This is a genomic window from Pseudomonas sp. 37 R 15, assembly GCF_900004865.1.
Lineage (GTDB): Bacteria > Pseudomonadota > Gammaproteobacteria > Pseudomonadales > Pseudomonadaceae > Aquipseudomonas > Aquipseudomonas fluorescens_AM.
The window spans coordinates 1-57671 of the sequence record NZ_CVTV01000009.1; the positions used below are offsets into that span (position 1 = coordinate 1).

Here is a 57671-nt window from a genome sequence, read left to right on the forward strand (position 1 = left end):
GGTATGACTCACCCACATGGGTTACAAATCAGTTCACGCACATAGGTAACAGTTTTTAACTGGCAGGGTCGATTTCGCGAGGATCTGACCATGCCCTGGAAAGAGCTGAAACCTATGGACCTTAAAGTAATGTTCATTGCCGATTACCTGTCCCAGAAGCACAGCCTTAGCCAGCTGTGCCGGGACTATGAGGTCAGCCGCAAGACTGGGTATAAGTGGATCAGGCGTTACGAGGCAGAGGGCCCGAGTGGGCTTGATGAACGTAGCCGCTGCCGCCACAACCAAACCTACGTGGTGCCCTTGGCTGTGAAACAGGCAATCGTTGAATTTCGCTTAAGTGGCGAGACGATCCCCGGCCCGAAAAAGATTCAGAATAGCCTCATGCAGCGTTTCCCAGATCAGGATCCGCCCTCGAAGACGACCATTTACAACATTCTCAAGGCAGCTGATTTGATTACCCCCAAGCCATTGCGCCGACGGGTGGCTGTGTATCCCAAGCCTTTACGCAAGGCAGAAAATCCCAACCAGTTGTTCAGCGCTGATTACAAGGGCCAATACCTGACCGGAGCAGGGATTTGGTGTTATCCGCTGACGATCATGGATCATGCCAGCCGGTTTTTGCTGGCGTGCCAGAGCATGAGCAGCACCAATCTGAAGGAAACCCAGCAAACCTTCGAAAGGGTTTTTCGCGAATACGGCCTGCCAGAGCGTATTCGTACTGACAATGGGATACCGTTTGCCAGCACCAGTCGTGCAGGGCTGTCACAGCTGTCGATTTGGTGGATGAGACTTGGGATCATTCCTGAGAGGATCGAGCCAGGTCGCCCAGATCAGAATGGGCGGCATGAGCGCATGCACCGGACGCTGAAAAGTACATTACCTCACCCGTCGGCAATTGCGTGGGAAGCCCAGCAGCGACACTTTGATCGCTTCCTGCAGCACTACAATTACGAGCGTGGACATGAGGCGCTTGGCCAGAAAACGCCTGCTGCTTGCTATACGCCTTCAACTCGAATGTACCCAGAGACGCTACCGGAAATGATCTATGCGAGTCATATTGAGAGTTACCTGGCCGACAGTAGCGGAATCATCAATCGAGGAGGCATGCGGGTTTATGTTGGCAATCTACTTTGTCACCAGACCATCGGAATGGAGATGATCGGTGATGGGGTATGGAATGTAATCTTCGGTCCTGTGATCTTGGGCCATGTGAATGCGAGAGATGCAAAGAACGGTTATGTCTCAATCAAAGTGTCACCTATGTGAGTGCACTTTTTTGTAACCCATGTGGTTGACCCGTACATGCCCCACCACTCGGCACCTCGCTTAGGCTCGGTGTGCCCGAACGAAGGCTTGAATCCGTGGTTTAACGGGGCGCCTGAGATCAAGATCAAAAGCAGATCAAGATCAAGAGCGACTCGCTTCGCATCGTGGTTACGGTTGAGCGCTACAGAGTTGTGTAGATACCTATGCCCCGATGAGGGAGGGTCAGTGAGTGCATCCGTAACTGACACACCGCCATCGGGGGCAAGCCCCCTCCCACATTTGGACCAGGATCGGCAAAAGATACCGATCGACTCTAAGGCCGGCGTGCTAACGCCCCCGCAACACCCGATCAGGCATCGCAATAGCCGCCGCCAACCCCAACACCGACACCCCCGCACTCACCATCAGCAAATGCCGAAACGTCATCGCCAACTCCCCCCGCAACGCATCCCGCGCCGCCCCCGGCGCAGCGTTGAGCCCATCGAGCAGCACATTACCGGTGCTACCCTCGGTCAGCAGCGCACCACTGGCCAAGTGGGCAAAACTGGCATCGCGCAACAACGCCAACAGCAAGGCCGACATGCAGGCCACCCCCACCGCCCCGCCCAGGGAACGGAACAGGTTGGTGGTGCTGGTCGCCACACCAATGTCCCGCTGCTCCACCGAGTTCTGCGTACCCACCAACGAGGTCGGGAACTGCATGCCCGCAGCGATGCCGCACAACAGCATGAACAGCGAGGTGAGCCCGACGGCCTGGGGCGCGCTGAAGGCCATGCCGAGAATCGCCAGGGGACTCAACACGGCGCCACTGAGGATCATCGGTTTATATCGGCCGGTCACTAAGGTCATGCGCCCGGCGAAATACGCGCCCATCGGCAAGCCCATCGCCAGGGGCAGCAGGTGCAGGGCCGCGCTGTCGGCACCGGCACCGGTCACGGTCTGGTAACGCAGGGGCATGAGCACGGTCAGGGAAATCGCCTGGAAGCTGGTAATGAATATCGTGCACCAGCACAACACCGCGCTGCGGTTGACGAACAAGTGCATGGGCAGCAACGGCTCGCGCGCACGGCGCTCATGCCAGACGAACACGCTCAACGCCAACAGCGCACAGAGCAGCAGCCCGAGCACTTGATCGTCACGCCACGCACGGCCCTGGCCGATTTGTGTGATGCCGAGCAACAAGGCGGTCAGGCCGATGATCATCAGCACGGTGCCCAGGTAATCGATGATCGGCTTGCGCTGCGGCACCGGCAACCCCACCAGGGTGCGATGGGCCACATACCAGGCGACAGCGCCCAACGGCAGGTTGATCAAAAATACCCAGCGCCAGGACAGGTACTCGGTCATGTAGCCGCCCAACACCGGCCCGGCGACACTGGCCACCGCGTACATGCTGCTGAAGTAGCCCTGGTAACGCCCACGCTCACGGGGCGCGATGATGTCGCCGATGATCGCCTGGCTCACCGAAATCATGCCGCCAGCACCGATGCCCTGGATAATCCGCGCCAGCACCAGTTGCTCCATGCTGTGCGCCATGCCGCAGAACAGCGAGGCGACGGTGAACACGCCCATACCGATCAGCATCATCGGCCGCCGCCCATACAGGTCACCGAGCTTGCCGTAGATCGGCACCGCCACTGTCATCGCCACCATGTAGCCGGAGATCACCCAGGCCAGCAGGTTGACGTCATGGAACTGCGCGGAAATGGCCGGCATCGACACGGCGACAATGGTCTGGTCCAGGGCGCCAAGAAAGATCGCCAGCATCAGCGCGGCAAGAATGCTGCGCACGGCGGGAACAGTGGGAGCGGACTGATTGAGAGGGGTCACGGCACAACCTTCGAGCAAGGCCCGCAGGCAACGGCAGCCTGCGGAAATGCTGAATACGATAGCAGGCTATTCAATAGCCTCATAAGGAAGCCCGACGTAATTTTCCGCAATGGTTGTGCGCCCGGCCTCGGAACCCATGAAGTAGTCCAGTTCGCTCTCGGCAATGCGCTGGGTGAAGCCATCCGCCTGGGGAAACTGATGCAGCATCGACGTCATCCACCAGGAAAACCGTTCGGCCTTCCACACCCGCCGCAGGCAGATGGCAGAGTAGCGCTCGAGCAATTCCACGCGCCCCTCGCCATACACCTTGAGCAGGATCCGAAACAACGTACTCACATCACTGGCCGCCAGGTTCAAGCCCTTGGCCCCGGTAGGCGGCACGATATGCGCGGCATCGCCGAGCAGGAACAGGCGCCCGTACTGCATAGGCTCCACCACGAAACTGCGCAGCGGTGCGATGCTTTTTTCAATCGACGGGCCGGTGACCAGGTGTTCAGCCAGGTCGACCGGCAGACGGGTTTTGAGCTCTGCCCAGAAGCGCTCGTCCGACCAGTCGGCCAATGGCTCCTGTGCCGGAACCTGCAAGTAGTAACGGCTGCGGGTCAGCGAACGCATGCTGCACAGCGCAAAGCCACGCGGGTGCGTGGCGTACACCAGCTCCGGGTGCACCGGCGGCGTATCGGCAAGCATGCCCAGCCAACCGAAGGGGTAGACCCGCTCGAACACCTGCAGCGCCTCGGACGGAATCGATTGACGGGCCACCCCGTGAAAGCCGTCACAGCCCGCGACGTAATCGCACTCCAGGCGAAAGGCCTGGCCCTGATGCTCGAAGGTCAGCCAGGGCTGATCACTTTTGAGGTCATGGGGCTGTACGTTTGAGGCTTCGTAGAACGTCGTGGCGCCGACAGCCGCACGGGCCGCCATCAGGTCGCGGGTGACTTCGGTCTGGCCGTAGATCATCACTGACTGGCCACCGGTCAGAGTCTTGAGGTCGATGTGGGTGAGTCGGCCATCGCGCGCCAGGGCGAAACCGTCATGCACCAGGCCCTCGGTGTCCATGCGTCGGCTGACGCCGGCCTCGCGCAGCAGGTCGACCATGCCTGGCTCCAGCACCCCGGCGCGGATGCGGCCCTGCACGTGGTCGGCGGTCTGGCGCTCCAGGACGAGGGTCTGAATGCCAGCGTTGTGCAGCAGTTGGCCGAGCAGCAATCCGGAGGGACCGGCGCCAATAATGGCGACTTGGGTTTTCAGCGTTTTCATTATTTTTATGGCCTGCTGGCTTCACCCGAACCGAACGAGTGAAAGAGTTGTCATTGGACGTGTGGCTGACATTTTTCACCTGAGCGAGCAGCATAAGAAGGTGAAAACTGCTTTAAAGCCTGCGCTTTTTGCCAATCGGGGCGATTACCGCACCACTATCCTGAGTATCGGATTGAAAACATGACCAACACCGCGATTCCGGTCTTCAAGCTTTACGGGGAAAGCCAACAGTGGCCGACTCCCGATTTGTTGCACTGCGAAACCATTTCCCGGCGCAGTCGGGAATACCAGTGGGAAATCCAGCCCCACCGGCACGCGGACTTGTGCCAGTTGCTTTACGTGCATAAAGGCCAGGCACACCTGGAAATCGAAGGCCAGCGCACCACGCTCAACGAGGCGAGCCTGCAAGTACTGCCGCCGCTGTGTGTGCACGGATTTCGTTTTTCCGAAGAGGTCGAAGGGTACGTGGTGACCCTGTCGGCGCCCCTGGTCAGCCATTTACAAGCGCAACTGGGCAGCACAATCGATGGCCTGCACACCCTCGGCAACTATCCCGCAGGCAAGGACAGCGACTACCTCAATAACCTGTTCGTGCGTTTGCAGGACGAATACGCCGACGAACAACCGGCACGGGACATGATGATGCACGCCCTGGTCAGCGTGCTGCTGGTGTGGGTCAGCCGCCAGGCGATCCAGCGCCGCCACCCCAGGACGCCACGCAACCGTGAGTATTTCCGACGTTTTACCCAACTGGTCGAACAGCATTACCGCGAGCACCCAAAGATTGAAGACCTGGCCCACAAACTGGGCATCTCGGTCTCCCATCTCAATGGCACATGTCGGGAGTTGGGCGGGCAGCCGGCGTTGCAGATCATGCATGACCGCCAGTTGCTGGAAGCCAAGCGTTTGTTGACCTACACCAGCATGACGATCAATGAAATGTCCGAGGTGCTGGGGTTTTCCGACCCCACCAACTTCTCACGGCTGTTTCGCCGCCGGGTGGGATTTTCGCCCAAGGCTTTTCGCGAGCAGTTGAAGCAGAGCTGAATGTGCGAGGGGGCAAGCCCTAATACTGTAGGAGCGAGCTTGCTCGCGAAAAACTCACAGGCACCGCGTTCATTCAGGAAGCGCGCGTTATCGTTGACGTTTTTCGCGAGCAAGCTCGCTCCTACAGACTGACGTCAGGGCTTGCCCCCTCCCACATTGGATCTGCAGTGCTTTGAGAATCAACGCAGGGCGCTGAAACTGCCAGTGTGCGGGACGCATTGATTTTGATGGCAACTGATGGCGAACGCCGCCGGCTGCATACGCGTCTGCTCAACGCGATAAGCGGCTGTACCGTACAGCGCGGTGGCCAAGGCGCACAGGCTGAAAATCGTCAGGTATTTTCTGGTTTTGATACTCATGGCACGGACCTCTGAACGGATCTACCGGCTCCTGTTTCAAGCATAGGTCAGATAGGGCAAGTTGCCATGATTGCAGGCCATTCAGCGCGCTTATATCGCCTCAGAGCCCGATGTCCCAGTCAGGCTCCTCGGGGAACCGCTGCACCAGGAAATCCAACAGGCTGCGCAACGCCGAGGGCATGTGTTTGCGTGAGGCGTATACCGCGTAGATATTCATCTGCCGCGGCTGCGCATCCGGCAGCAAGCGCACCAGTGTGCCGCTGCGAATCAGCTCACCGGCTTCATAGCTGGGCAACATAGCGACTCCTGCGTCGGCCAGGGTTATGCGCAATAAAGTACCGGCCTCATTGGCGGTGATATTGCCGTGCACCGCCACTGACACATGTTCACCCCTCTCTTCGAAATGCCACAGGCTCTTGCCAAAATAGGAATGGGTCAGGCAGTTGTGCCGGGCCAGGTCTTCGACTTTCTGCGGTGCCGGATGCTCGCGCAAATAGGCAGGCGTGGCGCACACCACCGAGCGGCACACCGTCAGGCGTCGGGCGATCAGGTTCGGGTCCAGGTCATTGCTGGTGCGGATCGCCAGGTCGATACGCTCGTCCACCAAATTCACGGTGCGGTCGAGCATTTGCAGGTCGACTGTCACCAACGGATGGCGTTTGACGTACTCGGCAATGGCGGCGCCTAACTGCGCCTGGCCGAACGAGGTGCTGACACTCAGGCGCAGCAGGCCACGGGGGGTCTCATCGGGCTCGCTGACGGCGGCCTGCATATCGCCGCAAAGCTCCAGCAATTGCCGGCAACGTGGCAGGGTTTCGCTGCCGGCGGCGGTGAGGCTGAGCTTGCGCGTGGTGCGGTGCAGCAGGCGTGCACCGACCCAATCCTCCAGCTCGGCCAGGTAACGCGAGACCACTGGGCGCGACAGGTCCAGATGATCGGCGGCGGCGGATTGGCTGCCCAGATCCACCACGGTGACAAACACGCGCATTGCTTGGAGACGATCCATGATTTGCCCGATTTCAGAAACAAACTATGTCCCAGCATCGCATTTTTTGTGGTGTTTTATGCAACTAAGCTCTGTACACCCCTTACCGATGGCAGGAGCTGCCCCGATGTTCTCGACGTTCAAACGCTTGACCCTGGCGACTGCCGCCCTGGCCTTTACTGCTCATGCGGTGGCGGCAGACTTGAAACTTGACGTGTACAACCCGGGCGAAGCCGCGATCTTCCCGGTCAGCTCGGTGCTGGTCAGCGGCGCCAAGGACGCGATCCTGGTGGACGCGCAATTCGGCAAGGGCCAGGCCGAGCAACTGGTGCAGAAAATCCGTGCCAGCGGCAAGCACCTGACCACCATCTATATCAGCCACGGCGACCCGGACTACTACTTCGGCCTCGACACCCTGGCCGCCGCCTTTCCTGACGCGAACGTGCTGGCGCCACAAGCGGTGGTCGACCATATCAACGCCACCGTCGCCGGCAAGCTGGCGTTCTGGGGCCCGAAAATGGGTGCCGACAAACCGGCCAGGACCCTCGTGCCGCAAGTGCTCAAGGGCCACAGCCTGACGCTGGAAGGGCAGCAGCTGGAAGTCATCGGCCTGGACGGCCCGCAGCCGGATCGCAGCTTTGTGTGGATTCCGTCGATCAAGGCGGTGGTCGGTGGTGTGGTGGTCGCGCAAAACATCCACGTATGGATGGCCGATACCCAGACGGCACAGTCCCACAAGGATTGGCTGGCCACCCTGCAACGTATTGAAGACTTGAAGCCGACCACCGTGATCCCGGGCCACTACCTGGGCACCCCATCACCCGCTTCGGTCACGTTCACCGCCGACTACATCAAGGCCTTCGACATCGAGACCGCCCGGGCCAAGGATTCCGCCGCCCTGATTGCGGCCATGAAAAAGCGTTACCCGAGCCTCGCCGAGGAAAGCTCGCTGGAACTGAGCGCCAAAGTCGCCAAGGGCGAAATGAAGTGGTGACTGGTTTTAAACCCTGACCTTTACTGGAGAACGTCATGAGCAAAATCGCAATCATTGGTGCCACCGGCCGTGCCGGTAGCCAACTGCTGGAAGAAGCACTGCGCCGTGGGCATACCGTCACCGCCATCGCGCGCAATACCGACAAACTGGCCGCACGCCCAGGCGTCACGGTCAAACAAGTGGATGCGCTGGAGGCCGATGCCCTGCAACAGGCCGTGAGCGGCAGCGACGTGGTGATCAGTGCCGCACACTTTGCCACCTTGCCCGCCAGCGCCGTGCTCGGCCCGGTGAAAAAAGCCGGAGTGAAACGCCTGCTGGTGGTGGGTGGCGCCGGTTCGTTGCTGTTGCCGGACGGCAGCCGGGTGATCGACAGCCCGGGCTTCCCGGCAGAATACAAAGCTGAAGCCAGCGCAGGGGCAGCGTTTCTCGACGCGCTGCGTCAAGAGCAGGCACTGGATTGGACCTTCCTGTCGCCGTCGGCCCTGTTCGATGGCACCGAGCGCACCGGTCAATTCCGCCTGGGCCAGGATGATCTGCTGGTCGGCAGTGATGGTAAAAGCTCGATCAGTTTTGCCGACTTCGCCATTGCCATGATCGATGAAGTGGAAACGCCGAAGCACTCGCGTCAGCGTTTCACCGTGGGCTACTGATACACCGGATCTGTACTGTGGGAGCGTACACCGCCGTCTGTAGGAGCGAGCTTGCTCGCGAAAAACTCACAGGCACCGCGTTCATTCAGAAAGTACGCGTTATCGTTGACGTTTTTCGCGAGCAAGCTCGCTCCTACAGACTGGCATCAGGGCCTGCCCCCTCCCACATTTGAACGGTGGCGTATCCGGCGCCTGCAATTTTTCAATAGGGCCAATGACTTTCTCATTTGCCCAGCCTCCCCCTCCCATGGCCTGATTCGCCCTTGTTCACCCAAGGCAGGCCCATGCAAAACATTCAGGCAAAACCCACCACCGCCGTGTGGCTGATGATCAGTGTAGTGCTGGTCGCCCTTAACCTGCGCCCGTCGATGGCGGCCGTAGGCCCCTTGTTGTCGTCGATCCGCGCTGATGTGCCGCTCAATTTCAGCAGCGCGGCGTTGCTGACCATGTTGCCCGTCATGAGCATGGGCCTGGCGATGTTCTTCGGCATGGGCCTGGCCCAGCGCTTTGGCGAATACCGCAGTGTCGTGGTGTCGCTGCTGGTGATTGGCGCGGCGACACTGTCGCGGTTGTGGCTGGATTCGGCGTTCGAGCTGATTGTCAGCGCCATGGCGGCAGGCGTCGGGATTGCGCTGATCCAGGCGCTGATGCCGGCGCTGATCAAGTCGCGCCCGGGCGATAACGTTTCATTGTTCATGGGCCTGTATGTCACCGCGATCATGGGCGGCGCCGCACTGGCCGCGTCGTTTGCACCGTTTGTGCAAGTGCACACCGGCAGTTGGCGCATCGGCCTGGCGATGTGGGCGGGGCTGGCGCTGCCGGCGCTGGTGTTCGGGTACGCCCAGCGCTCGACGTTACCCGCTTTGCCTCGGGTCGACAGCGGCCCGCAGGCATCCTTTTTCGGCAATCGCCGGGCCTGGTTGCTCGCCCTGTTTTTCGGCTTCGGCACGGCGTGCTACACCTGCGTGCTGGCGTGGCTGGCGCCGTATTATGTCGAGCAGGGCTGGACTGAACAGCATGCCGGCTTGCTGTTGGGTTTGCTCACCGCCATGGAAGTAGTCTCCGGCCTGGTAACGCCCGCCATCGCCAATCGCCGCCGGGACAAGCGCGGCGTGGTTGCGGTATTGCTGGTGCTGATCATGGTCGGCTTCGCCGGCCTGATCCTCAGCCCCCGGCACCTGAGCCTGCTGTGGCCGTGCCTGCTCGGCCTGGGTATTGGCGGCCTGTTTCCAATGAGCCTGATCCTGTCCCTCGACCACCTCGATAACCCGCGCCGTGCCGGTGGCCTGACCGCATTCGTGCAGGGTATCGGCTACCTGATCGCGGGCCTGTCGCCGCTGATCGCCGGAATGATCCGCGACCAGTTGGGCAGCTTCGAAGGGGCGTGGTGGTCATTGGCGGCGGTAGTGGCGGTAATGCTGGTGATGGTTACGCGCTTCAATCCGGTGCATTACGCAGGACATATCCGCTGAGGTCGTGTTGTAAACACTATTTGTCTCACCCAAAACATAGAAGAGTCCTACAGAGCTTTCTATTGGTACGAGCGTTCCGTTAACATTTTGCTCAGTCTTGTACTGAGTTCGGTACAAAGGGTTTACGGACGAAACCGATGCTAAACAGTAACTTGCTCAGAAAGCTCGATATGCAGGACTTGATGGTGTTTATCGCTGTCTACGACCAGAGCAGCGTTACCGATGTGTCCGAAACGCTGTTCGTCAGTCAGTCCACCGTCAGCTACAGCCTGAAGAAACTGCGCACCAGTTTCGAAGACGAGTTGTTTATCAACACGCGAGCGGGCATGCGTCCGACGTACAAGGCCACCACGATGTACGGCCACGTACAGAAAATCCTCGAAAGCATCAACCTGTGCCACGCCGGTGGCCAGGCCTTCGACCCGACCCGCGAGGCCGTGACGTTCAATGTGTGCGCCCCGGAATACTTCGAACACCTGATCCTGCCGCGTCTGCTGAAAACCTTCGACCGCGCCGACCTGCCGGTGATCGTCAATGTGCAAAAGCTGGAAGCCGACATTCCCGCCGATGACTTGCGCGAAGGCCGCCTGGACCTGGTGATCTGCTTCGGCCCGAACTTTCACCGCGCCCATAAAGACTTCAAGAGCCAGATGCTGCTCGAAGACGACCTGGTGTGCGTCTTCGACAAACGCTCGGCGCCGCGGGAAACGGCACTCAGCCTGCAAGCCTTCGTCGAGCGGCGCCACGTGTTTCCCACGCCGTGGACCTCCGCCACCAACATGATCGACGGCTGGCTGGCGCGCCAGGTGCAAAAACGCCAGGTGATCGCGCGGGCCAACAGCTACAGCGCGGCGTTGAAGATGATCAGCGGCACAGATTTCATCGTAACGTTGCCCCGCCGCGTGCAGAAGCTGCTGGCGTCGACCTCGGCGTACGGGTGTTGCGAAGCCCCGCAGGGTTTACCGGGCTTCACCCTGGACATGCAATGGAACCAGACCAGCGAACAGGACAGCGCCAATACCTGGCTTCGCGAGCAGGTCGTCAAGGTGTGTGAGGATGAAGCGGCAAGCGGCAAGTTAAAAGCGGCAAGTTAAAAAACGGCAAGAGGCGCCACGGTCGCTTTTAACTTGGCGCTTGCAGCGTGTCACTCCCCACTGCTTGTTTGCTATACGCATCGCGGTCCATATCACGCAATTCAACGCTCAGTTGCACCTGCACGCCCTCAGGCCACGGGCCCAGATCCTGCAGCACCGCCAGCAGGCTTTGCGACAGTTGCTGCTTGACCTGCGGCGAGCGCCCGCTGAGCAATGCCAGACGTACCGCGACAAACCCCCGCTCATTCAAGCCGGTGCCTACGCGAAAACTCTCGATTTTCACCGCCCGGCTCTTGATGTCGAACTCGGCGCCAAACTGACCGGAAGCCACCAGCGCATGGTTGAGGCGCAACAGAGCCTTGTCGGTGTCCAGTTGCGCCAGGTTGGCGGTGTATTCAAGGTGCAGATGCGGCATGGGTTTCTCCGAGCTTTTTTATAGGAAGACGGCTGAATATACACCACGCGCTTTACCCCGGGAGCGCAAGCGCTCGATCACTCATGAACGCCTCCAACCGTGAGCGCATCCAGCGTTCCGCCGGGTCGGTGTCGACGTGGCTGAGCCAGACCATCGACAAGTCCAGGGTCGGCGTTTCAAACGGAAACGCCTCGCAAAACAGGTTCCCGCCGGCAGCCATGGCCTGGGCCGTGTAGTCCGGCAGGCTGGCGATCATGTCAGTGCCGGCGAGCAATGCCGGCAGCGAGCTGTATTGCGGCACCGACAGCACCACGTGCCGCTTGCGCCCCATTTCGGCCAGCCACTCATCGGCAAACCCGGCCACGTTGGCGGTGTGGGACACCAGCACATGGGGCCGTGCGCAATATTCGTCGAGGGTCAGCGGTGTGTCGGACGCATCAGCGCGCAACAGGCAAGGCCGGATATGCCGCAGCAGCTTGCGCTTGGCATTCGCCGGCAGGCCGCGGGTCTGGGTGATGCCGACGGTGATATCTCCAGAGGCGAGCAGGTCGGGAATGCGCCAGTAATCCACATGCTGCACCACGAACACCACCTGCGGCGCTTCCTGGCGCAGCGCCCGCAGCAATGGCGGCAGCAGGCCGAACTCAACGTCATCGGACAGGCCGATACGAAAGGTCATGGTGCTGATGGAGGGGTCGAAATCATGGGTCAGGCTCAAGGCCGACGACAGTGAATCCAGGGCCGGCGACAAGTGCCGGATAATTTCCTCCGCGCGTGCGGTGGGCTCCATGCGGTGGCCGACGCGAATGAACAACGGGTCATTGAACAAGGTGCGCAAACGATTGAGGGCCGAACTGATGGTCGGCTGGCCGAGAAACAGCTTCTCCGCCACCCGCGTCACGTTGCGCTCGAGCATCAGCGCTTCGAAGACCACCATCAGGTTGATATCGGCCTTGCGTAATTCATTGCGATTCATCGGCGCCTGCCCCTCCCCCAAGACAAGCCGCAGTTTAGAAAGGCAACGGGGGCGGCGTCTATGTCGGTCGACGCATCGGCTTTTATGCGGGAATGGGCTCGCCCGCGATTGCGGTATGCCAGTCAACCCATGCGTCGACTGATTGACCGTAATCGCCGGCAACCCCACTCCCACGTTTGAATCGTGTTCACCCTTGAAATCAGGGCTTGAGCGGGCGCTCCTGATCCTGCTCGGAAAGCTCGGTACCGTCGTCGGGGTGCTTCCAGGTCTGCGGTTTTTCTTCCTCGGGCCACTGCCGAGATTGTTCACGCTCTGACTCATTGTGCTGTTTGTGTTCGTTACCCATAGCCACCTCCCATTCGTAAGCATTGGACACAGCTTCAAGCGTAGAACAGGGCGGGCAATGCGGGCAGCCTTTTGAATTGATAGCCAACACACATCAATCCATCCAAATTTGTCACTTATCATTTCTAAATGTGTCAGCCACTATCCCAAGTCTTAAGCGAAACAAGCACTTTAAAAAGAACGCTGGAGACACAAAACCATGACTAGCCCTTCCCGGCCTGCGGCTACTCCTTCGAAAGTAGGCGCCGTACTGCGCGTTACTTCGGGCAACTTCCTCGAACAGTTCGACTTTTTCCTGTTCGGGTTCTATGCCACTTACATCGCCGCCGCCTTCTTCCCCGCCGCCAATGAATTCGCATCATTAATGATGACCTTTGCCGTGTTCGGCGCAGGTTTCCTGATGCGGCCCTTGGGCGCGATCATTCTGGGTGCCTATATCGATGACGTGGGCCGTCGCAAAGGCCTGATCATGACGCTGTCGATCATGGCCAGCGGCACGTTGTTGATCGTGCTGGTGCCCGGTTATCACACCATTGGCCTGTGGGCACCGTTGCTGGTGCTGCTGGGCCGCTTGTTGCAAGGCTTCTCGGCCGGTGCGGAACTGGGTGGTGTGTCGGTGTACCTGTCCGAGATGGCCACCCCGGGCCGCAAGGGCTTCTACACTAGCTGGCAGTCGGGCAGCCAGCAGATTTCCATCGTGGTTGCCGCCGCACTGGGCTATGGCTTGAACGTATGGATGGAGCCGGCTGTCGTTGCAGACTGGGGCTGGCGCATTCCCTTCGCCGTGGGTTGCGTGATCATTCCGTTTATCTTCGTGCTGCGGCGTAACCTGCAGGAAACCGAGGAGTTCGCCAAGCGCAAGCACCGCCCGACCATGCGTGAAGTGATGGCCACCCTGGTGAAAAACTGGACCGTGGTCATTGGCGGCATGCTGATGGTGGCAATGACCACCACCGCGTTCTACCTGATTACCGTGTACGCACCGACCTTCGGCAAGACCGTGCTGCAACTGAGCACTTCCGACGCGCTGCTGGTGACGTTGCTGGTGGCGGTGTCGAACTTTGTCTGGCTACCGATCGGCGGCATCCTGAGCGACCGCTTTGGCCGCAAGCCGGTGCTGATCGCCATGACAGTGCTGACCGTTCTCACGGCTTATCCAGCGCTGTCCTACGTGGTCAACGCGCCAAGCTTTGCACACATGCTGGAAACCCTGCTGTGGTTCTCCTTCCTCTACGGTATGTACAACGGCGCAATGATCCCGGCGCTGACTGAGATCATGCCGGTGGAAGTGCGCGTGGCGGGTTTCTCCCTGGCCTATAGCCTGGCAACCGCTGTCTTCGGCGGCTTCACTCCCGCGATCTCGACCTGGTTCATTCACATCACCGAGGACAAGGCTTCGCCCGCCTACTGGATGATGTTCGCTGCGCTGTGTGCCCTGTGTTCCACCCTGGCGCTGTATCGCCGCGCCAACACCCGTGGCCAGGTCATGCAGGGGGCCGCGCAATGAAGCCGTTGTTCAAAACCCTCACCGCCGTGGTCCTTGGCGCCTTGGCGCTGTCAGCCCAGGCTGAAGAGCTCAAAGTGATGACCTCCGGCGGCTTCACCGCTGCCTATAAACTGCTCGGCCCGCAATACGCCAAGCACAGCGGTGACACCCTGGACACTGTCCTCGGCCCGTCCATGGGCAAGGCGCCGGAAGCGATTCCCAACCGCCTGGCCCGTGGCGAACATGCCGATGTAGTGATCATGGTCGGCTACGCCCTGGATGAGCTGATCAAACAAGGCAAGGTCGACCCCGCTTCCCGTGTGGAGTTGGCGGATTCGCGGATTGGGTTGGTAGTGAAGGAAGGCGCGACTAAACCTGCGATCAATACTGACGCCGAGCTCAAGGCCGTGCTGAGCAAGGCTGAATCCGTTGCCTATTCGGACAGCGCCAGCGGTGTGTATGTCGAGAAGGAGCTGTTCAAAAAGCTCGGCATGCCGGCCAAGGGCACCATGATCGAACGCGTGCCGGTGGGCGAACAGGTGGCCAAGGGTGACTACGAAGTCGGCTTGCAGCAGGTGGCGGAATTGTTGCCGGTCAAGGGCGTGACGTTTGTCGGCAAGATCCCGGAAGACGTGCAGTCCGTTACGCGTTTTGCCGCGGGCATTCCGGTCAACGCCGAACACCCGGAAGAGGCCAAGGCATTGCTGCAGTTCATGGCGTCGCCCGAAGCTCAACCGGTGGTGCAATCCACCGGCCTGGACTCGGTGTCACGCTGACCGAAACGGCATCTCCCGCACCAACCGCTCCAACTCCAGCGCCGCCGGCGGCAATGTCCGCCCGCGGCGCTTGATCAAGCCCACATTGCGCATCACCTGCGGTTCCACCAGCGGCACACTCACCAGAATCGGGTGCTCACACGCCGGCATCGCAATCGACGGCACCATCGCCACGCCCAGCCCCGCCTCCACCAGCCCGATCATCGTGGTAACGTGGTGGGTCTCGCAGATACTCGGCTTTTTCACCCGCACACCGCGCAGTGCCTGATCCAGCAGGAAGCGGTTGCCCGAAGTTTTGTCCACGCTGATGTAGTCATGCTCGTAGGCTTCGGTCCAGGTCACGCTTGCACGCGTGGCCAACGGATGGTCACGACGACAGGCCAGCACATAGCGCTCCTGCAGCAACAGCTCGAACTCCACTTCATCGGCCAGGCTGCCGCTGAAACTCACGCCAAAATCCGCCTCGCCACTTTCTACCGCATTGCACACTTCACCGGCACTGGCATCCAGCACCCGCAGGCGAATCTTCGGATACAGCTTGTGGAATTCGGAGATGACGTGGGGCATGAAGTAATACGCAGTCGACGGCACACAGGCGATGGTGACATTGCCCATGCGCGTGGACGCGACGTTACTGATGCCCATCAAGGCGATGTCCAGGTCGTCGAGCATGCGTTCGACCTGAGGCAGGAATGCACGGCCGACCATGGTCAGGCTGACTCGCCGCGTGGTGCGTTCGAACAGCTTTACATCCAGGGCCGACTCGAGCTTTTCGATGCGCCGGCTGAGCGCGGGTTGCGAGATTCGGATGGCCTCGGCGGCACCGCGAAAACTGCCCTTGTCTACCACGGCGCGGAAGGCTTGGAGGTCATTGAGGTCGAAGTTGATGATCACGGAAGGCAAGCCAGGATGGACGATGTGGCGGGCATTATCGTATGGGAGCGGGTGGGACGCCATGCGCACCGGGTCGGGTCTGCGGACATAGTGCGATGCAGCCTCTACGGCAGTGGCTGCGCGCGTTGTCGACAGGCTCATCAGCCACTGCGAACGCTTTTCTCTGTGTCCCTTGCGTGGCACGCGCCGTGACGACCTGCTGACTGACTTGCGCATCACGCATTACCGACACAGCACCGTCATTGCATTTAAGGTAAACACGGCGAACAAAACAGTGTCGATCCTCGGCGTGTTTTATGGCGGGCAACGCTATGCAGGATTGCTTTAGCGTCGGCAGGGTTGATGCGCATGGATCCAACGGTTCGACGCGGGCGAAACCTGCGCAACTTCGATACGAAAAGCACTCCAAATACTTCTAAATTCTCCAGTTTAGTATAAATTGCGTGCAGCTCATTCGAGGCACTCAAGGAGGTTACCCGTGGCAACTCTGCAAACGAACACAATCCAGGCGCTGCATGAAAATCGTAACGCTCTCCTTGACGAATGGAACACCAGCCTTGAGGCTTCGGGTGCCACGCGTAACGTGAAGGGTGACGATGTCAAACAGCAGACCCGCGAATTCCTCGAACTGTTGAGCGCCGCCCTGCACCAAGGCGGCTCGCAAAATACCAACCACGAAAACTGGGCGCAAACGCGAGTATTCCTGGAGAAACTGTCCCACAGTCGTGCCTTGGCCGGGCAGGACTCGCAACAGACCGCCAGCTTCATTTTCGCCCTTAAAGGGCCACTGTTTACGTTGCTGCAACGCGAGTACGCCGAGCAACCGGCGCAACTGAGCGAACAACTCTGGGAGATTTCCGAACTGCTCGATGCGCTGGGCATGCACACCATCCGCACCTTCCAGAAATCCCGTGAGTCGGTGATCAAGCGCCAACAGGAAGAACTGCTGGAACTCTCCACGCCGGTGGTCAAGCTGTGGGATGGCGTACTGGCCCTGCCGATGATCGGCACCCTGGATTCGCAACGCACCCAGGTCGTGATGGAATCGCTGCTGCAGCGGATCGTCGACACCGGCGCGGAGATCGCCATTATCGACATCACCGGCGTGCCAACCGTGGATACCCTGGTAGCCCAGCATCTGTTGAAAACCGTTACCGCCATCCGCTTGATGGGTGCCGATTGCATTATCAGCGGCGTGCGTCCACAGATCGCCCAGACCATCGTGCACCTGGGCCTGGACCTTCAGGGTGTGGTGACCAAAGCCAACCTCGCCGATGCATTGGCCCTGGCGCTCAAACGCCTGGGCGTCAATATCACCAAGGCTGTTTAAGCATGGAACGCATCCCTATTTTGCAGATGGGCGAGTTTTTGCTCGTGACCATCCAGGTGGACATGCACGACCAACTCGCGCTGACCTTGCAGGACGACCTGTCCGAGCGTATCAGCCGCACCTCGGCGCGCGGCGTGCTTATCGATATCTCGGCGCTGGACATGGTCGACTCCTTCATCGGGCGCATGATCGGCACCATCTCCGGGTTGTCCCGGATCATGGATGCACAAACCGTACTGGTCGGCATGCAGCCTGCGGTCGCCATTACCCTGGTGGAGTTGGGCATGACCCTGCCCGGCGTCGCGACCGCACTCAACGTCGAGCGCGGCATGAAGCTGTTGCGCGACCGGGTAGAACACTCATGATCCAAGCCAGCAGCGGCACACACCCTGTGCTGATAGAACAGGACGTTGTGCTGGCTCGACAATTGGTACGCAGACTGGCCCAGGACTGCGGCATGCGCCTGATCGACCTGACCAAACTGGTCACGGCGGTCAGCGAGCTGGCGCGTAACACCGTGGTCTATGGCGGGGGTGGCTACATGGACTGGGCCGTGATCGAGAAAGACCACCGCCCGGGCGTACGCCTCACGTTTCGCGATGAGGGGCCGGGCATTCCCGACCTCAAGCTGGCGATGACCGACGGCTGGACCTCCGGCGGCGGCCTGGGCCTTGGGCTCACCGGAGCCAAGCGCCTGGTAGACGAGTTTGAACTGGACACCGAGCCTGGCAAGGGTACCCGCGTGACGATAACCCGATGGGCCTGAATATTCCCAGCGCGCTCACGCACGTACTGTTGATTGAAGATACCAGCCAGATCGGCCACGCCCGGCGCACGGCCCAGCACTTAGCCGAGTCGCTGGGCTTCGATGAGACCGATGCGGGGCGCGTAGCGCTGGTCGCCACCGAGCTTGCCAGCAATATCCTCAAACATGCCACGCACGGTGAGTTGCACCTGCGCGCCACCGGCAACGGCGGCGTCGAGATGATCGCCATCGACCGTGGGCAAGGCTTTGATATCGACAGCGGGCTGGTGGACGGTTTTTCCACCGGGGGCACCCAGGGCATCGGGCTGGGGGCAATATCGCGCCTGGCGCAGGTGTTCGATGCCCATGCCGATCAGCGCGGCGCGGCGATACTGGCCAGGCTGACGCCGCGTGCCGCAACGACCCGGGATATTCGCTATGGCGTCAGCCAGCACTCGCTGCATAACGACCCTCACTGCGGTGATGCCTGGCACCTGGCGATCGAGCCTGGGCGGTTCAGCGTAATGATGGCCGACGGGCTCGGCCATGGCGAATACGCCGAGCAGGCAGCCCGAGCGGGAGAGGAGGTGTTTGCACAAAATGCCTTCATGGATTCGACGGTACTGATGAGCGATATGCACATCGGCATGAACGGCACCCGTGGCGCCGCCATGGCGGTGGCCCAGTACGATGCCGTGGCCGAGACGCTCAGGTTTACCGGCATCGGCAATATCGGCGGCAGCCTGATCGGGCCTGGCAAGCCGCGCGGCCTGGCCTCACACCCGGGTATCATCGGCGTGCAGTTTCGCAAGGCCCAACCCTTCGACTATGCTCAGGTGGCCGATCAGTTGCTGATCCTGTACAGCGACGGCCTGCAATCACGCTGGAATCTTTCGGACTATCCGGGGCTCGTCCACCGCCACCCCGCCCTGATTGCCGCCATCCTGCACCGTGACTTCTGCCGCGGTCGGGACGACGTTACTGTCTTCGTGATTGCCCTGGAGGCCATCGATGGCTGAAACCACTGCCTCGCTCGCCGCCGAAATCCAACGCCTGCGCCAGGAAGCGGATGCCCTGCGCGCGGAGTTGGATGAAACCAACCAGGGCGTGCTGGCGCTGTATGCCGAACTGGACATGCAAGCCGACCAACTGCGTGAGGCGTCAGACCTCAAGAGTCGTTTCCTGTCGTACATGAGCCATGAGTTCCGCACACCCCTGGGCTCGATCCTGAGTATCACCAGCCTGCTTGCCGACGAACTGGACGGCCCGTTGAGCCCGGAGCAACACACCCAGGTCGGGTTTATCGCCAGCTCGGCGCGCGAATTGCGCGAGATGGTCGACGACTTGCTCGACCTGGCCAAGATCGAGGCCGGGCGCATCACTATTTCTCCGGCCTGGTTCGATATGTTCGACATGTTTTCGGCGCTGCGCGGCATGTTCCGCCCCATTGTGGACGCATCATCGGTCGACCTGATCTTCGAGAAGCCTTCCGGCCTGCCCAAGCTCTATACCGATGACAAAAAACTCGCGCAAATACTGCGCAACTTCATTTCCAACGCCCTGAAATTCACCCTGCAGGGCGAAGTGCGGGTCTCGGCGCGTATGGAGAGCGAACACGAGATCCGTTTTGCGGTGCAGGACACCGGCCTGGGCATACCCGCCGAGTTGCACAACAACCTGTTCGAAGACTTTTCCCAGATCGACTCACCGCTGCAGAAACGCCTGCGCGGTACCGGCCTGGGCCTGTCACTGTGCAAGCGTTTTGCCCAGTTGCTGGGCGGCAGGGTCGGTGTTGAAAGCACGCCCGGCGTAGGCTCGCTGTTCTTTGTAGTTATCCCTCTCTCCATTGCCAGCGAGAACGTCGATGAAACGTGAGATCCAGCTGCTGATCGTCGACGACAATGCCGCGACGCGCTACGCCCTGCGCAGACGCCTCGAGCGCCATCACTACCTGGTGCTCGAAGCCGGCACGGGCCAGGAGGGGCTGGACCTGATCGCCACGGGAAAAATTGATGCGCTGATCCTCGACGTCAACCTGCCGGACATGAGTGGCTTCGACATCGTGCGCCGTTTGCGTACCGACCCGAACACCGCCTTGCTGCCGGTGGTGCACGTGTCGGCGGCGTCCATCGAGACCGGCGACATCATCACCGGCCTGGACGCCGGGGCCGACGCCTACCTGATCCACCCGATCGACCCCGAGGTGCTGCTGGCGACGCTGCGCACCCTTTTGCGCGTGCGCGACACTGAATACGCGCTACGGCAAAGCGAGGCGCGTTTTCGAGAGATCTTCTTTAATATCAGCGCGCCGATTGCAGTGCTGGATGCGCAACTGAAGGTCCACGAATGCAACCACGCATTCGCCCAGTTGATTCACGACAACCTCAACCCCGATGCCCTGCTTGAATGCTTCGCCGGCGACCAGTATGCAGTGATCCAGGAGCTGTGCCTGCGCCTGGCGGCCGGCGAGCGTTGGAAAGGCACGCTGCAGATGAAAGTCGACGGCCAACTGCGCGAAACCGAATGGCAGATCTCGCCCTATGACCGCGCCGAGCTGAGCCTGGTATTTGTCGAGGACGTGACTGAATACCGCCATCGCGAGCGTCATCAACAGGCCGAACTCGCCAACGCGGCGACCCGCCTGGCACGCACTGAGGCGCAACTGCTCCAGGCCCAGAAAATGGACGCCCTGGGCAAACTCACCGGCGGTATCGCTCACGACTTCAACAACCTGCTCACCGGTATCATCACCAGCCTGGAGCTGATCAAGAAGCGTATCGAAAGCCAGCGCACCGATAAGGTCCTGGGCTATGCCGACGCCGCGCTCAGTTCTGCCCTGAGCGCCGCCGGCCTGACCAACCGCCTGCTCGCGTTCGCCCGGCAGCAGCCGCTGGACACGCGGCCTATCGATATCAACGCGCATATCCGTTCCGTGGAAGAACTGCTGGTACGTACCATCGGCGAACACATCACCTTGAAACTGGAGCTGACCAATAACGCCGCCGTGGCGATGGTCGACCCGATCCAGCTGGAAAGTGCAGTGCTGAACCTGGTGATCAACGCCCGCGATGCGCTGCCCAAAGGCGGCAATATCTGGGTGACCACCTACCCTGCCTACTCCAACGGCAACCTCAAGCTGGAAGACGGTCCCTACATCGCGCTATCGGTAAGGGACAACGGCGTAGGCATCGAGCACAGTGTCATCGACAAGGTGTTCGATCCCTTCTTCACCACCAAGCCAGTGGGCCAAGGCACCGGCCTGGGCCTGTCGACCATCTACGGTTTCGCGCGCCAGTCCGGCGGCGATGCGCAGATCCGCAGCGTCACCCGCCAAGGCACTGAAGTGACGATCATGCTCCCGGCCGCGGAAGGTCCTGCCTCGGTGACCACCCGATCGTTGGCAAAGCCGGGCAAGAGCAAAGGTGAACATATACTCATCGTCGAAGACATGCCTTCGGTGCGCAGCTTTGTCGCCGAAGTGCTGGCAGACGCCGGTTACCACTGCAGCCTGGCAGCCGACGGTGACGAAGCGATCGCTATCTTGAAAACCGACCTGACGATCAACCTGCTGCTCACCGATGTCGGCCTGCCCTACATGACCGGCCGTGAACTGGCTGACTTCGCCCGTGGCCTGCGCAACGATTTGCCGATCCTGTTCATGACCGGCTACGCCGAGAATGCAGCGAATCGGCAAAATTTCCTGGGTGAACGCATGGACCTGATCACCAAGCCGTTTCACATTGACGAACTGCTCGGAAAGATACGCCAAGGCCTGGAAGCAAAGTCCTAGCGTCGTTGATAACAGCTCGAACCACGCCACCGCTTCGTTCAGCCAAGTCGCCAACTGCGCCACCTCGCGACTGCCAGCTGGCTTTTACTGTTTTCCAAGCGCCTGCCAGGGCGACGCATCGATTGCGCTGATGATTACTATCGAACCGAGCGCCTGCTCAATTACCACCACTGGTTTCTATAATCGCTCCGAATTCCCTCCCCCTCGCCTGTTTCAGGCGACGCTTACCCCGGAACTGAACGCCATGCCCAATGCCAACCAGGCCCCTCGCGGCCTTCCCGAACATAATCAGCAAAGTGTCAAACAGCAGTGGTTGGCGATTCTTTCGGTCGCCGTGGGCGCTTTCGCCCTGGTGACCAGCGAGTTTCTGCCGGTGGGCGTGCTCAACGACGTTGCCAGCGACCTCGGCATCAGCGCCGGCCACGCGGGCCTGATGGTGACCCTGCCGGGCATCATGGCCGCCCTCGCGGCGCCGCTGCTGTCGGTGATCATTGGCAAAATGGATCGCCGCTACCTGCTGATCGGCCTGACATTGGTCATGATCATCGCCAACCTGGTCGTGTCTCTGGCCAGTGACTTCAGCCTGCTGCTGTTCGGCCGCGTGTTGCTGGGCATCAGCATCGGTGGTTTCTGGGCGACGGCCATCGCCCTCAGCGGTCGCCTGGCGCCCAGGGGAGTGGACGTGGCCAAAGCCACCTCGATCATCATGATGGGCGTAACGCTGGCCACCGTACTGGGCGTGCCCGTCGGTACCTGGCTGAGTGGCCTGATGGGCTGGCGCATGACCTTCCTGGTCACCGCGCTGCTGGGCGTACCGGTACTGCTGGCGCAGGTCTTCCTGTTGCCTCGACTCTACCCGGAGAAGGCCATCCTCGTGCGTGACTTGCCGGCGTTGTTTATCAACCCACGTGCCCGAGTCGGACTGATCGCCGTGTTGCTGATCGGCCTGGCGCACTTTGCCGCCTACACCTATGTCGCGCCGTTCTTCAAGAACAGCGCCGGCTTCGATGGGCCAACGATCGGTTCACTGTTGTTGATGTTTGGCGTGGCCGGTGTGGCAGGTAATATTTTTGCCGGTTTCGCCGCCAACCGCAGCGTGCGTCACACCCTGCTGCTGGTCGCGCTGATGATCGGCACCAGCACCGCCCTGTTCCCCTACTTCGCCACCGGCATGATCGGCGCCACGATGCTGATCGCGCTGTGGGGCTTCGCCTTTGGCGCCTTCCCGGCGTGCGCCAGTATCTGGATGTTCGTGGTCGCGCCCAAGGACGTGGAACGTGGCATGCCGCTATTCGTTGCGCTGTTCCAAGTGATCATTGCGCTGGGCTCGTTCTTTGGTGGACAGATCGTTGACCACCTGGGTACTTCGGTATTGTTGAGCCTGGCCACAGCGCTGGTGGGCGCAGGTTTCGTCACCGTGTTGGTGCTGGGTCGTAACATCAGCAATCGCCTGGCCGCTCAACCGGCCTGACCAGACAACACACTGAAAAGCCTGCTGAGCATTGAGCTCGGCAGGCTTTTTTGTTTCAGGCCGTTATTTATCTAACTACCTATCCCGCAGAACGTAAGCGACCATTTCGCAAAGGCTTGGTAACGAGAATTCCCGCAGTGAAACTTGAGCATCCAAGCCTCTAAGCTAGCCTCAGAAGGGTCGCCGCAGTGGCGACGTACTTGCCAGGGAGCTTATATGCCAACGAGATATCGTGATGCAGTCACAGGGGAATACGTGACAGAAGGTGAGGCAAAGAAACGGCCGAGGGAGACGGTCAAGGAAACGGATAAAAAGTCGCCAGCAAAACCGAAGGGTAAAAAGTAGGATCAAAGAATGAAAGCGATTGCCGTATGTCCACACAGACCTGCCAAAGGGACGCACCTAATCCAGTGTAATGACCAACGTCATTACAGGAGGACTTTTTCCATGGCATCTATCAATGTTCGTATCGATGACGACCTGAAAGCTCGCGCCTATCTCGAATTGGAGAAGCTCGGCGTCACGCCCTCAGAGCTGATGCGTCAGGCGCTACAGTACGTCGCCGAGCGTGGTCAACTGCCATTCAAGCCCGTGCTGATGACGCAGGCGGATGAAGCCTTGATGTCCACGGTACGTGAACGCTTGGCATCTCCCCAGCGAGTGAAGGTTTCGTTAGATGACCTATAGCCTCGATTTTGATGCACGCGCATTGAAGGAATGGCAAAAACTCGGCGACACCCTCCGCCAGCAGCTTAAGAAGAAGCTGGTGGAGATTCTGAACAACCCCGCAACGAAGCCAATCGCCTGCATGGACTCCCTGACTGCTACAAGATCAAATTACGCAGTAGCGGTTACAGGCTGATCTATCAAGTGATCGATCAGGAAATTACCGTCGTCGCGGTGGCCGTGGATAAGCGGGAGCATGATCAGTTCTATCGCAAGGCGAATGAGCGCTTGAGCTAACCGTGGGTTGATAGCTCAACGCCCCAAACGGAAAAGCCCCGTAGCTTAGGCAGCTACGGGGCTTTTTCATGTAATGGCGGAGAGATAGTCCTACTGAATGCCATTCAACGGCATCCAACCCCATACCGTAACCCTCTGTAATAAAAAAGCTTTACGATCTAAATCGTCCAACGTAGTCCCATCAGATCTCACTGCGTCCGAGTGGAAATGTGGTAACGAATGGGGGAACATGGGTCGTCCGTAGAGAGTAGTGATCATGGGTAAGCTAAATCCTGCACAGGTCAAAAACCTTGTCGAATCCGGTACGTACGAAGATGGTCAAGGGCTCCGCTTTGTGGTCAAGGCCAGTGGTAAGAAGTACTGGGTTCTACGTTATCAGCTAGAAGGTAAACGACGTGAGATGGGGCTTGGTGCGTTTCCCCTTGTATCACTGAAGGAGGCGCGAGACGCTGCCTATGAGAAACGCCAGCTGCTCACCAAAGGAATAGATCCGCTTGCCCGTCGAGATGAAGAAGCCTTAGCTAAGAAACGCGAGACACAACAAAAACTCGCGCGCTCGATAACCTTCAAGGCGCTCGCACTGGAGTACATCGAAACGCATCGCGCGGGATGGAAAAATGCCAAGCATGGCCAACAATGGGAAAACACGCTGATCACCTATGCATACCCGTTCATTGGAGACCTTCCGGCCGAGGAAATCACCACTGAGCATATGCTGCAGGTGCTGAGGCCAATCTGGGAGGCCAAGGCGGAGACCGCATCTCGCGTCCGGAACCGTATCGAGATGGTACTCGACGCGGCAAAGGCCCGCGGTTTAAGAGAGGGCGAAAATCCCGCCCGGTGGCGAGGACACCTCGACAAGCTGCTTCCACCCAGAGGCAAGGTCCAGACCGTGGTTCATCACCCTGCCCTGCCTTGGGCTCAAATGCCTGAGTTCATGAAAATGCTCATGCTCAGGGAAGAACTATCGAGCCGCGCGATCGTTTTGACGATACTCACGGCTTGCAGGACTAGTGAGGTGCTTGGCGCTACCTGGGCCGAGGTGGACCTTAAGAACAAAGTCTGGAAAATTCCGGCCGCGCGGATGAAGGCAGGCAAGGAGCATCGGGTCCCTTTAAGCGAGGTGGCATGTGGGCTTATTCGCGGCTTGAAACAACTCGCAGGAAGCGCCTACCTCTTTCCCGGGGCTAAGAGTGGTAGCCACCTCTCGAATACATCGATGTTGATGGCACTGCGTCGGATGAATCGTACTGATCTGACCGTGCATGGCTTTCGATCAACGTTTCGAGATTGGGCGGCGGAATCGACGCATTATCCTCGGGAGGTATGCGAGCAGGCGCTGGCTCACATACGGCAGGACAAGGCCGAGGCTGCGTACTTTCGAGGTGATTTGTTCGAGAAGCGACGAGCAATGATGGATGAGTGGGCTCAATACGCCTGCGGTACTAGGTAAAAGGCTTTCTGGGGCCGTCTAGGCCCTAGGCAGCTTTATTTTTTTGATCCAAAAGCGTTATGGGATGACTGAGTACGGTCCAACCTCGTAGACCGCTATCGGCCAGTATCGGACGCCCCGTGAAGCCCGTAGTGATCGTAAACCTGCCTTGTCGTTAAGCTTCAACGTTAACGAAAGTATAGGTTTATGATGGCCGTAACCCAGAGTCAGCTACCGGCTAGAAACACTCATTCAATTACTCCGCAGCCCGCTTCCTTTTAAAAAAATCAATTCAGCCGCTGCATCGGTTTTTTCACGCTAGGCCTGGCCACGGCGACGCATGTACTCCATCAAACTGCGGTACTCAGGACGTTGAGCAAGGTTCGCCTGCTGCTCTGCAATCGCCTCCATACAAGGGCGAATTTCAGAAGACGGCCAATCCTGCTCGTCAACGACCGCAGCCAGCAGGCGTAACGCTGCTTCAGGGAAAACTGTGCAAAGACCTGATTCATGAAGCATGTGGATGACATAGTGCATATGCTCGATGGGCACCAGCCAGTCGTAAATCGCATTTAGGACGTCAGGAAATTGTTTTCCTGCCGCTATGGACATCCGGACCAATGATGCAGCAATGTTGGATGTCACTAGGTCCCTGGATTTTGGCCAGATATGTTGCCAAAAAGGCAGGACCCGATTCTGCCAATACTCCTCCCGCTGTTCACCTGCACCCTCCAGCGCTTGTGATAGGGCTTGAGCCGCCTCTTGTAACGCTTTCAGTGGAAACGTTGCAAAGGCCTCACGGAGTTCCTCCATGGTATACCCCTCAAGTGGGCCTAAGGCTGCATAAGTGAAAATTGCCGCGAACTGCTCCCCGTGCTCACCCAGATCCGCATAATGGCTCGCGGTATCGAGAAAATCGGCTTTGAAGGCCAACAGAAGTGGGCGGTACAGGCGCGGCGACCACAAGAAGCCTTCCCACACGCTTCTAGCCTCAGCAGGATTGCGAGCCCAACTGAAATGAGTAAGCAGATTTGCCCTTGTCCATACCTCATCCACCCGGAACAGAGCAATAAGTCTGGAAGCAAGCAGAACCCTGCCATGACGGTATCGCTCCACGTGCGAGTCGCACAGCTCGGTGAAAATCTGCTCCATCCACTCTGGCAGACCATCACCGTCGTTGAGGCCTGATCTCTGCCAAATATTCAACAGAGACTGGGTAACGTGCCCAATGGGGTGATTGATGGCTTCAGTGACTGGCTGATTGATCGGTTCGCCGTTACTGGTCATCCCCGTATCCGCGTCCAGGGGCAGATGCATCACCCTACGGATAAGCCCCAAAAACATATCCATATCTTGAAGTTCTGATTTGGATACCTCATCAAGCCATCGAGTTACGTAATGAACTATCTGCTCAAGTTCACGATCCGGCATCCTATTGATCCACGGAGCAACATAACGCCATGATTTTCGAGCAATGCCAGAGTCACTCCATGCTTGCAAAGCTTCCCTCCAGCGCCCCGAGAGCCATTGACCCTCCTCCGCAAGGTCACCCAAAGCATACAAGCTGTTGAGAAGGTGCTTTCGGCACACATCTCTCCAGGTGTCTTCATCGAAATACTCATCAGCTGCCGGGACATTTCGAAGCCATTGGACCAGTGCCTCACGCTTGTAAGGTGCAGGCCTGACAACACGCTGCTGCTGATAATCAGGGTCTCCGGTCCCACTCATCCAATGAGAAAACTCGTCACTCTCATTGTCTGCCAAGCGTAGATGTGGGTAGGCTGCGGACAGCGCATCAAGTCTTTGCTGAGCCTGATCACCCAGTATAAGCCCGCTGTACTGAAGCTTCGCCAAGGCCCTCCAAACTGCCCTGTCTACATGTCCCCGATAGCGATCATCCGTAATGTCTTCCACGAAATTTGCCCTGAGAGGCCCGGCCAGAATCTCCGCCTCTAGCCTTTCTTGAGCGGCAAGGGGCAGCATCCGCCCTTGCAACACAAGCAGCCGATAGACCTCGCGTTTAGTAGAGGTGGACCACAACCAATGACCATTCTCGACAAGTAGCCATTCAGCCCATTCATCAGCAGGAATGGCACCGTCCTGGCTGGCTGCAAAGAATGCCAAGCGTTTGAAGGTTGGATAAGGAATCTCAAACCACCTGTGCGCGATCTTCGCCGCAACCTGAGGATGTTCTCCGAAATTAGTCAGCCACGAATCCCGTAGCAGCTCAACGAGCACGACCCACTCGCGGAAACCACGATTCTGCCAGTGAGGGCTAACAGACGGCAGATCCCAATACGAACGATCCTCGAAGGAATCGGCACTTCCCAATTCTTGCAAAAGATCTAACGCATCACGAACCAATGCCTGGAGATCCTCAATCAGCAACGGCAAGACCGGTGCCCACTCCGAACGAGACGACTCGGAGAGCGTGGATCGCACATGGTCGGAGACTAAAACCAACTCCCAGTTCACCAGATCGCGCAGGTGTTTTGCTGAGACATCTTGATCTTCTGAAAGTCGAAACGGCCGGGAGATCGACACCACTGGCGAAAGCAGCTCCCTGAGTTGCAGTCGAAGACTGGCAGTCAGACCATCTCGCTTCAACCGCTCCAACCAGCTATAGAGGTCTAGGTCTCTCCAAGGTGACTTGATCCGCTCAGCCAGGAACAGTCCCCACAGCTTGCGCATGTGAGGACCAGGTATCGCGTTAGGTGAGCTTTTGCGAAGCGCATCCAGCTCAGCGGTGTTTCCTTCGCTCTCAAGCTTGGCAATGCGCCCCAGTTGATCCTGAATAAGAAATGCAAACCGCTCGTGGATAGATCCGCCCCGAGTAGTAAGCCAAAGTAGAAGGTCTGGATCGTCGAGATGCCGAACAAGCCACCGAGCGATCTGGAACATCACATTATCCCAGTGACCCGTGCGCCCACTTCCTAGCATCATCGGCGCTGCCAAGTGGTAAGGCGAAGGTCTTTGAACCAGACTGAAGCTGAGCTTAGGATCAGGTTCAGCGTGAGCAGGAACACCATAGCGCGCGAGATCCGAGTAGCAGTACCGGGGGTCACTAAAGGCGCTCAGCAGCCACTCCAAGGACGGAGCAGGGTTGAAATCTGCAAACCGGCGCGCTGGCAGCCCTGACTTGTCAGAAAGCGCCCACAGCAGACGCCCCACGAAATCATCTTGCCGGGTGCTGGCCGAAGGCCTGGAGAGAGCGTGAGTGGTCACTATCCGCTCCTTACCCGTCGTTCCGTCACTGTATGTCTCTGCCCAAGCTTTCAGCGTTTGGTGCAACCCCCTATGCGGGTTCGCCCCAGGCTGAGTGTTGTACAGGATGGGAGAAACCCCTTTCGCCTTCCACTCAGCGGTCTTCTGGCTTTCCTCTCCTGACGCACAAGATCCAAATGCCCATGCCTGAGGGGTAATCTCTCCCAGCATTCTGTCAGCAGCCAACGCGTCCATCATGTAGCGCAGAACCGGGTCGCTGACACTGTACCCGACGAAGCAAACGACGTAGTTGCGGAACAATTCGCTTACGAATCGGGCAGCCCAACGCTCAGTCAGATAAGCAAGTCCAAAGTCACCGCTGGTGATGACCAGTCGATTAAGTTCTGAAATGGTTGGTTTATCCGGCAGCAGGCCATGTAGATAAACGACCCCATCCCATCGGCTTTTTTTGGGTAAGGGAAGCATTGGGGCTGAGTAAGAATTGAAACGCTGTTTTGTGCGCCGACCTGCGGCATCGAACACCCGGTCGAAGTTTGTGGTTATAAGACGCACTTCACCGGTCCGGCTCTTTCCCAGCCTCAGCAATGCTGCGTGCGTGTCTGTCGCGCCCTTGAGTCGGATGTTGGGCTTGAGAGCCCGCGCCAAAGCCTCTCGAACTGCGGCGCGCCCGTTCGGCAAGCGACGCTCAAGTAGATCCAACGTGGCATCGAACTGATAGTTATCAAAAGCTTTCTGCTCGGCGCTATCGAATGTGGTCGACGCCTCCTTGTAGATGAGCTGCACCAAACCTTTGAAATCCAAAAGCCCAGCCGGATAAGAAATACCGGCCCCACAAAAGAAGATGACCCTACCTTCTTCATGGGCCTGAAGCAGCTCATCTGGAATATCTGGACCGTTCGTTACAAATTGCATCCCTGCCCCACCTCGTATCTGATAGCGACAAGCCATCTGTTGGCTCGTTGTGTAGCACGGGTAGGGCCTTTACGCCATCTATCCTAATATAACAATTCTCTGTTCAGTGCCTTGATCTTAGGACTGCTCTGGGCAGATCGCAGCCCTCGAACTGAGGGAGCGGACAGACTCATCAGCATTAGATCACATGCGTGTTGCGTAAAAAACGTGACCCAATCCATGCATCCGCAATGGCAGCTGATTGCCGTCCTCCGCGAAGGGCGGTAATGGGCCGACAGCAGCCTCTAGCGACAGCCGGCTATCGGCCACAACAATCGCTTCAGGGGCATCTAAGGGAGCAGAGGGAACCCACCCCCTCTTTATGAGAATCCGCTGCAGTGATCCTGACCTGCCAGCAGCCCCCCCTTGTCAAATGCCCAAGCTGAAAGCTAATGTGCAATCCGATCCGCATGCAGTCAAAATGACTAGATAGTTTAATGGGTCTAAACAGAGCTTTATCCGACAATCAGAATTCATCTATAGGCAGTCAGTACAACCATGCGCTACAGCTATCTAAAAGAAACGCCACGTTGGATGATTTATCTACTCTTGATGGTCAGTCTTTTCGCGATTTTTCCAATCGCAAGCATGATTTTTGCTGGATATAGAAATCTAAATATTAGTTTTTCGTCTAGCCTTAATCTATCAGAGCTTGGGCAATTAGGGGACTTCTTTGGAGGTCACACGTCGGCATTTGCGGGATCGCTATCGCTTATTGTTGTTCTATTTTTCACTTTTCATCAGGCCAAGCAGCAACGGGGTTTTTTCCTCAGCCAGCAGGCCGATACATTAAAAACTGCTGATCGTCAGTTCTTTTTAGACGGTATCAATCTCATCACTCAGTGGGACATCAAGGCACCAGGATGTGATCAGTGCATGCGTTTACTCGATTATTACAGTCGACTAGCGTTGATCTCCGAAGACAGAGAGTTGCTGATGCTTCTCAACACGGTGATTACAGCGAAAATCCGAGAGAATCTAGAAGGAAAAAACGGTAGTTTTAAAGTCAGCAACTACCCATATGCAAGTGAAGCGATTGAAAGAATTCGTCCGCTGAGAGAGGCGGATGCTCGAGCACAAAAGGCTTATAAAGCGAAAGACTGAATCTATCGGGGACCTATCCACCCCCTGAGTCGCCTCAGGGGGTAGGTCCTCGACCGTCACCTTCCAATGATGGGGAAGGTATAGGAGTTGCTCGTTTGTCGTCGAATGACGAACGTGCTTGGATTATCCGGCAATGCGTGCTCTTTCACAAGTCCATATGCATTGGATACCCCAATCATTCAGGGCCTGCTTGAGAAGCCGCTTGAGCAAGCGATCACTTCGTTCGAATTACGCTCAAAAAAGGCGCGTGCGTGCCCATTACAAGGCTGGTGAGTAAGAGCCACTGCTAAACCATTTGGCGCCCTGAACGTCCGTTTCCGGCCAACAGCGGCCATTTGCATCGGCGGCTTAGACCTGTAGTTGATCGCCGCGACTGTCTGAAGAAGCAAAGGGCTTGAGCTTTGCGTGTGCTCGCTCAGGTCTATAATCTGCATTTGAATGCGAATTACCTTTTCGCTAGGGGCTAACCATTGTCTACAGATCCGCTATGTCTCGTTTTCGTACCGGCGCTTGTTGCACTGCTCAAGGCGGCAGAGGATTGTAAAGGCTCAGCACTCAGCGAGCCTGAGGTGCTTGAAATTCGTGATAATGCAACCGCGACAGCAGTGCCGTTCAGTGCTGCCTTCGCAATGGAAAAAGAGCGGGGCTATAGAGACATCGTTCCAGAGGAGTGCTGGAAGGAATGGCAGCGAGTACGAACATCCTTCTGAGCACCATTGCTCACACAGCCGTTCAGGATGAGAAAATGGTCAGGCCCTGCTTCCGTACAGTCTGCAATGGGTCGACTGCAGCCCCTCGTCACCGGCGGCACTCAACCCATAGCCGACGTTGGAGACAGGCAGAAATCGGCCAAGGGCTGCCATAGAGATAAGGCGGGCGACCCCTCTATCGCGGTTTACGCTGCCTTCATTCAGCCCAACTCCACGCATGGTGGCCGTTCGGCGCTTCGCCTTGACATCATCGTCATTTCTGACGATGCTTGGCGCATGAGATATCCAGGCGGAAAAGGCAAGTGCTACCAGCGCTTGATCAACCTGATGCCACCGCATCAGACATACATCGAATCCCACCTTGGTGGTGGGGCAGTCATGCGCAACAAAAAGGCTGCGCAGCGGAACATTGGCTTGGACCTCGACGCCCAAGTCATTGAGCGGTGGAAAGCAGAGTGTCCAGATACCTGCGAACTCCACCAAGTCGACGCCGTTACTTTCCTTGAAGGGTATACGTTCGAAGGCCAGGAGTTGGTCTATATCGATCCACCCTACGTTCCGAACACCCGCCGTCGAGCAAAGGTCTATCGCTGCGATTACTCTGAAGAGGACCACATCCGCTTGCTGCGGTGCTTGGTCGCATTACCTTGCAAAGTGATGCTTTCGGGCTATGACTGTGATCTCTACAACCGCGAGCTCATCAGGTGGCGCAAGGTGAGTTTTCCGGCTAAGACCCATGTAGAGCTGCGCGAAGAAACGGTGTGGATGAACTACGAACCTCCCAGCCGTTTGCACGACAGCCGATACATGGGCGAAACATTCCGAGACCGCCAAACCATTCAGCGTCGCCAAACCAGGCTCCGTGCTCGTATCGAGAGCCTAGATCCCATTGAGCGACACGAGTTACTGCAATGGATGCATGAACACTACGGCATTGCCGAGGAGGCCGCCTGATGCAATTAGGCGCTATTTTGATGGACCAAGCGGTCTTCAATGTCGAGCTGCCCAAAGCAGACGCAGAAGTTATTCCGGGCGTACCGTGGGGGGCCATGGAAGCGTTCCCTACCCCTGCGTACTGGGCCTACCAAGTGTACGCACGCCGTCTCACTGGCGATCGGATCAACTACAAGCTCGGGGCAACACTGAAGGAAGAAGTCGGCGCGTGCTTGTTGGGGGGGCATGGCATCCCCGCTAGCGTCGGGCTCGCCGCCTTTCACCACGTCAAAGAACGCGGTGCCTTTGGCGAGCAACCACCCTCAGAACAAAGCCTGCTTGAGTGGCTGAAAGAGCCCCTTGCTATCGATGGTCGCCAAGTACGATACCGTTTCGCCGCACAGAAGGCCCGCTACCTCTGCGCGGCACTCCAGAAGCTATCAGCTAAACGGCCTCCGTTAGGCTCCGGCAAAGCGCTGCGCGACTGGCTGCTGGATATTCCAGGCATTGGTTACAAGACCGCATCGTGGGTTGCCCGTAACTGGCTGGATGCGGACGATGTGGCCATCCTGGACATTCACATTCTTCGCGCGGGGCTACTGGGTAGGTTCTTCGAAGGCAATTTGACCGTTGAGCGGCACTACCTGGAGCTCGAAGAGCAGTTCATCCGCTTCAGCAAAGGTCTTGGCGTCAGAGCATCGGAGCTCGATGCCCTGATGTGGTTGGAGATGATGTCATCGCCCGCCACCGTGCACAGCATCATGGGCATGGGGTACCACTCACCTGAATCAGGCTCTCGCAGCCGAGCCAAGAAGAGCAAGGCCAACCCCGGCCAGCTTTCCCTGATCGGCTAGGGCACTAGCCCACGGCTCACCGGTAATGCCCAGCGGACAGAAGTTGAGTGCCTGGGCTGTCGCAGTCAATGCCATGACTGCGAGCAGCGCCCCCGCGTCACGCCAAACAAGGCTGCAACCATCTTGGTATTTGCCCAATGTTTTTCCGGGCTCTGCGAGAAATAGAATGCGTGTTGCCTCATCACTATTCAGAACCTGCAGACTGAGTTCATAAAGGCCTGCAAGCTTGCCGGTCGCATGTCGGAGCTCCACCAGTTGGTGGGCCCTGGGCTCATACATCCACCATCGATTATCTTCGGGCCGCTTAACGACGATGTGTATAGGATGGATCGCGCCAGCCGAAGGGGCAGCTCGATGCTCCAGATCAAAACCCAGGTTTGACGTATCGGAACCTCGAGTTCTGCAGGCATGCCAGAGGAAGGCTCCGAGCTGCTGGTCATCGATGACGCCGAACTCGCGATGAGACGCACGCGCATCCAAAACCTCGCCGAACGGCCGGGCTAATGCCTCCGAGGAAACAGGGAGCGGGCAGACATCACCCATTTCCCACTCGAAAGGCTCATACCGCTCAGACGCCAGCTTTGGAATAGGGTCACGCAAGTCGATCCAAGTCATACCCCACCTCTTGAAACACTTCCATGTACTTGTTGCAGCCGCGGCAGTTACCACACGCAACATGCGACTTGTGGCAACTGTGCGCCCAGGCCAGGAGACTCGCAGGGATGCCCGATTTGCGGACAAGCTCAGCAGTAGAAAGCTCTATTGCAGGAGCTTCAACCACCATGCCGCCCTCCTGCAGGGAAAGCAGATGGCTGATCGCCGACATGAACTCTGGCGAGCCATCCCTATGGAAGCCGTCCGATTTCACGGTACCCAACCACAGGTGCGTAACACCGAACGAGATTGCCTTCATCGCCGCCAGCGTAACCAACATCTGGTTCCGGTACGGCCACCAATCCGAGGCTGGAGCCAGGCTGTCTGCTTGGCTACCTGCCATATCTCCCGACCCAAGCTGGCGGCAGTCAATCTCAATCACATGATGAGAGATTTCCAACTGTTGGCAGATCGTCCTTGAAGCCTCGATTTCGGCCTGCGCCGCGAGCTGACCGTAGTTCAGGGTGAACGCGATGTCCGGCCGCTTCCACCAGGCAATCGTCAAGGAGTCCATCCCGCCGGACAACAACAATCCCGTCTTCATAGCACTACCGCTTCCCAGACCGTCTGATAGATCGCACTGACGTAGTCATCGGTGATGCGGCAGTCGGAGCCTTCCATCATTTTCTTGTCCTGTTCGGACTCATTTTCCGCGTAGAAAATTACAGGTTTGTTCAACGCCCGAGCATAGCCAATCTCGTAGATTGTACCCGAGTCGAGCCCATCACCAATCGCAAAGAGAACGTCGCAATTACGCACCCCTTCAAGGTCCTTTTCGACCACGTCCTCAGCAGAACCAAGACCGACGTCATGGTATGGGGAAAATACATCTAGCCCCATTGCCAGCAGGTCTCTGCGTGCCTGCCCGACCATCCACAGCTCTGCGAGGGTGAAGAATGGCCCTGCGAGGTACACCTTAGGGGCGTAGCCATCGCGATACCGGGCTGACGGTTGCAGTGGGTACGGCTTGAAACCAGCAAGCAAAGCCGGGTCAGGGAAGCCTTGATTTTCGCAATAAAAGGCCGTCGCTATGGAGGCAATCGAGGCTGCATCGTGAGCCGAAAGACCTTTGTCCATCCAGCCCAGTGCAAAGTGGCCGGCGAAGGTATCTCCCGAACCGATCTTCCATACCCGCTCAGTGCGGTATGCAGGTACCGTCGAGATAGCGCCGTTGTCATAGACCAAGGCACCCAGCGGCCCTATCTTGATGACAACCACCTCCGCGCGCTCCTGCTCGGCAAGCACGATTGCGAGCTCTTGTGCGGTTAACCCACTGGAAGAAGGCACCAACTGATTGGCCTCGTGGCGGTTCAGGACCAGAGCCAGATGCTTTGCTTCAGAGCCATTGGCCCTGAAGGACTCCGTACCGTCGGCATTCTGTGGGTCAAACACCGCGTACTCAGCATCAACTACTGCCGTTCCATCGATCATGCCGAATCGAAGTACCTTCTCGGCGCTAATCTGCAGCTCCGATTTGACGTGAGTACCACGTCGAATATCTGGATTGGCGAGACCATGGATATACTCGAAAGTCACCCCTGCCTGCGCAGCTGTGGCATTGAACTGGAAACCTTCCGCAGTTGCGCGGGCATCAACGACGATCTGGGTGCTGCCATCTACACATGCGTGTAATTCCGCCTGTCCACCGAAACGGGCAATCGCCGTCGCTGCCCGCCCTGCCGACCCATAAATATCGTCCCACGCCGGGCGCATGCAACGCTCTCGGTAGACGCCTCCTACGATGGTGATCATAGAGCTCTCTTTGCTCGCAATTAGATGTGGTAAACGCGAAGGCGTACTTGCCCGCCACCAATGTGCAGCACACGTGCCTGGTACTGTTCGCCCTGGCTCATGCAGCTTCGCAATTGGTTCAGATGTGGGTCGACAATCCCTCCTGCCTCAGCGCCGTTCCACAGTGCGGAGACGACCTGCTGATTGCCAGACTGCGAAAAGACAATGTCGAGGATGTCGTTGACGCTCAACTGTCCAACCACCTGCGCTTTTGGTGAAGCAAGCTGGGTATCAAACTGCAGGGCCGTACAGGAAGTGGTGGGTGTGGATGGACCCAGATAGCTACCGCCAGAACCAGACATTCGCATTTCCTTTCGCTAGTCAATTTAGCGCAAAGCAATATCACATCCAGAGGGCAAAAGGCCATTCTGAATCACCCCTTGTTTATTAGACACATCCACTGCATGCCCAGATCCCTTCAAAAAAATCACACAACCACAGGTTAGATAAACAGATAGCCCCAATCTTGTGTGGAAGGGCCGCCACAACGCTGCCGGCACCGGTGAAGCGGCCGAAATCCCACGAGCTGAATTTCCTTTGAGGGAAGGGAATTACGTTCAGGCGTATGAGAGCCAAGCGCCTTTAAGTGGTTCGATCGGTCACTGCACTTCTAGGTTCGCCGCGTTCTGCAATCGCCACTGGGCTGGCGTCTGGCCGGTCCAGCGTTTGAATGCGCGCCAGAAGGTGCCGGGTTCGGCGAAGCCCAGGCTCTGGCCGATAGGCACATGTGCTTGTCAGACGTTACGCATACAAAAGGCTGCTGCTCAGATTGGCATGCCAAATAACGGTCTGCCCAGCAATCCTCATCGTGTTGCCGGGCGCCTCACCGATCGCAGATGTCTTACGACACGCTAGCCTCGGTCAGGACGCCCCAAGCAGATAGCTACTCCCGAATCTTCAGGAGGCCTTCCTCATTGACCAAACGACCAGAGACGACGGCCTGCTCGACCACCTCCGCCACACGCTCTCGTACCGGGGCCGAGATAGCTCGGATGCCCATGGCGCGCGCAACGCGTTCGATGACCTGATCGCGATTCGCGCCAAAGTTACGCGCTACGACGATGACGATAGCCTCTGCAAGTTCTGCCTCCGGTAGGTACTCCGCCCGGCGGAGCGCCAGTGAAGATACCTGCGAACGATCGCGTGGAACAACAGGTGCGCTGGCGATGGCGAGCCAGGCGCCGTCCCGAACCACGGAGTTCTGGCGGACAGCCACATCGATTGCCCTTTCGACGGCGTCCTGAATGCGACTTCCAGCTCGCTTGACGCCCCAGGCATCACGGACACGGGACACGACCTCATCGGTATGCACGGGCCCTTCGATGCGCACAACATCAACCGCTATCTCGGTAAGAATGCCTGTCGGAGTCTCGTGGATTTCTTCCGAACGATGTGTTGGCCGCTGTGGGCTCGCTTCGACATACGGTTCGAAGGTGAAATCACCGTCTTCAGCCCTCACTTCCCGTTCGATGGCGGCTGCAGCGATAGCCTGCTCAACTGAAAGGACTTCCTCGGCTAAGCGCTCGTCGAACGCAGCACCCGCTGCATCGATCTGCCGGCAGACAAGGTCGAGCTGTTCTTGGGGACGCTGGAACCAATCGGTGCTCCAGATGCGGTGGAGGTTCCAGCCATGATCAAGCAGAACCTGCTGGCGGAGGCGGTCACGGTCCCGGGCGGACTGAGCGCTGTGGTACGACGCGCCATCGCATTCGATGCCCAGGAGGAAGCGACCTGGGCGCTCCGGATCAGTCACCGCAAGGTCGATGTAGAACCCGGCCAGGCCCACCTGACGCTGGACACTGTATCCCCGAGCCTCGAGCGCTGCTGCAACCTGCTCTTCGAAGATGGAATCGAAGTCCCGTCCCGTGACGGCCGCCGTGTCGAGCTTCCCTGTGCGGGCATAGCGGAGAAAGATGCGGAACGCCTCGATCCCTTTGCGGCTGGCGGAAAATGCGGGATCGATGTCCTCATCGGTGATCGAGGAGAACACCTCGCATCGCTGCTTGGCACGGCTGATCAGCACGTTGAGCCGGCGCTCGCCGCCCTCGTTGTTGAGAGGCCCGAAACGCATGGGTACCTTGCCGCCCGGTACGGTCGGTCCATAGCCAACCGATATAAAGATGACATCCCGCTCGTCACCCTGGACGTTTTCAAGGTTCTTGATGAAGAACGGCTCACTGTTGCGGCGGTTGAAGAACGCCTCCACCTCCGCTGGCAAACCACGGCGGAGTACCTCAAGCTCGTCGAAGATGGCGCGGCTTTGCGACGCAGAGAACGCTGCCACACCCAACGACAGCTTCGGGTGCAGTCGGGCGTGCTGGACGATAGCCTCAGCGACTATCTTGGCCTCGGGCCCGTTGACGCTCTTTACCGGTGAACCGAAGACGCCATCCCGAACAGGGTGGAAGCGCAGGCCCCGCCCACCCTCCTGAGTCCAGGGGCTGGGCACGATGAACAGCTTGTTTTCATAGAACTGGCGGTTGCTGACCGCAATGAGCGACTGGTGGCGGCTACGGTAATGCCAGCGGAGCATGCGCATGGGCAGGCCGCGTGCGGTAAACAGGCCAAGGATGCTTTCAACATCGCCGACCTTCGTTGGCTCATCCTCGTCGATGTCTTCATCGCCACTGGTGAGCTTGGCAAAGAAACTGGTTGGCGGTAGCTGACGAGGGTCACCGACCACAACTACCTGCTTGGCGCGAGCCACCGCACCCAGGGCGTCGACCGGCTGGATCTGGCTCGCTTCGTCCATCACGAGCAGGTCGAACTCCAGTGCGCCCGGCGGCAGGAACTGCGCGACCGACAACGGGCTCATCATGAAGACCGGCTTCAGGGCGGTGAGCGCAGGGGCCGCGCGTTCGACCAGCTTTCGCAAGGCCATGTGACCCTTCTTCTTCTGAATTTCCCCCCGAAGCACCCCGAGTGGGCCAATCGAACCACTGTCCCTTCGAGGAACATTCTGGTGGTGAGCCTGAACGACTTCGCCTGCCGCCGCTGCGATGCGCTGGCGGTCAAGATCGGCGAACTCGCGGACGATATGGCCGTGGGCGACGCCATCGAAGCGGCCCAGAGCCGGTTCAGCCTTCAGCACCCGACGGTATTGCCCTTCAAAATAAGCGAACTCGAACGCAGCGACCGCGCTCGTCGTCGATAGCCGTCCATCGGCAAGTCTGGCGACGACATCCGCGCAACCGTCGCGAATGGCTCGTGCAGCACGATCGCGATAGGCCAGCCACCGGTGCAGTTCTTCCTGTTCGGTAACCCAGCGTGATAGCCGTGCTGCCAGGGAATCCAAATGCACCTCATAGATCCGCGGCGCACCGACACTGGCTGACAGATTGAGTGCAAGCTCATCTGCAATGGAGTGGAAGGCCGTGGCGAGATGCGCGGCCTGCTCGTCAAGAGCATTGGCGCGAGGAATGAGCGCCTCACGCTCGTTGACTCGACCGGCCAGCGCGCGGATGTCTCCATTGACTTTCAGCCAACCAGCGGCTGTCGAGAGGGCGTCCCAATCACTGTCAAGCCCTCGCCACGCGGAGCCGAACAGCGCGTGGCCGAGGCTATACCCATCTCGTACGCCCTGGCGCTCCTCGCGTCCCGCGTCCAGCCTTTCAAAAATGGCACAGGCTGATGCTGCGCTGGTGGGGGGCTGAATCAGGAAGCGGCTGGCCGTCGACCAAGCGTTCGTGTGGCGGACGGCGAGCTGCAACAACGACTCGAGGTCGAGTTGTTCAGGCGCGGTGGCGTCACCGAACACCTGCGTTGCCTGTGCAAGAAAATCGGTATGGACGCCGGACAGGTCGGGAGCGACCTGGGAGAGCAAAAGGCTTACGTGCTTCGAACGCCGGGCGACATCATCCTTCTCAGGACCGCGGGATGCGATGAGGCGGGGTTCTGCCCCGAGCCCGCGCAAGGACCGCATCCATTCAACCAGAGCCACCAGCGGCGCGGAGGCCGAGCGATCGCCTTGCCAGTCTTCAGCGAAGGCAGCCTTGCCGAAGCTGTCTTCATCGCGCAGCACGCGCCGCGCTTCCTGACCGCGGATCAGGGTATCAAGAGAAGCCAGGGTCACCGGGAGAGGTTGGGCGGGCTGAACCAGGACCGAGCGCATGAGCTTGTTGGCTGCACGCCAGTCGCCACTGAGGAAGCGGAACAGGCTCGTGCCCTTGGCCGCGAGCGCGGCGCGGGCGGGACCTACGTCGATATCCCAGGCGAGCTCGTGGAGCTGACCTGCCAGTGACGTACGAACCCCTTCGAGGTCGGCAGCGGTCTGGGCGATCTGCCCGGCCCGCTCTACGCCGCCGTCCCATAGCTCGGAAGCGAACGTTTCGGCGCTTGCCGGTGGCGCATTTGCAACCCGCTCGCCGATCTTGGCGAGGCGGGCAAATTCCCCAGCGGTCGGCGTGCATTCGCGGCCCAGTGCGTGAGCGAGACCGCGGCCCGCCTGCAATAACGCCGGGATGGCGTCGCGGACGGCGCAGAGGCGGCGAACAGCGTCCGCATCGAAGTCACCAGGGCATTCGGTGAGCGCCTGCTGCACTTCGTGAGTGTCCTCGTCCCACGCCTCGACATTGACTTCGCTCGACAGCGACTGGCGCAAGGCGGCATAGCGATGACCCAATGCCAGCAATGTATCGACCGCTGATACGTTCGACCAACCGTCATTTGCCATGGCGTCGGCATCAAGCACAGGCGCCACACTGATGCGCCGGGCGAGTGCGCTGACAGCGGCCAGTTCGTCGAGCCTGGACGGAGGCTGGGCTTCCAGCAAACTGGCAGTAGCATTCATGTACTGCCGGGCGTCCTCGAGCTGGCCGCGCAGCGTTTCGATACGGGCGACGAGACGCTCACGATCGGTGGGCAGCATCGCTTCGATGCCCACCCCGGTAAAGGCGTGGTCGTCGGGTCTGCCGATGATCTCGATCCGTGTGACCAAGTCATTCAGAAGCGCATGACGCCGTTCGAAACCATCCGCCCCCCAAGCTTCGATCCCCTCCAGAACGACATCATTGGGCATCACCCCCGCTTGCCGCAGGCGTGCGAGATGGCCCATGACCTGGAAAGAGGACAGACTGGATGCTGGGTCGACGGCATGCAGCCGGGCCACATGGCCGTTCAACTCGTCCCGCGCTTCGGTCAGGCGAGCAATCAGGCTTCCCGTGGGAGCTGGCTTCGGGGCTCCGAGATCCCAGGTGCGTCGCAGCTCATCGAGTACCGCGCGCTTATTGGCCTTGTTGCTATGGAGTTCCAGGCACGCATCGCCCACGCCCTTTTCGTCAAGGCGCCGTTTTACCACCTCCAGAGCAGCCATCTTCTCGGCCACGAACAAGACCGTTTTGCCGTCCTTGATAGCCGACGCAATGATATTGGCGATCGTCTGGCTCTTGCCGGTGCCAGGAGGGCCCTGGATGACCATGTCGCGACCGCGACGCACCTCATGGATGGCAATGGCTTGCGAACTGTCGCAATCGAGGATGTGGAGCATGTCCGCCGGCGAAATGACCGGATCGATGTTGGCGCTCTCGTCGAGCATTCCCTCTCCACCTGGGAAGCCGTCTGAGAGCAGGCCCTTAATGAGTGCGCGATCGACGAGTGTGTTGCCCTTGGGCCACACGGCAGGGTCGAGGTCTCTGTACATCAGGAATTTGGCAAACGAAAAGAACCCGACGGTCATCTCATCCGGCAGCACTTCCCACTGGGGCTTGTCCGCCACCGCAGCCGCGACCTCTGCAAAATAGGCATCGATGTCAAAGCTGTCGCTGGCTTCGAAGGCGGGCATACGAAGCTTGTGGATGCGGTCCAGGTACGCTTCCAACGACAGGTTGGATGCGACATCTTCAGCGCGGGCCTTGAGTCGGAATTTCTCGCCCGCCGTTCCGCGGTTCAACTCGACCGGAATTAAGATCAGGGGCGCATGGCGAACGTTGGCCGCATTGTTCGGATCGATCCACTTGAGGGCGCCAAGGGAGGCAAAGAGAACGTTGACGCCCTGCTCTTCCTCGAGTGTCTTTGAGTTCAGGTAGAGCTCGAGCAGATGCTTTTGCAGACCCTTGCCCGTGAGGCGAGTCTGGAGTTTTGTGTCGCTGTGACGGGTGAGCACGCCCCTCTCGTCGACGCTGTCGTCGGGTTGGGCAAGCTGGTCGATTTCATCGGAGTCTTTGGCCGGCTTTGCATCGTCGGCTGCCGAATCATTATCGGACTCATCAGTTGCCGCCTTGCCGGCCAGGAAGGTAAACGCCTTTCCCTCCCGAACGAGGAGGCGATAGACCTCGGATGTCTTCTCATCGACGATCGCAATCGCCGAGGTACGGCTCAATCGCGGCATATTAAGGAGTCGATTTCGCGCTGAGAGGTCAAGCAACTGTGTACGTGCCTGCTCGAGCTTCTCGGCGTTGGGAAGTGTGCTCTGGAAAATCGACGCATCCATGGTCGAGTCGGGCGTCGCTGCTTCTGTCTTACTGTCCATCGTCATGTCCCTGACGGAGCATTTCCGCCGAACGGGCCCTTCATTGGGCGATCAGTCTATTTTCGCATCTCGGGCGGACATACGTCGGCTGCCGATAAGGCCAGGAGCCACGTTGCGACCAGAAATCCCCTTCCAACATCGAAACTGCGTGCACCTGTTCTAGATAGCATCCATATTAATCCACTGGGAGGCACTTCCAGTGCAGTGTTTTGATATCGAGCAATCAATTTATGTAGAGGGCACGATAGGTATGTCCTTACCAATTTTGTACATTTCCCCTGTCATACCATTCCATAGGCTTCTGTACTCTGTCCTCGATGTGCCCTTGCCGGCCTTTCCGCACAACCCGCCAAAACCAAGGACGCCTATGCATAACTATGGTTCTCCTTATCATCGCTGTGTCGCGACTCGGTGCTATCCCCCCCGGGCAGAGCTTGATGACTTGATCGACCTAGCCTTCTTCGTCCTCAACTTATTTGGCCGGTTTATAGGCCGAACCTACCTTATTCGGATCCGCATGGGAACAACTGCGTATCCACCCAGGTCTTGAGGTAGCCGATCTCTTTCAGTGCTGTTGAAATGGTTCCGCGGATGCCGTGGCCAGTCAGATGATTCTCGTAATATATTTGCTTCAAAGCTGCGTTGAGCGTGTTCTCGCTGATGCTTTTTTTGAGTTCGCTGGGCTGCGCACGCAGATGTATCTGGGCTGGGCGCATCGCTCGCAAGAGGTAGCACTATGGCACGGTCGGAAACTGATTTTAGCTAGAGAGGCAATCTGACATGGTGAACGAGCCCCATGAAAGACAGGACACCGTTCCCCCTTTAAGATAAGGGATAGGCAAACGGGCATGTCATGACTAACAGCAACGAAGGGTGGTGAGCTGCTCGGCTAGGAACGCCGCCGCCGCTGGAGCACCGACCAGAAGCTGGCCATGGTTCGCGAGAGCCTTGAACCGGGACAAAACGTGTCCGTGGTGCCTCGACGCAACGGCATCAACGCCAACCAGCTGTTTCTATGGCGCAAGCTGTACCAGGACGGAAGCCTATCGGCGGTCAGTGCCGGCGAAGCAGTGGTACCAGCGTCGGAACTGAGCGATGCGCTCAAGCAGCCTGGCGTCCAGCGCCGGCATGAAGACCGCATCGCTGTTACTACCAGCGATACCCGCTGGTGTTCGGACGGCTTTGAGTTCCGCTGTGATGACGGTGCGAAGTTGAGCGTTACCTTTGCCCTGGACTGCTGTGACCGTGAAGCCATTGGCTGGGTCGCCAGCCCAACGGGCTACAGCGGTAAAGATATCCGAGACTTGATGTTGGAAAGCGTGGAGAAACGATTTGGCGATCAGCTACCGAGTACGCCGGTGCAGTGGTTGAGCGATAACGGCTCGGCTTATATCGCCGAGCAGACGCGTCTGTTTGCTCGCCAGATCGGCTTGCAGCCGGTGACCACACCGGTACGCAGCCCGCAAAGTAACGGCATGGCAGAGAGTTTCGTGAAGACGATCAAGCGTGATTATGTGGCGCATATGCCCAAGCCGGATCGAGAAACGGCGCTGCGCAAACTGACGATTGCCTTCGAGCATTACAACGAGCAGCATCCGCACAGTGCTTTGAAATATCGGTCGCCGAGAGAGTTAAGGCGCCTGGCAGCAGCATCAATTTAACGGGGGTGTTGGTGTCCGGTTTGGTAGGGGCAAGTCCACATGGCCGGACGCTTACACTCCCCTAACATCGAAAGCTCAACGAATATCAATAGGTGAGTACGAGGCTGATTCATACCCACTGGCTAACGCCATTCTCCACGGAGCGAGGCCTACCGCTACGATGGCCTGCTGGCAACGGGCCTAGCTGGCCCTTGCCCAGGCACCGGTAACCCGGCAACGCCAGGCGCATGAACTCATCCGGTTTGGTCATGTACTCGGCATAGCGCTCGAAGCCTTTACGGGCTTCGACGTCGGTGTGATGGACAACCCCAAGGAAGCACTCCTTGTAAAACTGTTTGCGCGCGTTGCAGTTGTAATGGGTGCCTATGCCCTGAGTGATGTCATGGTCCCAGTACAACCCAATACGCTTAGCGATTTTGAAGTCTTGTTGGGTTTTAGAGCCATCGAAGAAGAACACACAGTGATAGTGATAGCCTTTGCGCTTACCCACCTCCAGCTTCCAGGCATACCCCACAAGCGGCCCAAAGGTGCCTTGGTTGAGGGCTGCCAGCAGCGCCTCACGGTGTAGGTGCGTGTCTTGGGCAGAGACTTTGCGCTCAGACCTGAAGTGCTGTGCATAGGCAAGGTCTAGACGCACGATGCATAGCTTGGCATGCCTACGGAACAGGTCAGTTGCGTACTGCATGATAGATTCATAGTTCTGCTTGATCGGTCTACGGTAACGCTTGAGGCGTACCTTGAACTCAGCAGAGCGAGTGATGGTACGGATGGCTGCTACGCAGTCGTTGAGCTGCTGTACGCGTACAGGAGCACCCTCCCCTCGCATGTCTGCGATGGTTTGACACAGACCACTTAGCCCATGTGATTGGGCTGAGCTGTAGAATACTTCAAAATAGGGATTTAACTCGTAATGAGGGAATAACTCTGCTATCGAAGCATGGGTATCGGCTAAGCACTCTAGGAAGTGCCTAGCATTCCGTTTAGCCCTGACGGCAGGTATACCGTCGCGAGTATGGTACAGCTCGAATAGCTGATGACTGGTGGTCATCAGATCTGACATTAGAGGTAATAGCTTAAATACTAGCCTCATTCGTATAAGGCCTTCGAGGTCGTTATAGAAGGCATCGTCTTCCTCAGAACCATTTCTGGCTAGGAAGTGGTTACTGGCATCAGCCATCGCTTTGATCGATGTCTGATTGCGGTTATTATCCTGTACTTTTTTTGACATGCCTCCCCCTGCAATCTGGTGATTTCCTATTTAAGTTGGGTAGTTACTCAATTAGCGTGCGACGAAAAATTATCGGTACATAGAAAATACCCGAAGTCAGAAATGCTCAACCATGCGCATTCAAAGGGCTAGAGCTAGCAAAAGCCTCAAAAAGTTAGCATACCAACACTACCAAATAAGAAACCATATCAGAGCAAATAGTACGATTAATGAATACACTGAGCGCTGCATCTGTGCCCCACCCGATCTTTGGGAGAAAGGCAGTAGTAGATGTTAAGCAATGGATCTCGATCGCACTGAAACTTTGCGCTCAAATCTTGAGCTATAGCCACCAGCCCCGTATAACCATACCTCTTATTGATTTCAATACTAGATTCTTTCGAAAAATGTGCGAAGTAGCAATGGTTTGAGGACGATACACCTAATGCCTGCCCCCAGGCTGAGCGGACACATCTCAACAATCTAGAATGCGCAGTGTTGTCAGCTACTCGATAGGCGTAGAAATTCACCATAGCGAACATCCTGTACCGAACAGCGCCTATAAGGACTGCGGCGTCCCTAACGAAGACCGTCCTAACTCCAGTGATTTGCATGCGACTGTTTCGTTTGTTTTCGCGTAAACAGTCACGTAATAGTTTGACGCGAAAGATCTTAGAAAACTTATAAATCAGACTGAAACCACTCTCCTCATAGCCAACTCTGGGCGTGCAGAGATCAAATGCAGCCACATTTAGCCTATGATTTTCCGAGATTGCAGCTCTGAATACACTATCAACTACACTCTCGATGAGTAACGGTTTCGTAAAAAAGTACTTCATAGCCTTATCCTCTGGATTTTACTTTGAGATGCAATAAAAACGAGTACACTCTGATTTTTAGGATGAAGAAAAAGGCAAAATTACCGTACCGCTCGATAAATAGTTAGCTAGTGGTTAATGCTCTTTTGCTAATCCAAACTTCAATATCACTTTCCAAAAAACCGATCGCCCCACCTTTAACCCCCGTGAGATTGATACGCTTTGGGAACGTCGGGTCGTAGTATTTAGACTTTGGGTTGATAAGGTTATAGATTGTGGATCTGGAGAGCCCTGTGCGGCGTTGGACCTCTAGCAACCGTAAAAAGCACGCGCACACAAGCAAAGTTATTGCTTCTGAACTGCTCATCATTAAGTCCTCATCATGTTCCTAGGGGTACGATACAACGAGGCTTAACGTATATGAGGATTCTGAAACCATTACAGCGAATTACAGTAAAATTTCAGCTATGCAGGCAATCATAAGCTGGCCACAGCTGAGATCGGACCGCCAGCCATGATGAAGCTAAAGGTCTTCCCTACGTGGCCAATCAAGGCTTTTCAGCCAAACGCACGTAGCTTGTGAGTATTATCGTGAACTCAAGCCTATCCGTAGATTGCCGTAGCCCGCCAGCAAGCTACGCTTCGCCAAACGGAAGGGTATCTTTGCCTGCGCTCGACAGGTATATTCCAGCTGAGTACACCATCATATTTGGATGATCGAATGGGCAATAATCTTGAGAAGTTTCGAGCTCCGTTCACAGTGCAGGAAGCAGTTGATGCAGCGGAACTGCCGCTCGAACACACGCTCGACCTGATTGAGTGGTTGGAGGTTACCGTATTAACACCCATGCCAGATAATTGCAGAGTTGCTCTATTTATTACTTGCAAAACTGTTGATCCTGGCAGCGTAATCGAGCCAACACTTCTCGACCTTTCACCCGAGTATTTGCAGATTAGCTTCAGCGACCTTCAGAGTATTGCGACAGGAGGTAGCAAACCCGTACATAACTTCTCTGGAGCGGTCAATAGCAACAACCACAAAACAACAAGCAAAGAACAGTTCAGCCTAAAACTAAAAGAGCTTGGACGACAAAACCCAGGCACCCCCATATGGGGACTCCCAGGATTTTTATTCAAAACTTGGTTCAAGTTAGTAAGTGACAATATCTATCAGCACCGTGTTTTTATGGTTCCCCTAATCTCGCCTGACGAAATAAAAACCGTTACAATCGACAAATGCACAGTCTTTTTATATGCTCCAGATTTCCTCTCCCTACTTGATTTTATAGAGGCCCACCGTCGACCAACAATACTACAGAACACAACGACAAATCTTGACATCATCAACAGCGCAGCCGAAAAATTTAAAAGCGAAATAATAAATCTCATTGAAACAGGCGATTACAACTACAAGTCACTTAGCGATTCTAAAATTGCATCTTATCTGAAAATAAACCTGAAGGGAGGCGGCAAAAGAACGCACGAACTGTGCGTACGCATACTCGTAGATGACTATGCAATATCCCCCGATCTTAAAATAGAAAATATGTTAAAAATCGAGTACCCAAAGTACTACTCGCAAAGATTGATACTTCTCAATGAAATAGTCAAAAAAGCGTACCAGAGCCACAAACCATTTAGCAAAGCGGCCAAAGAAGAAATACAAAAAAGCTTGAAAGACAAAGAATTTAAAGACACACTATTCACACACCTAGAATGCCTTTTTTAATAATTTCGCGCCAATTCAGATAGTTTCATATCCCTGAAGGGTAGAACTTTAGGCTAATCGAACCGCTGCCAAAGTAATGCGCTGATAAAACTCCTTTCCGTATGAGAATTTCGAGCGCTGCGTTAAGCCGCTCTGCTCGGCGCAAGGCAGCCGGGCCATATTGCAGAATATTATTTTTTACGTGAACCGTCGTGTCATGCTCCTGGTATCTCTGCATTAACCACTTATATAGCCGTTGAGCATCTGCCTCATCTTGACCCTTTTCTCCGAACATAACCAAGAACTGATCAACATGCCAAAAGCAAATTTTGCAGGCAAACTCAACTGTCTCTATTGATACATCACCAACTTTCCCTTCAAAATGATGAAGAATAGCAGCCACGCGTATTATGTTTTCAGGCGTCCTTGCTGATAAATCTTTAAACCCCCTGAATCTCCCTCCTACTTTTGACTCATAAACTACCGAGTTTTTAATGCTGAGCCAATACTCTTTAGCACAGGGAGTCAACCTCAACACTGTTCGGTTACATTTTACCGTACCATCCTGCAAAAACATTCGAATCCGATCATGAAACTGAGCCAGGCTGGACCAATTGAGTTTTTGCCCATCCTCATAACCTCCTACATCAGCCTCACGGACTGACATAACTAGACATCGAGCGAAAAAACCAGAATCTCTTGCTGTCGAGCCATGCCGCTCGACAAAGCTTTCAAATATACCAGGCTGGCACATAATCATCACCGACACTCTAACGTCATCCAAAATGAAGCTTTCGGAGGTCTTGCGATCAACTGTGACCCGATCCCCGCTCCACAGTTGATTTAGCGCTGGCATATTTTTCATAGCGTGCTGGGAAAGAACTATACCCCCTTCACTTGTTTTCAAATAAGCACTTTTCACACCGCTCCCCATGGCAGAAAGAAGAGCCTCTGGCGTCGTGTCTTCAAATACCATTCTAAAGTCGCTTATAAATGACGGCTTATTTATATCGTGCGCTTTCAAGTGCTCAAAAAACTCTTCGCTCTCAAGATCGTCACGCCATACTCGCTCTAACCTTTTAAGCTGCAATTCCCATACCCGCAGTCGGGTTTTAAAATCTATGAGTTCTCTCTCCCTATCCTGAGCCATCTTCCTTTCGAATTCTTCAATCGGGGCCTGGAATAACTTCATTGTTCTGTTTTTTCCCCCACCTGAAGGAACCGTGATCAGCACGTTGAGTGAAACCGGAATGGATCCTCCAGAAGGCATCTCAACGTCTATTGATCCCTGAAGCGTTGCTGCAATTGCACTAAGGGCGGTCAGGCACATCATGGAATTAGGTAATTTAAGATTTGTAGATGCCTCCATTATTGTTGAGGTGAAGCAAGGGTGGTGATCCGAAAACACCGGAAATGTTGAGTTTGCAGACGGCAACATCCAACCACTGTAGTTTATGAACATATGTCACTCTGCTCCTGTGCTAAGGGTTTCTTTCCCAACGACCCTATCACCACGCAAGCGATCAACGTGGATTCTGAAACGGTTACAGTGAATTACAGTGCAATTTCAGACTAGATAACGGAGGTAGACGGGGCCAAAGGACCAGATCTGCTATTCGATAGCAGGAATAGCTGCTACTAGAGTGAGAGATGCACTGGCCGGGATGCGCCGGCTTCGCCTATTCGATTCCACAAAATTTGAGATCTATATAGCTCAGGTGAATCCACAGCTGAGCTCTGTCAAATGTCAGCCAAATGCCCCACCTGCAGCAGCTGTAAGACCCTCTTAATTAGTTCGGCACACCGCATCGCAGTCGTGGCGAAGGCGGCCAACCGGCTGATCATTCATCAGGTCTCAAAAAGTCGGAAAACTGCTCGAAACCCCTTAGTAGTAGCCACTCTTGAAGAGTTAGCCGCCAGGCTTTTTGATGCTTTAGACCTAGCTTTAAAAATCAAATACCTAAACGCTTCAGATACCAGTGCAACTCATGTCTGCATTCGCTGCGGCCTTTTATTTAGCGTATGCCCCAACCCATCTCTAGATACAACTCCAAACCCATGGGAATAACTAAAATGGCACATGAAATCCAACAAATGGCCTATGTCGGTGCTACACCCTGGCATGGTCTGGGTAACCAGCTACCACAGAATCAGCCTCTTGAGGTCTGGCAGCAACAAGCCGGTATGAACTGGCAGATTGAATCCAGTCCAGTCCATTTCAAATCCACGACTAAAGGCCCGCTGTCCGAGATCCACTCCTTCGCCGATCAAAAGGTGCTTTATCGGTCAGACACGCTGGAGCCGTTGTCCGTCGTGTCGCATCGTTACCAAGTGGTTCAGCCAGCCGAAGTCCTCGAATTCTACCGAGACCTTACCGAGGTCTCGGGTTATGAGCTTGAGACCGCTGGTGTGCTCAAAGGAGGCCGCAAGTTCTGGGCCCTCGCCCGCACTGGACAATCGACAGCGCTTAAAGGAAAGGACGAGGTGGGCGGCTATCTGCTGCTGGCAACGTCTTGCGACGGCACGCTAGCCACTGTAGCTACGCCCACCACGATTCGCGTCGTTTGCAACAACACCTTGGCTATGTCGCTCGAGAGTGCAACCGGCGCGATCAAAGTGCCTCACAGTACCCGCTTCGATCCGCAAGCGGTGAAAAAGCGGTTGGGTATCGCCGTCTCGCAATGGGACGACTTCATGTACCGCATGCGCCAGCTCGCGGAACGCAAGGTATCCCCTCAGGAAGCCAAAGCATACTTCGGGCAGATCCTACACACCGAAGTCACCCCACGCAGCAGAACCAAGCCTGCGGTAAACCTTGCTTTCCAGAAGACTATGGCGCTCTACACAGGGCGCGGTCGAGGGTCTGATCTGGTATCAGCCAAAGGTACTGCCTGGGGCTTGCTGAACGCCATCACCGAGTACGTGGATCATGAGAGGCGTGCCCGATCGGTAGACTACCGCTTGAACTCGGCCTGGTTCGGCCCAGGCGCAGGGATCAAACAGCGTGCGTTGGATGCTGCGCTTGAGCTCGTTGCCTGAACGTTCAGGCGCATACATGGGATGCCCTCAGGGCATCCCATATTTCTTTTTTAGGTACAAAGGAGTTCATAATGTTGAAGCTAGCGCTGGGCTGCGCCCTTGCGGCATTAGCCCTGATATTCAGCACGGCGAAAGTTATCGTCGCTGCAAAGCTCAGCCTGCTTACGGTAAGCTTGTTTGCTGCAGCATTGGGATTGGTGGTCCTGGCCGCCAGGGCTGCCGGTAAACCGAAAAGCAGTCATACAGCCGCTTAGTCCCAATAGAGGCGCACAACTGCAGTGGGGGGACAGATGGGTGAACAACTAACGCTAAAAACCAAAAAGCCCCGCAAAGCGGGGCTCTTAGGACACATAATGGCGGAGAGATAGGGATTCGAACCCTAGGTACCGGTGAAGGTACAACGGATTTCGAATCCGTCCCATTCGGCCACTCTGGCATCTCTCCAACGGCGCGCATCATAACAGCCTGTTTCGTGGAAGCAAAGCTCTGATGAGATTTTTTTCCGTGCTATCAGATGCTTGCGTCGATTACAGCGGTACACCAAGACGATTGGCGACTTCTTCGTAGGCTTCGATGACGTCACCGAGGCCCTGGCGGAAGCGGTCTTTGTCCATCTTCTTCTTGGTGTCCTTGTCCCACAGGCGGCAGCCGTCCGGGCTGAACTCATCGCCCAAGACGATGGAGCCATCGTGGAATACGCCGAATTCGAGCTTGAAGTCCACCAGCAGGAGGCCGGCGTCGTCGAACAGCTTGCTCAGCACGTCGTTGACCTTGAGGGACAGCTCTTTCATGCGTGCCAGTTGTTCAGCGGTGCCCCAACCAAAGGCCACGACGTGGGATTCATTGATGAACGGGTCGCCCTTGGCGTCGTCCTTCAGGAACAGCTCGAAGGTGTAAGGGTTGAGCTTGAGGCCCTCTTCCACGCCCAGGCGCTTGACCAGGCTGCCGGCGGCGTAGTTGCGTACGACGCATTCGACCGGAATCATGTCGAGCTTCTTGACCAGGCATTCGTTATCGCCCAGCAGTTTGTCGAACTGGGTCGGGATGCCGGCTTCTTCGAGCTTCTGCATGATGAAGGCGTTGAACTTGTTGTTCACCATGCCCTTGCGATCAAGCTGTTCGATGCGCTTGCCATCGAACGCCGAGGTGTCGTTGCGAAACAGCAGGATCAGGCGGTTGGCGTCGTCGGTCTTGTATACCGACTTGGCTTTGCCGCGGTAGAGTTCTTCACGTTTTTCCATGATGGGCTCCGCTTTGAGTGAGGTGGGCTAGGCGATGTGGCGCCAGTCGAGCCCTGAATCTTGATCGGCCAGTTGCAGCCAGTCCGGGTCGCACCCGAGGGTGTCGACAAAACATTGCCGGGCAAGCATCGGCAGGTTGTTCTTGCTGCTCAGGTGGGCCAGGACCAGGTGTTGCAGGTCTTGCCAGCCCAACTCATACACCAGGTACGCCGCCTGATGGTTGTTCAAATGTCCCAGTTCGCCGCCCACCCGCTGCTTGAGAAAGTAGGGGTAGTGACCGCGAGCCAGCAGGTCTCGGCAGTGATTGGACTCGATCATCAAGGCATCGAGGTCGCGGTAACCGTCCAGCACCTTGGCGCAGTAGGAACCCAGGTCGGTGAGCACACCGAAGCGTCGTTCGCCGTCACTGAATACATATTGCGTCGGCTCCTGGGCGTCGTGAGCGACTGCGACGACACTGATGCTCAGGGCACCGATCTGCAGTTGCTCGCCACCGGCCAGGAAACCTGCGGGTTCAATGGGTTTGCGCATCCCGCGCAACGTGCCGCGACTCAGGTACACCGGAAGATTGTAGCGTCGAGACAGCAAACCCACGCCATGCACGTGGTCGGCATGTTCGTGGGTCACCAGAATCGCACTCAGCTGCGCGGGGTGAACCCCCAGGCGCAGCAGGCGTCGCTCGGTTTCTCTTAATGAGAAACCACAATCTACCAATATGTACGTGTCGTCATGGGCGACCAGCGTGCCGTTCCCTTGGCTACCGCTACCGAGAACAGCAAAACGCATCGGATCAGCCCAGGTTGTCCTGAATCACACCCAACACTTTGCGCGCTGTTTCAGCTGGCGCGACAGTGTTGATGTTTTTCTCGACGGTGACTTGCACGCTCTCGCCGACTTTGCTCAAGCGAACCTGATAACGCTCGGCGCGGGTCTCGACTTCTTCCTTGGTCGGCTGGCTGCCGAACAGCTTGCCGAAGAAACCTGGCTCGTCGTCTTTTTTCTCGGCCTTTTCAGCCACGTTGATGTAGTAAAGACCCAGGCTGCGGTTGATGTCCTCAACGCGCCAAGGGCCCTGCTCCAGGGCGCGACCTACGCTGGCCCAGGCACGGTCCAGGTCTTCACCCAGGTTCAGCACCACGTTGCCGCTGCCATCTTCGGTGAGGCTGACGCGGCTAGGCGTGTCGTAATCACGTGCGGCGAGCAGGGACACCGAGCCGCCCTTCTCGGAGATGCGGCTCATGCTGGCCAGCATCTCGTCGACCAGCGCGGCGTCGACACCGGTATTGACCGAGCGCGGTGTGAAATCGACGCTCGCCGTGCTACCGGCAGGACGCTCGGCGCTGACCACATAGACTTCACTGGTATTGCGCTGTACGCCTGGCTCGATGCGCACACGCACACGGGCTTCGCTGTCGGCGGCTACACCGCCAGCCAGCAGGCGCTGGGCCATGTTGGCGGACAACTCACGGCCTTGCTGCCACGCCGTGGTGAACTCACCCGTCTGCGGGCGCTGCTGGTCGATGCGAAAGCCATTGTCCTGGAAAAACTGCACCGCCACCGGCCAGACTTCGGCGGGTGGACGCTGAGCCACGATCCAGCGGTTGTCGCCACTCTTTTGCAGGCTGTAGTCGCTTGCATCGGCCACCGCCGTGATCGGCTGCGGACGTGGCACCACGTATTCACCCTTGACGGTGTCGTCGGCGACATTGCGCGGAATCGGCAGCAGTGGGTCCAGACGCTTGGCGACATTCACGTCAGGCGGCAGTTGCATGGGTTTGGTTGCTTGCGCTTCCAGGTAATCGCTGCCGCGGTCACGGAAGTAGCCTTCCGGGCCCCATACCCAACCGCAGCCACTGGTGCTGGAGATAATCAAGGCAAGTGCGGAAAGTCCGGCCAATCGCTTCATGCGTAGTGCTTCCTCAATTAAACCAGGACGCCGGACTGGCGCAGGGCCTGTCGCAGCGGTTCGTGAAAGGCTTCGCTGAGACGGGTGAGCGGCAGACGGATACCGTCCGGCATCATGCCCATTTCAGTCAGCGCCCATTTCACGGGAATAGGGTTGGATTCGATAAACAGTGTCTTGTTGAGCGGCATCAGCTTTTCGTGGATCGCGCGGGCGGTCACGGCATCACCGGCAATGGCGGCGGCGCACAGGTCGCTCATGGCACGCGGGGCGACGTTGGCGGTCACGCTGATGTTGCCTTTGCCGCCCAGCAGGATCAGTTCCACGGCGGTGGCGTCGTCACCGGAGTACAACAGGAAGTCGCTGCTGACACCGGCCAGAATGTCCTTGGCGCGTTGCAGGTCGCCAGTGGCTTCCTTGATACCGATGATGTTCGGCACGGTGGACAGGCGGATCACGGTCTCGGCCTTCATATCGCACGCGGTACGACCCGGAACGTTATAGAGGATCTGCGGGATCTGGACGGCTTCGGCGATGGCTTTGAAGTGCTGGTACAAGCCTTCCTGGGTCGGCTTGTTGTAGTACGGCGTCACCAGCAGGCAGGCGTCGGCGCCGGCCTTCTTGGCATTCCTGGTCAATTCGATCGCTTCACGCGTCGAGTTGGCGCCGGTACCTGCGATCACGGCGATGCGGCCCGCAACGCGCTTGACCACGAACTCGATCACCTGGATGTGTTCTTCCACGTCGAGGGTGGCCGACTCACCGGTGGTGCCGACCGCCACGATGGCGTTGGTGCCTTCTTGCAGGTGGAAGTCCACCAGTTTGCCCAGGCTGTCCCAGTCGAGATGACCTTGTGCATCCATGGGTGTGACCAGTGCCACCATACTGCCCGCAATCATGCAACCGCTCCTGCCGGAAAAAGAGAGCCGTAATGGTACTGGCGCCAAGATGCTTGTACAAGCGAAGTACCGTGCGAGGATGCGTTCTGGCGCAACTAAACGACGGGCAATGCCATCATTGGGCCAAAGCAGCGCCTGAAGCAGGTCGTTCACGCAATGAAAACGCCACCTCCTAGCCCTTGGCGACGGTTTTCGCTACCCTTGATCCTTTGATCGATACAGCTCTGGCGGTATCGACCGCTCATCGCTTTAGGAAGGCTGCATGTCCACCCCCACAGTTCGCGAACAATTCCTTGTTATCAGTGCCCTCGGCGCCAACCCCATGGAGCTGACCAACGTCCTGTGCCGCGCCAGCCATGAGAATCGCTGCGCGGTGGTGACTTCGCGCCTGACCCGCCATGGCGAGTGCAGCGCTCTGGTGTTGCAGATTTCCGGCAGCTGGGACGCCCTGGCGCGCCTTGAGACCGGCCTGCCGGGCCTGGCCAAGAAGCACGACTTCACCGTCAACGTAGTGCGCAGCGCTGCCTTGGAAAATCGCCCACAGGCCCTGCCTTACGTGGCGTATGTCAGCTCGGCCTACCGCTCGGACATCGTCAACGAGCTGTGCCAGTTCTTCATCGACCACAACGTCGAGCTGGAAAACCTGACCTGCGACACCTATCAGGCGCCGCAAACCGGCGGCACCATGCTCAATGCCACCTTCACTGTGACCTTGCCGGCCGGCGTGCAGATCAGTTGGTTGCGCGACCAGTTCCTGGATTTCGCCGATGCCCTGAATCTTGACGCGCTGATCGAGCCATGGCGCCCACAGAACCCAATGTAAGGAAGGACTCATGCCGGTAGCCATCGACACACCTGTAGCCGATTTCCAAGCCCAGTCCACCAGCGGCCAGACCTTCAGCCTCGCAGCCCTCAAGGGCAAGCAAGTGGTGATCTACTTCTACCCCAAGGACAGCACGCCGGGCTGTACCACCGAAGGCCAGGGTTTTCGTGACCAGTACGCAGCGTTCAAGGCCGCCAACACCGAGGTGTTCGGCGTGTCGCGTGACAGCGTGAAGTCTCACGAGAACTTCAAGGCCAAGCAGGCGTTCCCCTTCGAGTTGATCAGCGACAAGGACGAAGCGGTGTGCCAGCTGTTTGATGCAATCAAGCTCAAGAAACTCTACGGCAAGGAATACCTGGGCGTGGATCGCAGCACCTTTCTGATCGACAGCGAGGGTGTACTGCGTCAGGAATGGCGCGGCGTGAAGGTGCCGGGGCATGTGGACGCTGTTTTGGCGGCGGCGCAGGCGCTGAACCAGGCCTGATTGGCGTTTATAAGGCCATCAGGCCTTGCGCAACCAGTAACGGTACACACCAGCAGACTCTTCTTCCTGGACCAGCGTATGGCCCGCCAGCCTGGCAAAGGTGCGGAAGTCACGCTGGGAACCGGCGTCTGTGGCGGTGACCTTGAGTACGGCACCGCTGGCCAGTCGGTTGAGTTCCAGCTTGGCCTTGAGCAAGGGCAACGGGCAATTGAGGCCGCTGGCATCGAGTTCGGCATCAAAGGCAACAGCGTCGATCATGGTGTTACTCCAGGCAAACATTTGAGCGGCTTAGAATATCTGGTCCGAAGCTCAGTGTCCGGCTACAGTAAGCTCTTTGTCGAAAGGCTTTGTGCATGACTTTTTTGCGCCCTACCCTGCTGACGCTGGCCTGCCTGCTGGCCTCCCCGGCCTTCGCTGATGAGCTGCCGTCACTCGGCGACGCCAGTTCTGCCATTGTCTCGCCGCAACAGGAATATCAACTGGGCCGCGCATGGCTGGCTTATCTGCGCGGCCAGGTCTCGCAGCTCAATGATCCACAGCTCAAGGATTACGTCGAAACCAGCGTCTACAAGCTGGTGGAAACCAGCCAGGTCAACGACCGGCGCCTGGAATTCATCCTGATCAACAGCCCGCAGCTCAACGCCTTCGCCGCACCCGGCGGGATCGTCGGGGTCAATGGCGGCCTGTTCCTCAATGCCCAGACCGAAGGTGAATACGCATCGGTGCTGGCCCACGAATTGGCGCACTTGTCCCAGCGCCACTTTGCCCGGGGCGTGGAAGCGCAGTCGCGCATGCAGATCCCGATGATGGCGGCCCTGCTCGGCGGCATCATTGCCGCCGCAGCCGGCGCCGGCGATGCGGGTATTGCCGCGATTGCCGGTTCCCAGGCCGCTGCGATCCAGGAGCAGCGTCGATTCTCTCGCCAGAATGAGCAGGAAGCCGACCGTATCGGCATCCTCAACCTGGAGAAAGCCGGCTATGACCCGCGCTCCATGCCCACCATGTTCGAGCGCCTGATGCGCCAGTACCGTTTCGATGCCAAGCCACCGGAATTCCTGCTGACGCACCCGGTCACCGAATCGCGGATCGCCGACACCCGCAACCGCGCCGAACAAGCCAAGCCTGGCGGCAAGGAAGACAGCCTGCGCTATCAGTTGATTCGCGCGCGGGTGCAATTGAAGTATGAAGACACCCCCGGCCTCGCCGCCAAGCGTTTCCAGGCACAGCTGGACGAGAATCCGAAGAACGATGTAGCGCGTTATGGCCTGGCCATCGCCCAGATCAAGGGCACCCAGCTCAAGGAAGCCCGGGAAAGCCTGGCGCCGCTGCTGGCCAAGGCGCCCAACGACATTACCTACAACCTGGCGCAGATCGAACTGGACATCACCAGCAATCGCATGCCGGACGCCCAACAACGCACCGACCGCATGCTGACCCAGTACCCCAGCAATTATCCGCTGAACCAGGTACGCGTCGATTTGCTGCTCAAACAGAACCGTACCGCCGATGCGGAAAAAGCCCTGGATGGCCTGCTCAAGTCCCGCCCGGATGATCCGGACGTGTGGTATCAGGTCGCCGAGACGCGCGGCTTGTCGGGCAACATCATCGGCCTGCATCAGG

At 57.5% G+C, this 57671-nt stretch carries 51 protein-coding genes, 1 tRNA gene and 3 pseudogenes (1 of these 55 running past the window's edge); 29 read left to right on the forward strand and 26 right to left on the reverse strand.

Annotated elements, in window-relative coordinates; translation table 11 throughout:
• Window positions 1-90: 90 nt before the first annotated feature.
• Window positions 91-1266, forward strand: a complete 1176-nt coding sequence (locus tag BFQ04_RS01230) for an integrase core domain-containing protein (RefSeq protein ID WP_065949219.1) — start codon at window positions 91-93, stop codon at window positions 1264-1266.
• A 327-nt stretch (window positions 1267-1593) separates the two neighbouring features.
• Here the strand turns inward: BFQ04_RS01230 and BFQ04_RS01235 are convergent, their stop codons facing one another.
• Both BFQ04_RS01235 and pobA read right to left on the reverse strand, forming a co-directional pair.
• Entirely contained in the window at window positions 1594-3096 is a 1503-nt protein-coding gene (locus tag BFQ04_RS01235) for an MDR family MFS transporter (protein ID WP_083217891.1), read from the reverse strand.
• Window positions 3097-3162: 66 nt separating this feature from the next.
• On the reverse strand, window positions 3163-4356 hold the full coding sequence (pobA, locus tag BFQ04_RS01240) for a 4-hydroxybenzoate 3-monooxygenase (RefSeq protein ID WP_065949221.1): 1194 nt from the start codon (window positions 4354-4356) through the stop codon (window positions 3163-3165).
• A 180-nt stretch (window positions 4357-4536) separates the two neighbouring features.
• Between pobA and BFQ04_RS01245 the strand changes: the two genes are divergently transcribed.
• Entirely contained in the window at window positions 4537-5403 is an 867-nt protein-coding gene (locus BFQ04_RS01245; protein ID WP_065949222.1) for a helix-turn-helix domain-containing protein, read from the forward strand.
• A gap of 179 nt (window positions 5404-5582) precedes the next feature.
• Here BFQ04_RS01245 and BFQ04_RS01250 read toward each other — a convergent pair whose 3' ends face one another.
• Together BFQ04_RS01250 and BFQ04_RS01255 are read right to left on the reverse strand one after the other, a co-directional pair.
• On the reverse strand, window positions 5583-5762 hold the full coding sequence (locus BFQ04_RS01250; protein WP_057723028.1) for a hypothetical protein: 180 nt from the start codon (window positions 5760-5762) through the stop codon (window positions 5583-5585).
• A gap of 100 nt (window positions 5763-5862) precedes the next feature.
• On the reverse strand, window positions 5863-6768 hold the full coding sequence (locus tag BFQ04_RS01255) for a LysR family transcriptional regulator (protein ID WP_065949223.1): 906 nt from the start codon (window positions 6766-6768) through the stop codon (window positions 5863-5865).
• A gap of 106 nt (window positions 6769-6874) precedes the next feature.
• Between BFQ04_RS01255 and BFQ04_RS01260 the strand changes: the two genes are divergently transcribed.
• From BFQ04_RS01260 to BFQ04_RS01275, 4 genes are all read left to right on the forward strand, one after another.
• A complete protein-coding gene (locus BFQ04_RS01260) occupies window positions 6875-7741 on the forward strand; it encodes an MBL fold metallo-hydrolase (protein ID WP_139111883.1) in 867 nt (288 codons plus the stop codon).
• A gap of 35 nt (window positions 7742-7776) precedes the next feature.
• A complete protein-coding gene (locus BFQ04_RS01265; protein WP_065949225.1) occupies window positions 7777-8391 on the forward strand; it encodes an NAD(P)-dependent oxidoreductase in 615 nt (204 codons plus the stop codon).
• 284 nt (window positions 8392-8675) lie between these two features.
• The gene (locus BFQ04_RS01270; RefSeq protein ID WP_065949226.1) at window positions 8676-9863 is read left to right on the forward strand and encodes a cyanate transporter; all 1188 of its coding nucleotides are present in this window, start codon (window positions 8676-8678) and stop codon (window positions 9861-9863) included.
• A gap of 137 nt (window positions 9864-10000) precedes the next feature.
• Window positions 10001-10957: a LysR family transcriptional regulator gene (locus tag BFQ04_RS01275; protein WP_065949227.1), complete on the forward strand. Its 957-nt coding sequence runs from the start codon at window positions 10001-10003 to the stop codon at window positions 10955-10957.
• A gap of 28 nt (window positions 10958-10985) precedes the next feature.
• Here BFQ04_RS01275 and BFQ04_RS01280 read toward each other — a convergent pair whose 3' ends face one another.
• From BFQ04_RS01280 to BFQ04_RS29585, 3 genes are all read right to left on the reverse strand, one after another.
• Window positions 10986-11372: a 5-carboxymethyl-2-hydroxymuconate Delta-isomerase gene (locus BFQ04_RS01280; protein ID WP_065949228.1), complete on the reverse strand. Its 387-nt coding sequence runs from the start codon at window positions 11370-11372 to the stop codon at window positions 10986-10988.
• A gap of 52 nt (window positions 11373-11424) precedes the next feature.
• Window positions 11425-12348 (reverse strand): LysR substrate-binding domain-containing protein, encoded by a 924-nt coding sequence (locus BFQ04_RS01285; protein ID WP_065949229.1) that lies wholly within the window; start codon window positions 12346-12348, stop codon window positions 11425-11427.
• 199 nt (window positions 12349-12547) lie between these two features.
• Complete coding sequence (locus BFQ04_RS29585; protein WP_175413233.1) at window positions 12548-12694, reverse strand: hypothetical protein; 147 nt, start codon at window positions 12692-12694, stop codon at window positions 12548-12550.
• A 198-nt stretch (window positions 12695-12892) separates the two neighbouring features.
• Between BFQ04_RS29585 and BFQ04_RS01290 the strand changes: the two genes are divergently transcribed.
• Together BFQ04_RS01290 and BFQ04_RS01295 are read left to right on the forward strand one after the other, a co-directional pair.
• Entirely contained in the window at window positions 12893-14200 is a 1308-nt protein-coding gene (locus tag BFQ04_RS01290; RefSeq protein WP_065949230.1) for an MFS transporter, read from the forward strand.
• Window positions 14197-14955, forward strand: a complete 759-nt coding sequence (locus BFQ04_RS01295) for a substrate-binding domain-containing protein (protein WP_065949231.1) — start codon at window positions 14197-14199, stop codon at window positions 14953-14955. The genes BFQ04_RS01290 and BFQ04_RS01295 overlap by 4 nt, the downstream gene beginning before the upstream one ends.
• Here the strand turns inward: BFQ04_RS01295 and BFQ04_RS01300 are convergent.
• Window positions 14947-15849 (reverse strand): LysR family transcriptional regulator, encoded by a 903-nt coding sequence (locus BFQ04_RS01300; protein ID WP_065949232.1) that lies wholly within the window; start codon window positions 15847-15849, stop codon window positions 14947-14949. The genes BFQ04_RS01295 and BFQ04_RS01300 overlap by 9 nt on opposite strands.
• A 478-nt stretch (window positions 15850-16327) precedes the next feature.
• Between BFQ04_RS01300 and BFQ04_RS01305 the strand changes: the two genes are divergently transcribed.
• The 10 genes and pseudogenes from BFQ04_RS01305 (at window position 16328) to BFQ04_RS01350 (ending at window position 25601) form a co-directional block, all read left to right on the forward strand.
• Window positions 16328-17179 (forward strand): STAS domain-containing protein, encoded by an 852-nt coding sequence (locus tag BFQ04_RS01305; protein ID WP_065949233.1) that lies wholly within the window; start codon window positions 16328-16330, stop codon window positions 17177-17179.
• Window positions 17180-17181: 2 nt separating this feature from the next.
• Window positions 17182-17544: an STAS domain-containing protein gene (locus BFQ04_RS01310; protein ID WP_017254285.1), complete on the forward strand. Its 363-nt coding sequence runs from the start codon at window positions 17182-17184 to the stop codon at window positions 17542-17544.
• Window positions 17541-17945 (forward strand): anti-sigma regulatory factor, encoded by a 405-nt coding sequence (locus BFQ04_RS01315; protein ID WP_065949234.1) that lies wholly within the window; start codon window positions 17541-17543, stop codon window positions 17943-17945. The genes BFQ04_RS01310 and BFQ04_RS01315 overlap by 4 nt, the downstream gene beginning before the upstream one ends.
• Window positions 17936-18943: an ATP-binding protein gene (locus BFQ04_RS01320; protein ID WP_083217893.1), complete on the forward strand. Its 1008-nt coding sequence runs from the start codon at window positions 17936-17938 to the stop codon at window positions 18941-18943. The genes BFQ04_RS01315 and BFQ04_RS01320 overlap by 10 nt, the downstream gene beginning before the upstream one ends.
• A complete protein-coding gene (locus BFQ04_RS01325) occupies window positions 18936-19799 on the forward strand; it encodes a sensor histidine kinase (protein ID WP_065886284.1) in 864 nt (287 codons plus the stop codon). Before BFQ04_RS01320 ends, BFQ04_RS01325 begins: the two co-directional genes overlap by 8 nt.
• Window positions 19789-21714 (forward strand): response regulator, encoded by a 1926-nt coding sequence (locus BFQ04_RS01330; RefSeq protein WP_065949235.1) that lies wholly within the window; start codon window positions 19789-19791, stop codon window positions 21712-21714. Before BFQ04_RS01325 ends, BFQ04_RS01330 begins: the two co-directional genes overlap by 11 nt.
• Before the next feature lie 244 nt (window positions 21715-21958).
• The gene (locus BFQ04_RS01335; RefSeq protein ID WP_065949236.1) at window positions 21959-23185 is read left to right on the forward strand and encodes an MFS transporter; all 1227 of its coding nucleotides are present in this window, start codon (window positions 21959-21961) and stop codon (window positions 23183-23185) included.
• Window positions 23186-23632: 447 nt separating this feature from the next.
• Window positions 23633-23872, forward strand: a complete 240-nt coding sequence (locus BFQ04_RS01340) for a type II toxin-antitoxin system RelB/DinJ family antitoxin (protein WP_065949237.1) — start codon at window positions 23633-23635, stop codon at window positions 23870-23872.
• Window positions 23862-24148 (forward strand): annotated as a pseudogene (locus tag BFQ04_RS01345) (type II toxin-antitoxin system RelE/ParE family toxin). The gene BFQ04_RS01340 and the pseudogene BFQ04_RS01345 overlap by 11 nt, the downstream one beginning before the upstream one ends.
• 256 nt (window positions 24149-24404) lie before the next feature.
• Window positions 24405-25601 (forward strand): tyrosine-type recombinase/integrase, encoded by a 1197-nt coding sequence (locus BFQ04_RS01350; RefSeq protein WP_065949238.1) that lies wholly within the window; start codon window positions 24405-24407, stop codon window positions 25599-25601.
• A 297-nt stretch (window positions 25602-25898) separates the two neighbouring features.
• On the opposite strand, the gene dsr1 is transcribed toward BFQ04_RS01350, so the two are convergent.
• Complete coding sequence (gene dsr1, locus BFQ04_RS01355) at window positions 25899-29717, reverse strand: anti-phage defense-associated sirtuin Dsr1 (RefSeq protein WP_065949303.1); 3819 nt, start codon at window positions 29715-29717, stop codon at window positions 25899-25901.
• 537 nt (window positions 29718-30254) lie between these two features.
• Here dsr1 and BFQ04_RS01360 point away from each other — a divergent pair.
• The 4 genes from BFQ04_RS01360 (at window position 30255) to BFQ04_RS01370 (ending at window position 33357) form a co-directional block, all read left to right on the forward strand.
• The gene (locus BFQ04_RS01360; protein WP_139111884.1) at window positions 30255-30860 is read left to right on the forward strand and encodes a hypothetical protein; all 606 of its coding nucleotides are present in this window, start codon (window positions 30255-30257) and stop codon (window positions 30858-30860) included.
• A gap of 470 nt (window positions 30861-31330) precedes the next feature.
• On the forward strand, window positions 31331-31570 hold the full coding sequence (locus BFQ04_RS29860; RefSeq protein WP_083217895.1) for a hypothetical protein: 240 nt from the start codon (window positions 31331-31333) through the stop codon (window positions 31568-31570).
• A 66-nt stretch (window positions 31571-31636) separates the two neighbouring features.
• A complete protein-coding gene (locus BFQ04_RS01365; RefSeq protein WP_256544548.1) occupies window positions 31637-32524 on the forward strand; it encodes a DNA adenine methylase in 888 nt (295 codons plus the stop codon).
• On the forward strand, window positions 32524-33357 hold the full coding sequence (locus BFQ04_RS01370; RefSeq protein WP_065949240.1) for an 8-oxoguanine DNA glycosylase: 834 nt from the start codon (window positions 32524-32526) through the stop codon (window positions 33355-33357). Before BFQ04_RS01365 ends, BFQ04_RS01370 begins: the two co-directional genes overlap by 1 nt.
• Here BFQ04_RS01370 and BFQ04_RS28165 read toward each other — a convergent pair.
• The 7 genes and pseudogenes from BFQ04_RS28165 to BFQ04_RS29865 all read right to left on the reverse strand — a co-directional run.
• Window positions 33292-33972 carry a nitroreductase family protein gene (locus BFQ04_RS28165; RefSeq protein WP_175413234.1) on the reverse strand — a complete coding sequence of 227 codons (681 nt, stop codon included), beginning with the start codon at window positions 33970-33972 and terminating at the stop codon, window positions 33292-33294. The genes BFQ04_RS01370 and BFQ04_RS28165 overlap by 66 nt on opposite strands.
• Complete coding sequence (locus BFQ04_RS01375) at window positions 33950-34555, reverse strand: 7-cyano-7-deazaguanine synthase (RefSeq protein ID WP_065949241.1); 606 nt, start codon at window positions 34553-34555, stop codon at window positions 33950-33952. Before BFQ04_RS01375 ends, BFQ04_RS28165 begins: the two co-directional genes overlap by 23 nt.
• Window positions 34552-35763, reverse strand: coding sequence for a PfkB family carbohydrate kinase (locus tag BFQ04_RS01380; RefSeq protein WP_065949242.1), 1212 nt, complete (start codon window positions 35761-35763; stop codon window positions 34552-34554). Before BFQ04_RS01380 ends, BFQ04_RS01375 begins: the two co-directional genes overlap by 4 nt.
• Before the next feature lie 20 nt (window positions 35764-35783).
• Entirely contained in the window at window positions 35784-36104 is a 321-nt protein-coding gene (locus BFQ04_RS01385) for a hypothetical protein (RefSeq protein ID WP_065949243.1), read from the reverse strand.
• 297 nt (window positions 36105-36401) lie between these two features.
• On the reverse strand, window positions 36402-36527 hold the full coding sequence (locus BFQ04_RS29105; protein WP_218187751.1) for a helix-turn-helix domain-containing protein: 126 nt from the start codon (window positions 36525-36527) through the stop codon (window positions 36402-36404).
• A gap of 158 nt (window positions 36528-36685) precedes the next feature.
• Entirely contained in the window at window positions 36686-42268 is a 5583-nt protein-coding gene (locus tag BFQ04_RS01390; RefSeq protein ID WP_065949305.1) for a DUF3320 domain-containing protein, read from the reverse strand.
• A 475-nt stretch (window positions 42269-42743) separates the two neighbouring features.
• Window positions 42744-42999 (reverse strand): annotated as a pseudogene (locus BFQ04_RS29865) (integrase); the annotation flags it as partial.
• Window positions 43000-43161: 162 nt separating this feature from the next.
• Here BFQ04_RS29865 and BFQ04_RS01400 point away from each other — a divergent pair.
• Window positions 43162-43929 (forward strand): annotated as a pseudogene (locus BFQ04_RS01400) (transposase); the annotation flags it as partial.
• A 109-nt stretch (window positions 43930-44038) separates the two neighbouring features.
• Here BFQ04_RS01400 and BFQ04_RS01405 read toward each other — a convergent pair.
• The 3 genes from BFQ04_RS01405 to BFQ04_RS28175 form a co-directional block, all read right to left on the reverse strand.
• Window positions 44039-45157, reverse strand: coding sequence for a YagK/YfjJ domain-containing protein (locus BFQ04_RS01405; protein ID WP_065949245.1), 1119 nt, complete (start codon window positions 45155-45157; stop codon window positions 44039-44041).
• 206 nt (window positions 45158-45363) lie between these two features.
• On the reverse strand, window positions 45364-45975 hold the full coding sequence (locus BFQ04_RS30255; RefSeq protein ID WP_083217897.1) for a YagK/YfjJ domain-containing protein: 612 nt from the start codon (window positions 45973-45975) through the stop codon (window positions 45364-45366).
• Window positions 45976-46078: 103 nt separating this feature from the next.
• A complete protein-coding gene (locus BFQ04_RS28175) occupies window positions 46079-46324 on the reverse strand; it encodes a helix-turn-helix transcriptional regulator (RefSeq protein ID WP_371914473.1) in 246 nt (81 codons plus the stop codon).
• Window positions 46325-46675: 351 nt separating this feature from the next.
• Here BFQ04_RS28175 and BFQ04_RS01410 point away from each other — a divergent pair, with 351 nt between their 5' ends.
• A complete protein-coding gene (locus tag BFQ04_RS01410; protein ID WP_065949246.1) occupies window positions 46676-47683 on the forward strand; it encodes a hypothetical protein in 1008 nt (335 codons plus the stop codon).
• A gap of 25 nt (window positions 47684-47708) precedes the next feature.
• Here the strand turns inward: BFQ04_RS01410 and BFQ04_RS01415 are convergent, their stop codons facing one another.
• The gene (locus tag BFQ04_RS01415) at window positions 47709-49124 is read right to left on the reverse strand and encodes a YfjI family protein (protein ID WP_083217898.1); all 1416 of its coding nucleotides are present in this window, start codon (window positions 49122-49124) and stop codon (window positions 47709-47711) included.
• Window positions 49125-49756: 632 nt separating this feature from the next.
• On the opposite strand from BFQ04_RS01415, the gene BFQ04_RS01420 reads away from it, so the two are divergent.
• Both BFQ04_RS01420 and BFQ04_RS01425 read left to right on the forward strand, forming a co-directional pair.
• Entirely contained in the window at window positions 49757-50701 is a 945-nt protein-coding gene (locus tag BFQ04_RS01420) for a DUF932 domain-containing protein (protein WP_371914475.1), read from the forward strand.
• Between the two features lie 71 nt (window positions 50702-50772).
• Window positions 50773-50955, forward strand: a complete 183-nt coding sequence (locus tag BFQ04_RS01425) for a hypothetical protein (RefSeq protein WP_065949249.1) — start codon at window positions 50773-50775, stop codon at window positions 50953-50955.
• A 100-nt stretch (window positions 50956-51055) separates the two neighbouring features.
• On the opposite strand, the gene BFQ04_RS01430 is transcribed toward BFQ04_RS01425, so the two are convergent.
• The 5 genes from BFQ04_RS01430 to dapA form a co-directional block, all read right to left on the reverse strand.
• Window positions 51056-51145 (reverse strand) — tRNA-Ser (locus tag BFQ04_RS01430).
• 83 nt (window positions 51146-51228) lie between these two features.
• On the reverse strand, window positions 51229-51942 hold the full coding sequence (purC, locus tag BFQ04_RS01435; RefSeq protein ID WP_003172493.1) for a phosphoribosylaminoimidazolesuccinocarboxamide synthase: 714 nt from the start codon (window positions 51940-51942) through the stop codon (window positions 51229-51231).
• A 27-nt stretch (window positions 51943-51969) separates the two neighbouring features.
• Window positions 51970-52728 (reverse strand): MBL fold metallo-hydrolase, encoded by a 759-nt coding sequence (locus BFQ04_RS01440; protein WP_065949250.1) that lies wholly within the window; start codon window positions 52726-52728, stop codon window positions 51970-51972.
• Between the two features lie 4 nt (window positions 52729-52732).
• Entirely contained in the window at window positions 52733-53848 is a 1116-nt protein-coding gene (gene bamC, locus BFQ04_RS01445; protein WP_065949251.1) for an outer membrane protein assembly factor BamC, read from the reverse strand.
• Between the two features lie 17 nt (window positions 53849-53865).
• Window positions 53866-54744, reverse strand: coding sequence for a 4-hydroxy-tetrahydrodipicolinate synthase (gene dapA / locus BFQ04_RS01450; protein WP_065949252.1), 879 nt, complete (start codon window positions 54742-54744; stop codon window positions 53866-53868).
• Window positions 54745-55006: 262 nt separating this feature from the next.
• Here dapA and BFQ04_RS01455 point away from each other — a divergent pair, with 262 nt between their 5' ends.
• Both BFQ04_RS01455 and BFQ04_RS01460 read left to right on the forward strand, forming a co-directional pair.
• The gene (locus BFQ04_RS01455) at window positions 55007-55567 is read left to right on the forward strand and encodes a glycine cleavage system protein R (protein ID WP_003189463.1); all 561 of its coding nucleotides are present in this window, start codon (window positions 55007-55009) and stop codon (window positions 55565-55567) included.
• A 10-nt stretch (window positions 55568-55577) separates the two neighbouring features.
• Complete coding sequence (locus tag BFQ04_RS01460; RefSeq protein WP_065949253.1) at window positions 55578-56051, forward strand: peroxiredoxin; 474 nt, start codon at window positions 55578-55580, stop codon at window positions 56049-56051.
• Between the two features lie 18 nt (window positions 56052-56069).
• Here BFQ04_RS01460 and BFQ04_RS01465 read toward each other — a convergent pair whose 3' ends face one another.
• Window positions 56070-56309 (reverse strand): sulfurtransferase TusA family protein, encoded by a 240-nt coding sequence (locus tag BFQ04_RS01465; protein ID WP_065949254.1) that lies wholly within the window; start codon window positions 56307-56309, stop codon window positions 56070-56072.
• Window positions 56310-56404: 95 nt separating this feature from the next.
• On the opposite strand from BFQ04_RS01465, the gene BFQ04_RS01470 reads away from it, so the two are divergent.
• Window positions 56405-57671: the 5' portion of a M48 family metalloprotease gene (locus BFQ04_RS01470; protein WP_065949255.1), read on the forward strand. The gene runs 167 nt beyond the window's last position; the window shows 1267 of its 1434 coding nt (coding positions 1-1267); it begins with the start codon at window positions 56405-56407; its stop codon lies off the right edge, out of view.

Coding starts and splice junctions, on each gene's coding strand:
- BFQ04_RS01405 (WP_065949245.1), bottom strand. CDS start 45,157: ATGTCAAAAAAAGTACAGGATAATAACCGCAATCAGACATCGATCAAA.
- BFQ04_RS01420 (WP_371914475.1), top strand. CDS start 49,757: ATGGCCTATGTCGGTGCTACACCCTGGCATGGTCTGGGTAACCAGCTA.
- BFQ04_RS01365 (WP_256544548.1), top strand. CDS start 31,637: ATGGGTCGACTGCAGCCCCTCGTCACCGGCGGCACTCAACCCATAGCC.
- BFQ04_RS01230 (WP_065949219.1), top strand. CDS start 91: ATGCCCTGGAAAGAGCTGAAACCTATGGACCTTAAAGTAATGTTCATT.
- BFQ04_RS28165 (WP_175413234.1), bottom strand. CDS start 33,972: ATGACTTGGATCGACTTGCGTGACCCTATTCCAAAGCTGGCGTCTGAG.
- BFQ04_RS01410 (WP_065949246.1), top strand. CDS start 46,676: ATGGGCAATAATCTTGAGAAGTTTCGAGCTCCGTTCACAGTGCAGGAA.
- BFQ04_RS01425 (WP_065949249.1), top strand. CDS start 50,773: ATGTTGAAGCTAGCGCTGGGCTGCGCCCTTGCGGCATTAGCCCTGATA.
- BFQ04_RS01375 (WP_065949241.1), bottom strand. CDS start 34,555: ATGAAGACGGGATTGTTGTTGTCCGGCGGGATGGACTCCTTGACGATT.
- BFQ04_RS01250 (WP_057723028.1), bottom strand. CDS start 5,762: ATGAGTATCAAAACCAGAAAATACCTGACGATTTTCAGCCTGTGCGCC.
- BFQ04_RS01320 (WP_083217893.1), top strand. CDS start 17,936: ATGGGCCTGAATATTCCCAGCGCGCTCACGCACGTACTGTTGATTGAA.
- BFQ04_RS01455 (WP_003189463.1), top strand. CDS start 55,007: ATGTCCACCCCCACAGTTCGCGAACAATTCCTTGTTATCAGTGCCCTC.
- BFQ04_RS01255 (WP_065949223.1), bottom strand. CDS start 6,768: ATGGATCGTCTCCAAGCAATGCGCGTGTTTGTCACCGTGGTGGATCTG.
- BFQ04_RS01380 (WP_065949242.1), bottom strand. CDS start 35,763: ATGATCACCATCGTAGGAGGCGTCTACCGAGAGCGTTGCATGCGCCCG.
- BFQ04_RS01330 (WP_065949235.1), top strand. CDS start 19,789: ATGAAACGTGAGATCCAGCTGCTGATCGTCGACGACAATGCCGCGACG.
- BFQ04_RS01310 (WP_017254285.1), top strand. CDS start 17,182: ATGGAACGCATCCCTATTTTGCAGATGGGCGAGTTTTTGCTCGTGACC.
- BFQ04_RS01385 (WP_065949243.1), bottom strand. CDS start 36,104: ATGTCTGGTTCTGGCGGTAGCTATCTGGGTCCATCCACACCCACCACT.
- BFQ04_RS01265 (WP_065949225.1), top strand. CDS start 7,777: ATGAGCAAAATCGCAATCATTGGTGCCACCGGCCGTGCCGGTAGCCAA.
- BFQ04_RS30255 (WP_083217897.1), bottom strand. CDS start 45,975: ATGAAGTACTTTTTTACGAAACCGTTACTCATCGAGAGTGTAGTTGAT.
- BFQ04_RS01290 (WP_065949230.1), top strand. CDS start 12,893: ATGACTAGCCCTTCCCGGCCTGCGGCTACTCCTTCGAAAGTAGGCGCC.
- BFQ04_RS01415 (WP_083217898.1), bottom strand. CDS start 49,124: ATGTTCATAAACTACAGTGGTTGGATGTTGCCGTCTGCAAACTCAACA.
- BFQ04_RS01270 (WP_065949226.1), top strand. CDS start 8,676: ATGCAAAACATTCAGGCAAAACCCACCACCGCCGTGTGGCTGATGATC.
- BFQ04_RS01260 (WP_139111883.1), top strand. CDS start 6,875: ATGTTCTCGACGTTCAAACGCTTGACCCTGGCGACTGCCGCCCTGGCC.
- purC (WP_003172493.1), bottom strand. CDS start 51,942: ATGGAAAAACGTGAAGAACTCTACCGCGGCAAAGCCAAGTCGGTATAC.
- BFQ04_RS01350 (WP_065949238.1), top strand. CDS start 24,405: ATGGGTAAGCTAAATCCTGCACAGGTCAAAAACCTTGTCGAATCCGGT.
- BFQ04_RS29585 (WP_175413233.1), bottom strand. CDS start 12,694: ATGGGTAACGAACACAAACAGCACAATGAGTCAGAGCGTGAACAATCT.
- BFQ04_RS01360 (WP_139111884.1), top strand. CDS start 30,255: ATGCGCTACAGCTATCTAAAAGAAACGCCACGTTGGATGATTTATCTA.
- BFQ04_RS01295 (WP_065949231.1), top strand. CDS start 14,197: ATGAAGCCGTTGTTCAAAACCCTCACCGCCGTGGTCCTTGGCGCCTTG.
- BFQ04_RS01440 (WP_065949250.1), bottom strand. CDS start 52,728: ATGCGTTTTGCTGTTCTCGGTAGCGGTAGCCAAGGGAACGGCACGCTG.
- BFQ04_RS01340 (WP_065949237.1), top strand. CDS start 23,633: ATGGCATCTATCAATGTTCGTATCGATGACGACCTGAAAGCTCGCGCC.
- BFQ04_RS01335 (WP_065949236.1), top strand. CDS start 21,959: ATGCCCAATGCCAACCAGGCCCCTCGCGGCCTTCCCGAACATAATCAG.
- BFQ04_RS01275 (WP_065949227.1), top strand. CDS start 10,001: ATGCTAAACAGTAACTTGCTCAGAAAGCTCGATATGCAGGACTTGATG.
- BFQ04_RS01460 (WP_065949253.1), top strand. CDS start 55,578: ATGCCGGTAGCCATCGACACACCTGTAGCCGATTTCCAAGCCCAGTCC.
- BFQ04_RS01245 (WP_065949222.1), top strand. CDS start 4,537: ATGACCAACACCGCGATTCCGGTCTTCAAGCTTTACGGGGAAAGCCAA.
- BFQ04_RS01390 (WP_065949305.1), bottom strand. CDS start 42,268: ATGGACAGTAAGACAGAAGCAGCGACGCCCGACTCGACCATGGATGCG.
- BFQ04_RS01325 (WP_065886284.1), top strand. CDS start 18,936: ATGGCTGAAACCACTGCCTCGCTCGCCGCCGAAATCCAACGCCTGCGC.
- dapA (WP_065949252.1), bottom strand. CDS start 54,744: ATGATTGCGGGCAGTATGGTGGCACTGGTCACACCCATGGATGCACAA.
- pobA (WP_065949221.1), bottom strand. CDS start 4,356: ATGAAAACGCTGAAAACCCAAGTCGCCATTATTGGCGCCGGTCCCTCC.
- BFQ04_RS01370 (WP_065949240.1), top strand. CDS start 32,524: ATGCAATTAGGCGCTATTTTGATGGACCAAGCGGTCTTCAATGTCGAG.
- dsr1 (WP_065949303.1), bottom strand. CDS start 29,717: ATGCAATTTGTAACGAACGGTCCAGATATTCCAGATGAGCTGCTTCAG.
- bamC (WP_065949251.1), bottom strand. CDS start 53,848: ATGAAGCGATTGGCCGGACTTTCCGCACTTGCCTTGATTATCTCCAGC.
- BFQ04_RS01465 (WP_065949254.1), bottom strand. CDS start 56,309: ATGATCGACGCTGTTGCCTTTGATGCCGAACTCGATGCCAGCGGCCTC.
- BFQ04_RS01285 (WP_065949229.1), bottom strand. CDS start 12,348: ATGAATCGCAATGAATTACGCAAGGCCGATATCAACCTGATGGTGGTC.
- BFQ04_RS01280 (WP_065949228.1), bottom strand. CDS start 11,372: ATGCCGCATCTGCACCTTGAATACACCGCCAACCTGGCGCAACTGGAC.
- BFQ04_RS01315 (WP_065949234.1), top strand. CDS start 17,541: ATGATCCAAGCCAGCAGCGGCACACACCCTGTGCTGATAGAACAGGAC.
- BFQ04_RS28175 (WP_371914473.1), bottom strand. CDS start 46,324: ATGATGAGCAGTTCAGAAGCAATAACTTTGCTTGTGTGCGCGTGCTTT.